This is a genomic window from Chromohalobacter canadensis (assembly GCF_029544075.1).
Taxonomy (GTDB): domain Bacteria; phylum Pseudomonadota; class Gammaproteobacteria; order Pseudomonadales; family Halomonadaceae; genus Chromohalobacter; species Chromohalobacter canadensis_A.
This window is the reverse complement of sequence record NZ_JAJQJH010000020.1, coordinates 1-57,320: the sequence shown is the minus strand read 5'-3', so window position 1 is coordinate 57,320 and position 57,320 is coordinate 1. Positions and strand designations below refer to the sequence as shown.

At 59.9% G+C, this 57,320-nt stretch carries 50 protein-coding genes and 4 pseudogenes; 35 read left to right on the top strand and 19 right to left on the bottom strand.

Annotation, left to right across the window (positions count from 1 at the left end; translation table 11 throughout):
• The first annotated feature begins 337 nt into the window (after positions 1 to 337).
• The 8 genes from LUN51_RS16740 (at position 338) to tusA (ending at position 8,626) form a co-directional block, all read left to right on the top strand.
• Positions 338 to 1,051, top strand: a complete 714-nt coding sequence (locus LUN51_RS16740) for a response regulator (RefSeq protein ID WP_277812138.1) — start codon at positions 338 to 340, stop codon at positions 1,049 to 1,051.
• Between the two features lie 47 nt (positions 1,052 to 1,098).
• On the top strand, positions 1,099 to 2,490 hold the full coding sequence (locus LUN51_RS16735) for an ATP-binding protein (RefSeq protein ID WP_277812141.1): 1,392 nt from the start codon (positions 1,099 to 1,101) through the stop codon (positions 2,488 to 2,490).
• Between the two features lie 359 nt (positions 2,491 to 2,849).
• Positions 2,850 to 4,103, top strand: a complete 1,254-nt coding sequence (locus LUN51_RS16730) for an ABC transporter substrate-binding protein (RefSeq protein ID WP_277812137.1) — start codon at positions 2,850 to 2,852, stop codon at positions 4,101 to 4,103.
• Between the two features lie 72 nt (positions 4,104 to 4,175).
• Positions 4,176 to 5,105, top strand: coding sequence for a carbohydrate ABC transporter permease (locus tag LUN51_RS16725; RefSeq protein WP_277812136.1), 930 nt, complete (start codon positions 4,176 to 4,178; stop codon positions 5,103 to 5,105).
• Positions 5,098 to 5,976, top strand: a complete 879-nt coding sequence (locus LUN51_RS16720; protein WP_277812135.1) for a carbohydrate ABC transporter permease — start codon at positions 5,098 to 5,100, stop codon at positions 5,974 to 5,976. Before LUN51_RS16725 ends, LUN51_RS16720 begins: the two co-directional genes overlap by 8 nt.
• A 14-nt stretch (positions 5,977 to 5,990) precedes the next feature.
• Positions 5,991 to 7,124, top strand: coding sequence for an ABC transporter ATP-binding protein (locus LUN51_RS16715; protein ID WP_277812134.1), 1,134 nt, complete (start codon positions 5,991 to 5,993; stop codon positions 7,122 to 7,124).
• 116 nt (positions 7,125 to 7,240) lie between these two features.
• Complete coding sequence (gene rlmM, locus LUN51_RS16710; protein WP_277812133.1) at positions 7,241 to 8,314, top strand: 23S rRNA (cytidine(2498)-2'-O)-methyltransferase RlmM; 1,074 nt, start codon at positions 7,241 to 7,243, stop codon at positions 8,312 to 8,314.
• 57 nt (positions 8,315 to 8,371) lie between these two features.
• Entirely contained in the window at positions 8,372 to 8,626 is a 255-nt protein-coding gene (gene tusA / locus LUN51_RS16705) for a sulfurtransferase TusA (protein WP_040239149.1), read from the top strand.
• A 12-nt stretch (positions 8,627 to 8,638) separates the two neighbouring features.
• Here the strand turns inward: tusA and LUN51_RS16700 are convergent, their stop codons facing one another.
• The 8 genes from LUN51_RS16700 to LUN51_RS16665 all read right to left on the bottom strand — a co-directional run bounded on the left by LUN51_RS16700 (position 8,639) and on the right by LUN51_RS16665 (position 22,278).
• Entirely contained in the window at positions 8,639 to 9,340 is a 702-nt protein-coding gene (locus tag LUN51_RS16700) for a hypothetical protein (protein ID WP_277812132.1), read from the bottom strand.
• A 167-nt stretch (positions 9,341 to 9,507) separates the two neighbouring features.
• Positions 9,508 to 11,685: a TRAP transporter permease gene (locus tag LUN51_RS16695; protein WP_277812131.1), complete on the bottom strand. Its 2,178-nt coding sequence runs from the start codon at positions 11,683 to 11,685 to the stop codon at positions 9,508 to 9,510.
• 83 nt (positions 11,686 to 11,768) lie between these two features.
• Entirely contained in the window at positions 11,769 to 12,746 is a 978-nt protein-coding gene (locus LUN51_RS16690; RefSeq protein WP_277812130.1) for a TAXI family TRAP transporter solute-binding subunit, read from the bottom strand.
• Positions 12,747 to 13,019: 273 nt separating this feature from the next.
• Positions 13,020 to 14,405 carry a sigma-54-dependent transcriptional regulator gene (locus LUN51_RS16685; RefSeq protein WP_246895552.1) on the bottom strand — a complete coding sequence of 462 codons (1,386 nt, stop codon included), beginning with the start codon at positions 14,403 to 14,405 and terminating at the stop codon, positions 13,020 to 13,022.
• Positions 14,398 to 16,311, bottom strand: coding sequence for a sensor histidine kinase (locus LUN51_RS16680; RefSeq protein ID WP_277812140.1), 1,914 nt, complete (start codon positions 16,309 to 16,311; stop codon positions 14,398 to 14,400). The genes LUN51_RS16685 and LUN51_RS16680 overlap by 8 nt, the downstream gene beginning before the upstream one ends.
• 210 nt (positions 16,312 to 16,521) lie before the next feature.
• The gene (locus tag LUN51_RS16675) at positions 16,522 to 19,677 is read right to left on the bottom strand and encodes an efflux RND transporter permease subunit (RefSeq protein ID WP_277812129.1); all 3,156 of its coding nucleotides are present in this window, start codon (positions 19,675 to 19,677) and stop codon (positions 16,522 to 16,524) included.
• Between the two features lie 9 nt (positions 19,678 to 19,686).
• A complete protein-coding gene (locus tag LUN51_RS16670; RefSeq protein ID WP_277812128.1) occupies positions 19,687 to 20,730 on the bottom strand; it encodes an efflux RND transporter periplasmic adaptor subunit in 1,044 nt (347 codons plus the stop codon).
• A gap of 174 nt (positions 20,731 to 20,904) precedes the next feature.
• Positions 20,905 to 22,278 (bottom strand): MATE family efflux transporter, encoded by a 1,374-nt coding sequence (locus LUN51_RS16665; protein WP_431355589.1) that lies wholly within the window; start codon positions 22,276 to 22,278, stop codon positions 20,905 to 20,907.
• Positions 22,279 to 22,443: 165 nt separating this feature from the next.
• On the opposite strand from LUN51_RS16665, the gene LUN51_RS16660 reads away from it, so the two are divergent.
• Positions 22,444 to 22,992, top strand: coding sequence for an elongation factor P hydroxylase (locus LUN51_RS16660; protein WP_277812126.1), 549 nt, complete (start codon positions 22,444 to 22,446; stop codon positions 22,990 to 22,992).
• A gap of 47 nt (positions 22,993 to 23,039) precedes the next feature.
• Here the strand turns inward: LUN51_RS16660 and LUN51_RS16655 are convergent, their stop codons facing one another.
• Both LUN51_RS16655 and LUN51_RS16650 read right to left on the bottom strand, forming a co-directional pair.
• A complete protein-coding gene (locus tag LUN51_RS16655; RefSeq protein WP_246942527.1) occupies positions 23,040 to 23,516 on the bottom strand; it encodes a hypothetical protein in 477 nt (158 codons plus the stop codon).
• Position 23,517: 1 nt separating this feature from the next.
• The gene (locus tag LUN51_RS16650) at positions 23,518 to 24,324 is read right to left on the bottom strand and encodes a TatD family hydrolase (RefSeq protein WP_052444851.1); all 807 of its coding nucleotides are present in this window, start codon (positions 24,322 to 24,324) and stop codon (positions 23,518 to 23,520) included.
• 162 nt (positions 24,325 to 24,486) lie between these two features.
• Between LUN51_RS16650 and LUN51_RS16645 the strand changes: the two genes are divergently transcribed.
• Positions 24,487 to 26,436, top strand: a complete 1,950-nt coding sequence (locus LUN51_RS16645) for an ATP-binding cassette domain-containing protein (protein ID WP_277812125.1) — start codon at positions 24,487 to 24,489, stop codon at positions 26,434 to 26,436.
• Positions 26,437 to 26,479: 43 nt separating this feature from the next.
• On the opposite strand, the gene LUN51_RS16640 is transcribed toward LUN51_RS16645, so the two are convergent.
• Positions 26,480 to 26,935 (bottom strand): universal stress protein, encoded by a 456-nt coding sequence (locus LUN51_RS16640; RefSeq protein WP_040239166.1) that lies wholly within the window; start codon positions 26,933 to 26,935, stop codon positions 26,480 to 26,482.
• 96 nt (positions 26,936 to 27,031) lie between these two features.
• Here LUN51_RS16640 and LUN51_RS16635 point away from each other — a divergent pair, with 96 nt between their 5' ends.
• Complete coding sequence (locus LUN51_RS16635; RefSeq protein WP_277812124.1) at positions 27,032 to 27,532, top strand: preprotein translocase subunit YajC; 501 nt, start codon at positions 27,032 to 27,034, stop codon at positions 27,530 to 27,532.
• An 82-nt stretch (positions 27,533 to 27,614) separates the two neighbouring features.
• On the opposite strand, the gene slyA is transcribed toward LUN51_RS16635, so the two are convergent.
• Together slyA and LUN51_RS16625 are read right to left on the bottom strand one after the other, a co-directional pair.
• Complete coding sequence (gene slyA / locus LUN51_RS16630; RefSeq protein ID WP_040239169.1) at positions 27,615 to 28,061, bottom strand: transcriptional regulator SlyA; 447 nt, start codon at positions 28,059 to 28,061, stop codon at positions 27,615 to 27,617.
• A 79-nt stretch (positions 28,062 to 28,140) separates the two neighbouring features.
• The gene (locus LUN51_RS16625; protein WP_277812123.1) at positions 28,141 to 29,271 is read right to left on the bottom strand and encodes a DUF5924 family protein; all 1,131 of its coding nucleotides are present in this window, start codon (positions 29,269 to 29,271) and stop codon (positions 28,141 to 28,143) included.
• A gap of 341 nt (positions 29,272 to 29,612) precedes the next feature.
• Between LUN51_RS16625 and fadB the strand changes: the two genes are divergently transcribed.
• The 3 genes from fadB (at position 29,613) to LUN51_RS16610 (ending at position 33,812) form a co-directional block, all read left to right on the top strand.
• Positions 29,613 to 31,796, top strand: a complete 2,184-nt coding sequence (fadB, locus tag LUN51_RS16620) for a fatty acid oxidation complex subunit alpha FadB (protein ID WP_277812122.1) — start codon at positions 29,613 to 29,615, stop codon at positions 31,794 to 31,796.
• 26 nt (positions 31,797 to 31,822) lie between these two features.
• Entirely contained in the window at positions 31,823 to 33,001 is a 1,179-nt protein-coding gene (gene fadA, locus LUN51_RS16615) for an acetyl-CoA C-acyltransferase FadA (RefSeq protein WP_277812121.1), read from the top strand.
• A gap of 208 nt (positions 33,002 to 33,209) precedes the next feature.
• Positions 33,210 to 33,812, top strand: coding sequence for a Yip1 family protein (locus LUN51_RS16610; RefSeq protein WP_246895548.1), 603 nt, complete (start codon positions 33,210 to 33,212; stop codon positions 33,810 to 33,812).
• Between the two features lie 125 nt (positions 33,813 to 33,937).
• On the opposite strand, the gene LUN51_RS16605 is transcribed toward LUN51_RS16610, so the two are convergent.
• The gene (locus LUN51_RS16605) at positions 33,938 to 34,534 is read right to left on the bottom strand and encodes an inorganic diphosphatase (RefSeq protein WP_277812120.1); all 597 of its coding nucleotides are present in this window, start codon (positions 34,532 to 34,534) and stop codon (positions 33,938 to 33,940) included.
• 245 nt (positions 34,535 to 34,779) lie between these two features.
• Here LUN51_RS16605 and LUN51_RS16600 point away from each other — a divergent pair, with 245 nt between their 5' ends.
• The 6 genes from LUN51_RS16600 to LUN51_RS16575 all read left to right on the top strand — a co-directional run bounded on the left by LUN51_RS16600 (position 34,780) and on the right by LUN51_RS16575 (position 41,784).
• Positions 34,780 to 36,132, top strand: a complete 1,353-nt coding sequence (locus tag LUN51_RS16600; protein ID WP_277812119.1) for a flavin-containing monooxygenase — start codon at positions 34,780 to 34,782, stop codon at positions 36,130 to 36,132.
• The gene (locus tag LUN51_RS16595; RefSeq protein WP_277812118.1) at positions 36,129 to 36,569 is read left to right on the top strand and encodes a RidA family protein; all 441 of its coding nucleotides are present in this window, start codon (positions 36,129 to 36,131) and stop codon (positions 36,567 to 36,569) included. Before LUN51_RS16600 ends, LUN51_RS16595 begins: the two co-directional genes overlap by 4 nt.
• On the top strand, positions 36,566 to 37,240 hold the full coding sequence (locus LUN51_RS16590; RefSeq protein ID WP_277812117.1) for a DUF1028 domain-containing protein: 675 nt from the start codon (positions 36,566 to 36,568) through the stop codon (positions 37,238 to 37,240). Before LUN51_RS16595 ends, LUN51_RS16590 begins: the two co-directional genes overlap by 4 nt.
• 200 nt (positions 37,241 to 37,440) lie before the next feature.
• Positions 37,441 to 38,649 carry an acetylornithine deacetylase gene (gene argE, locus LUN51_RS16585; RefSeq protein WP_277812116.1) on the top strand — a complete coding sequence of 403 codons (1,209 nt, stop codon included), beginning with the start codon at positions 37,441 to 37,443 and terminating at the stop codon, positions 38,647 to 38,649.
• 169 nt (positions 38,650 to 38,818) lie between these two features.
• Positions 38,819 to 39,760, top strand: coding sequence for a LysR family transcriptional regulator (locus tag LUN51_RS16580; protein ID WP_246942513.1), 942 nt, complete (start codon positions 38,819 to 38,821; stop codon positions 39,758 to 39,760).
• Positions 39,761 to 40,338: 578 nt separating this feature from the next.
• Positions 40,339 to 41,784: a sodium:solute symporter family protein gene (locus tag LUN51_RS16575; RefSeq protein WP_277812115.1), complete on the top strand. Its 1,446-nt coding sequence runs from the start codon at positions 40,339 to 40,341 to the stop codon at positions 41,782 to 41,784.
• A gap of 75 nt (positions 41,785 to 41,859) precedes the next feature.
• On the opposite strand, the gene LUN51_RS16570 is transcribed toward LUN51_RS16575, so the two are convergent.
• A complete protein-coding gene (locus LUN51_RS16570) occupies positions 41,860 to 42,744 on the bottom strand; it encodes a LysR family transcriptional regulator (RefSeq protein WP_040239177.1) in 885 nt (294 codons plus the stop codon).
• A gap of 121 nt (positions 42,745 to 42,865) precedes the next feature.
• Between LUN51_RS16570 and LUN51_RS16565 the strand changes: the two genes are divergently transcribed.
• From LUN51_RS16565 to LUN51_RS16515, 11 genes and pseudogenes are all read left to right on the top strand, one after another.
• Complete coding sequence (locus LUN51_RS16565) at positions 42,866 to 43,747, top strand: HalD/BesD family halogenase (RefSeq protein ID WP_277812114.1); 882 nt, start codon at positions 42,866 to 42,868, stop codon at positions 43,745 to 43,747.
• A 110-nt stretch (positions 43,748 to 43,857) separates the two neighbouring features.
• On the top strand, positions 43,858 to 45,141 hold the full coding sequence (locus LUN51_RS16560; protein ID WP_277812113.1) for a M24 family metallopeptidase: 1,284 nt from the start codon (positions 43,858 to 43,860) through the stop codon (positions 45,139 to 45,141).
• Between the two features lie 50 nt (positions 45,142 to 45,191).
• The gene (locus LUN51_RS16555; RefSeq protein WP_277812112.1) at positions 45,192 to 46,679 is read left to right on the top strand and encodes a CoA-acylating methylmalonate-semialdehyde dehydrogenase; all 1,488 of its coding nucleotides are present in this window, start codon (positions 45,192 to 45,194) and stop codon (positions 46,677 to 46,679) included.
• Between the two features lie 420 nt (positions 46,680 to 47,099).
• A complete protein-coding gene (locus LUN51_RS16550) occupies positions 47,100 to 47,915 on the top strand; it encodes an arginase family protein (protein WP_277812111.1) in 816 nt (271 codons plus the stop codon).
• A 73-nt stretch (positions 47,916 to 47,988) separates the two neighbouring features.
• A complete protein-coding gene (locus tag LUN51_RS16545) occupies positions 47,989 to 48,333 on the top strand; it encodes a nuclear transport factor 2 family protein (RefSeq protein WP_277812110.1) in 345 nt (114 codons plus the stop codon).
• 97 nt (positions 48,334 to 48,430) lie between these two features.
• Complete coding sequence (locus LUN51_RS16540; RefSeq protein ID WP_277812109.1) at positions 48,431 to 49,342, top strand: hypothetical protein; 912 nt, start codon at positions 48,431 to 48,433, stop codon at positions 49,340 to 49,342.
• A gap of 88 nt (positions 49,343 to 49,430) precedes the next feature.
• Complete coding sequence (locus tag LUN51_RS16535; protein ID WP_277812108.1) at positions 49,431 to 49,853, top strand: hypothetical protein; 423 nt, start codon at positions 49,431 to 49,433, stop codon at positions 49,851 to 49,853.
• 77 nt (positions 49,854 to 49,930) lie between these two features.
• Positions 49,931 to 50,302 carry a transposase gene (locus tag LUN51_RS16530; RefSeq protein ID WP_075368241.1) on the top strand — a complete coding sequence of 124 codons (372 nt, stop codon included), beginning with the start codon at positions 49,931 to 49,933 and terminating at the stop codon, positions 50,300 to 50,302.
• Positions 50,284 to 51,111 (top strand): annotated as a pseudogene (locus LUN51_RS16525) (IS3 family transposase); the annotation flags it as partial. The gene LUN51_RS16530 and the pseudogene LUN51_RS16525, both read left to right, overlap by 19 nt.
• Before the next feature lie 96 nt (positions 51,112 to 51,207).
• Entirely contained in the window at positions 51,208 to 51,672 is a 465-nt protein-coding gene (locus LUN51_RS16520; RefSeq protein ID WP_277812107.1) for a GNAT family N-acetyltransferase, read from the top strand.
• Between the two features lie 107 nt (positions 51,673 to 51,779).
• The gene (locus tag LUN51_RS16515; protein WP_277812142.1) at positions 51,780 to 52,235 is read left to right on the top strand and encodes a hypothetical protein; all 456 of its coding nucleotides are present in this window, start codon (positions 51,780 to 51,782) and stop codon (positions 52,233 to 52,235) included.
• Between the two features lie 52 nt (positions 52,236 to 52,287).
• On the opposite strand, the pseudogene LUN51_RS17475 reads toward LUN51_RS16515, so the two are convergent.
• From LUN51_RS17475 to LUN51_RS16485, 4 genes and pseudogenes are all read right to left on the bottom strand, one after another.
• A pseudogene (locus LUN51_RS17475) lies at positions 52,288 to 52,785 on the bottom strand (CcdB family protein); the annotation flags it as partial.
• 306 nt (positions 52,786 to 53,091) lie between these two features.
• A pseudogene (locus tag LUN51_RS16495) lies at positions 53,092 to 53,322 on the bottom strand (IS3 family transposase); the annotation flags it as partial.
• Between the two features lie 11 nt (positions 53,323 to 53,333).
• The gene (locus LUN51_RS16490) at positions 53,334 to 54,293 is read right to left on the bottom strand and encodes a quinone oxidoreductase family protein (RefSeq protein ID WP_277812106.1); all 960 of its coding nucleotides are present in this window, start codon (positions 54,291 to 54,293) and stop codon (positions 53,334 to 53,336) included.
• 38 nt (positions 54,294 to 54,331) lie between these two features.
• Positions 54,332 to 55,066, bottom strand: a complete 735-nt coding sequence (locus tag LUN51_RS16485; RefSeq protein ID WP_277812105.1) for an SDR family NAD(P)-dependent oxidoreductase — start codon at positions 55,064 to 55,066, stop codon at positions 54,332 to 54,334.
• Between the two features lie 94 nt (positions 55,067 to 55,160).
• Here LUN51_RS16485 and LUN51_RS16480 point away from each other — a divergent pair, with 94 nt between their 5' ends.
• The 4 genes and pseudogenes from LUN51_RS16480 to LUN51_RS16470 all read left to right on the top strand — a co-directional run.
• Positions 55,161 to 55,526: a winged helix-turn-helix transcriptional regulator gene (locus LUN51_RS16480; protein ID WP_277812104.1), complete on the top strand. Its 366-nt coding sequence runs from the start codon at positions 55,161 to 55,163 to the stop codon at positions 55,524 to 55,526.
• A gap of 483 nt (positions 55,527 to 56,009) precedes the next feature.
• Positions 56,010 to 56,414: a VOC family protein gene (locus tag LUN51_RS16475; RefSeq protein ID WP_277812103.1), complete on the top strand. Its 405-nt coding sequence runs from the start codon at positions 56,010 to 56,012 to the stop codon at positions 56,412 to 56,414.
• A 97-nt stretch (positions 56,415 to 56,511) separates the two neighbouring features.
• The gene (locus tag LUN51_RS17470; protein ID WP_431355588.1) at positions 56,512 to 56,994 is read left to right on the top strand and encodes a GNAT family N-acetyltransferase; all 483 of its coding nucleotides are present in this window, start codon (positions 56,512 to 56,514) and stop codon (positions 56,992 to 56,994) included.
• Between the two features lie 96 nt (positions 56,995 to 57,090).
• A pseudogene (locus LUN51_RS16470) lies at positions 57,091 to 57,285 on the top strand (hypothetical protein); the annotation flags it as partial.
• Positions 57,286 to 57,320: the final 35 nt, after the last annotated feature.

The window sequence follows — 57,320 nt, the reverse complement described above, 5'->3', positions numbered from 1 at the left end:
GCTTCCCCATGCGAGAGTAGGTCATCGTCAGGCATTTCTTCTAAAACCCCAGCTTCGAAAGAGGCTGGGGTTTTTTTCGTTTAGGGCAGAAAAAACAACGAGTTTGATGCTGGCGAATGAAAAACTACTACGCCGAGTATCGTCAAAGCGTTCATAAAACTCACTCATATTGCGTATGTACGTTATATTCCTCCCCCTTTGGTCGTGTCGCGCCATGATTCGCTTGATGCGTAGGGGAGGCCATCGCATCATCGATAAAGAATCGCGACGATAACCAACAAATATCCGCAGTGCCTTCTGTCGAATTGAGAAGCAGCGGCAGGGAGCGTCTCCCACTATGACGATGAATCATACGACAGTGGCTGTCATCGATGACGACGCCGAAATTCGTGAACTGTTGCAAACTTACCTCGAGCGACATGGTTTCAAGGTCGTATTGGGGGAAGACGGCGATGCCTTACCTACCTTGATACGCGATGAAGACCCCGACTTGCTGATACTCGACATCATGATGCCGGGAGAGGATGGATTATCGCTTTGTCGCGACCTTCGCCACCACAGTAGCTTGCCCATCATCATGCTGACCGCCAGCGTAGATGAAACCGACCGTATTCTCGGACTCGAACTCGGAGCCGACGACTATTTGGCCAAGCCGTTCAATCCGCGTGAACTGCTGGCGCGCGTCAAGGCGATATTGCGCCGAGTTAAACCATTACCGGCCGCGGCTACACGCATTGTCCGATTCGGGCCTTGGTCGTTAGATAGGATTACGCGTGAGTTAATCGACGATGCGGGTAACCGAAGTCATCTATCAGGCGCGGATTATCAGCTACTCGGCGTGTTTCTTGATCATCCCGAGCAGGTGCTGTCCCGCGAGCGCTTGTTCGATCTTAGCCGAGGACGCCGGGCGCCGCCCTTGGATCGCTCCATCGATGTACACGTTTGTCGCTTGCGCCAGCGCTTGGGAGAAGATGCCCAGCATTCGCAATTGATACGTACCGTGCGCGGAGCAGGTTATGTCCTGGCCACTCCCGTGGAATCAGTGATGTGAAGCGATGGTGGCGCCCGCGAACCCTTAGGGGTCGCTTCGTATTGATTATGTTGCTGGGCGTGTTGGGCGCTCAGGTTGCCAGCTATGGGATCTGGAGTTGGCAGGAAAACCGCGAGCGCCTGATGAGGCTCGATACCCTATCGCATCATCTTGCCGAAAGTTTGGCCGCCACTGTACGTTACTTCAGTTCCTTGCCGTATGAGTATCGGCATATCGTGCTCGATCAATTGCGCGATATGGGGGGGACTCGCTTCTTTGTCAGCGTCAACGACCATCGCATCGCCTTGCCGAGTACCCGTGGAGGCAGTGCGCGCGAGATGGTGGCCGCTAATTTGCGAGATGGACTCGTGCAAGAGCTTGGGCAGCGTGAGATGTATATCGGGTTTTCACGGCCCAGCGATCTGCGTGTGTTCAATAATGAAGTCCCCCTAGCGGAGCTCCCCGCACATTGGGCGCACCGCAGCTTGGCTATCACACCGTTGTCGACGCCCATTCTCGTCGTGCAAATGCCCCTCGAAGGGGGGAATTGGTTGTTCGTCGCGACCTCCCTTCCCATGGCGGAGTCCCTGGAAGACGCCACTTGGCTATCCGGGGATCGGCTCTTTGTCTCCATCGCCGTATTATTGACGGTCATCGCGCTGTCGTTATGGGGAATACGCTGGTCGACGCGGCCGCTCTCGATCCTGGCCAAGGCGGCAAGACGTCTGGGGGACGATCTTGAATCGCCGCCGCTTGCCGAACGCGGGCCACGTGAATTGCGCGATACTGCGATGGCGTTCAATCGCATGAGCGAACGGATTCGCCATCAGGTTGAGGAACGTGAACGCTTGTTTTCCGCCATTTCGCATGATCTCAAAACCCCCATCACACGCTTACGCCTGCGTGCTGAGATGCTCGACTCATCCGCCCAGCGCGAGGCTTTCATACGCTCCCTGGATGAAATGGATCAGTTGGTGAAGGGGGCCTTGGCTTCGGTGAAAGGGTTAGATCTACATGAGACGGCCTCTGCGATCGATGTAGACGCACTGGTGAAAGACATCATGAAGGATCTTGCTGTACATGAAGGTGCTTCGATCCATCTTGAAGGGCATGCGGGATGGCTGTCGGCGAAGCCCTTGGCACTCAAGCGTTGTCTGGCCAACCTCATAGAGAACGCCATTTTTTATGCACAGCGTGTGGATATCGCACTTCACCGGAATTACGAGCATATTACCATCTGCATCAATGACGATGGGCCGGGCATTCCTCAGGCACAGCGGGAGCGTGTCTTCGAGCCTTTCGTGCGGCTCGAGCCCTCTCGGAGTCGTCACACGGGCGGTAGTGGCCTAGGGCTTTCCATTGCTCGGCATATCGTGCGTGCCCATGGTGGGGAGATCTACTTGAATGAGGCCAGCGAAGGAGGATTGAGCGTTCAGCTAAGCATTCCCTTGGCGCATTGAACTCCCTGACGTTGTAGCTGCGTGGCATATTACAGGGCTGCAATATGTCGCCAAGACTTTGTAGGACTCGGTAACCCAAACGCATGTTGGCATACGCTACGCTCGAAGCCAGGGATCGGGGCGTTCGATCCGCTGGCTCATGGTCTCCAACGAGGGACTGACGTCATAACGATAACAGCCGCGGATGGCGTCATTCATTCGAGCGTGAAAAATGCCGGGCGTGACTGCCCTTTGGGCTTTCTGTCTCCCTTCCTCGCCCCGTCGACGCTTCGTCGCCCGCTCCCGAGACTGGTAAGACACGAGGCCCCCCTCGTGATTGAGCGACCCATGTCGCGATAACAACCATAAGGAGTTACGCCATGAAAACTATCCATGCGCTCGCCGCAGGTGCTCTGCTGGCTGCTGCCGTGGGACAGGCCAATGCCGCTGAAATCGAGGTCCTGCATTGGTGGACCTCGGGTGGCGAAGCCAAGGCCGCCAACCTGCTCAAGGAAAAACTCGAGACCAAGGGCCACACCTGGAAAGATTTCGCGGTTGCCGGTGGTGCGGGCGATAGTGCTATGACGGTACTCAAATCGCGTGCGATTTCGGGAAACCCTCCGGCGGTAGCGCAAATCAAGGGGCCCTTGATTAAAGAGTGGGGTGACATGGGGTTCCTCGGTAACATCGATAAAGCCGCCGAGGCCGATGGGTGGGACGACTTCCTTCCCGAGGAAATCGTTGCCGCCGACAAAGTCGACGGTCACTATGCCGCAGTCCCCGTCAATATTCACCGTATCAACTGGATCTGGGCCAACCCCGAGGTTCTAGAAGATTCGGGCGTTGATCACGTGCCGCAGACCTGGGACGAGTTCTTTGACGCGGCCGACAAGATTCGCGAGGCGGGCTACATTCCGCTCGCTCACGGTGGCCAGCCCTGGCAGGACGCGACCGTGTTCGAAGTGGTCATGATGGGGATCGGGGGTGGCGATTTCTATCGCAAGGCGTTCGTCGACCTGGACCCTGAAGCGCTGACCAGCGATACCATGATCGAGTCGCTCAAGACCTTCAAGAAGCTACGCGGCACGATGGACGAAAACATCGCCGGCCGTGACTGGAACATCGCTACATCGATGGTCATCAATGGCAAGGCGGCCATGCAGATCATGGGCGACTGGGCCAAGGGCGAGTTCACCGCTGCAGGCATGACGCCGGGCGAGGACTACGAATGCGTTGCCCCGCCGATGACTGAAAACATGTTTTCCTACAACACCGATAGCCTGGCCATGTTCGATGTCGACGACGAAGGTCAGCAACAGGCCCAATTGGACTTGGCGAGTATCGTTCTGTCGAAGGATTTCCAGGTTCAGTTCAACCAAGCCAAAGGGTCGATCCCGGTGCGGTTGGATGTCTCCCTCGACGATTTCGATGCCTGCGCCAAGGCTTCGCGTGAAGCCTTTGATGTCGCCATGGACGAAGATGCGCTGGTGCCCAGTCTGGCTCATGGCATGGCGGTGTCGGACAGCCAGCAAGGTGCGGTATTCGATGTCATCACCAACTTCTTCAATGATCCTGACATGAAGGCCGAAACTGCCTCAGAGCGATTGGTCAGCGCCGTACGCGCGGCCGAGTGAGGTGAGTCGTTGCTCGCTGCCGGGGCTTGAATCGGTAGCGAGCAATCGTGTCTTGTCAAAAGGATATCGTCGATGCCATCAAAAGTATCTGCGCCTGCTTCCGGAGAGCGACGACACCGTCGCTCTCTGGCGGGCCATATTGAACGTGTATTGCCCCGTCTGGTTGTCGCGCCCTCGCTCGGGGTGGCGTTGTTTTTCGTCTATGGCTACATGCTCTGGACGTTTCTACTGTCATTGACCAACTCGCGGATGTTGCCGCAATACGATTTCGTGGGGTTCGCGCAGTACGCGCGGCTTTTTGCCAATGAACGCTGGCACGTGGCGGCTACTAACCTGGTGGTATTCGGTGGCTTGTTCATCGTGAGCTGTCTGGTGATAGGGCTACTGCTCGCGATATTTCTCGATCAGCGTATCCGACAGGAAGGCGCGCTGCGCACGATTTATCTCTACCCAATGGCGCTTTCCTTGATCGTGACCGGTGTCGTCTGGCGCTGGTTGCTCAATCCAGGGCTGGGTATCCAGGCGATGGTGCGTGGCTGGGGGTTCGAAGACTTTACCTTCAACTGGCTCGTCGATAGTGATATGGCGATTTACACCCTGGTGATCGCTGCCGTATGGCAAGCGTCCGGGTTCGTGATGGCCTTGTTCCTGGCCGGTCTCAGGAGTATCGACGACAGTCTCTTTCAAGCAGCGGCGCTGGATGGTGCCAGTTTGCCGCGTATCTACACACGCATCGTCTTGCCGAGCCTGCGTCCTGTAGTGTTCAGCTCTGTGATGATTCTCGCTCATATCGCCATCAAGAGTTTCGATTTGGTCATGGCGTTGACGGGAGGCGGCCCCGGCTACGCGACCGACCTGCCCGCCACTTTCATGTATGCACACACCTTTACACGGGGGCAGATCGGCCTGGGTTCTGCTAGCGCGATCATGATGCTGTGCGGCGTGTTGGCGATCTTGGTGCCGTATCTGTATTCCGAATTGCGAGGGCAGCGACATGGCTAACATGGTACGTCGACATACAACCTCCGCACGGCTATGGCGCGCTGGGCTATATACGCTGCTGATCATGGCGGCGCTGGTGTATTTATTACCGCTCGTGGTAATGCTTCTGACATCGCTGAAGCCCTTGGATGACATTCGTGCCGGCGGCCTCTTGTCGCTGCCCAGCACGATTTCCTTCGAGGCCTGGAGCAAGGCATGGGGTTCGGCCTGCACCGGTATGCGCTGTAATGGCATGTCGGGCTACTTTCTCAACTCGATAGCCATCGTCGTGCCCGCCGTGGCGATTTCCTCTTTAGTGGGCGCGCTTAATGGCTATGTATTGACCAAATGGCGTTTTCGCGGCGCGAACCTGTGTTTTGCACTGCTGCTATTCGGCTGCTTCGTGCCGTTCCAGGTGGTGCTCATGCCCATGGCGAGAACGTTGGGCTGGCTGGGGCTGGCCAGTTCCACCAGTGGTTTGGTGCTTGTACATGTGGTGTATGGCATCGCGTTCACGACGCTTTTCTTCCGTAACTATTACGTGTCGATACCCGATGAAATGATCGCCGCCGCCAAGCTCGACGGAGCGGGATTCTGGCGTATTTTTTGGCGCATTCTGCTGCCGGTATCGGGTCCCATCATCACCGTGACGGTCATCTGGCAATTCACTCAGATCTGGAATGATTTCTTGTTTGGGGTGTCGTTCGCGGGCTTCGACTCGCAGCCGGTGACGGTGGCACTCAACAATATGGTCAATACCTCCACCGGCGTTAAGGAGTACAACGTCGACATGGCAGCGGCCATGATCGCCGCCTTGCCGACATTGGTGGTGTACGTGCTGGCCGGAAAATATTTCGTGCGCGGGTTAACCGCGGGATCCGTCAAGGGTTGATTACAGAGGTCATTATGTCCGCTTTGAACATCCGTCACGTCAACAAGACATTCGGTAGCACGCAGGTACTCAAGGATATCTCCCTGGCGATCGACTCCGGGGAGTTCCTGATCCTGGTCGGTCCCTCGGGCTGCGGGAAATCGACATTGATGAATACTATTGCAGGGCTCGAGCCCGTTACCAGCGGCGAAATACGTATCGGTGATGAAGATGTGACCTGGCATACGCCGTCCGAGCGCGATATCGCCATGGTGTTTCAGTCCTATGCGCTCTATCCGAGCATGAACGTGCGGCAGAACATTTCCTTCGGGTTGGAGATGCGCAAGATGCCCAAGGCCCAGCGCGAAGAGGCGGTCTCGCGCGTGGCTGAGCTGTTGCAAATCACGCCGCTGCTTGATCGCAAACCTTCACAACTATCGGGTGGGCAGCGCCAGCGCGTGGCCATGGGCCGCGCCTTGGCGCGTGAGCCGCAGATCTATCTGTTCGACGAACCGCTCTCGAACCTGGATGCCAAGCTGCGCGTGGAAATGCGTACCGAGATCAAGAAATTGCATCAGCGTCTCGGGACCACCATTGTCTATGTCACGCACGATCAGATCGAGGCCATGACGCTGGCCGATCGAATCGCGGTGATGCGCGATGGAGAAATCCTGCAACTAGGTACGCCCCACGAAGTGTATAACGATCCTGTGGACATGTTCGTGGCAGGCTTCATGGGCTCGCCATCGATGAACTTCCTTCCCGTCACGCTCGTCAGTCATGCAGGCGCAAGCGGTTATGCCTTGCAAATCCACGATGAGGAACAAGGCGGGGCGGCGTTGACGTTGCCATGGCCAGTGGAGCGTGACACTCAGGAACTTTCGTCCCGCGTCGGCGAACGTCTGATCTTGGGATTGCGGCCCGAGCATTTTCTCGAAGACGACGCCATACAAGAAACGTCAGGTGAGGGTACGCGGCTTGAGGTGACGGCGACAGTAGTCGAGCCGACAGGTGCGGATACCTTGCTGCAGGCGTGGCTGGGTGGCAACGAGGTAACGGCCCGCCTCGGTCCGAAGAGTCGCGTAGTAGCGGGAGACCGCGTGGCATTGCGCGCCGACTTGAGTCGCGCCGTCTTGTTCGATGAAAAGACTCAGCGGCGCCTAGCGTAGTACGGCGTCAGACGCGCGTGGCACGACCAGTGACGGAACAGGGCGCGGAGCAAGATTGCTTGCCTCGCGTACTCTCCGCTCGTTAGACTGCCGCCCCGCCGATTCTGGAGTCCAACATGGCCGTCTGTCCGCACGAGTGGCTACTCTATTGCCGTCCCGGTTTCGAGAAGGACCTGAGCGCCGAACTCTCGGACAAGGTCGCCGACATGGGGCATGTGGGATACCCCATCGCGGCGCCGGGCAGCGGCCATGTGCGTTTCGTACTCGACCCCGCCACACCTGCCAATGACGTGCATCGTCGCCTACCGCTCGAGGCTCTGGTGTTCGCGCGACAATCGCTGGTGGCGTTTCCGCCCTTGGAAGACTTGCCACGCGACGACCGGCTGACGGCGATCGTCGAGCTCGTCGTCGCCAGCGGCTGGTCGTTCGAATCGGTCTGGCAGGAAACGCCGGATACCAACGAAGAGAAGGCGCTGGCCGGTTTGATGAAAGCCTTGAGCAAGCCGTTGGAAAGCACGCTCAAAAAACGCGGTGCGCTGCGTCGTAAGGCGGGTGGCCGGCGCTTGCATCTATTCTGGACGGCGGGGGATCGTGTCCAGCTGGCGATCAGCTTCCCCGGTAACCGTGCCGAGCATCTCGGCGGCATATGGCGCCTGAAGTTCCCGCGTGAAGCGCCGAGTCGCTCGACCCTCAAGCTCGAAGAAGCCTGGCATGTCTTCGTACCGCGTGACGCCTGGCCGGCACGCCTCAACGATGCCATGCAGGCGGCCGACCTCGGCGCCGCCCCCGGAGGCTGGACCTATCAGCTCGTGCGCCAAGGCATGTATGTCTATGCCATCGACAATGGCCCCATGGACGCAACGCTGATGGCCACGGGGCAAGTCGAGCACTTGCGCGAGGATGCCTTCGTCTGGGAGCCCCCGATGCGCCTAGACTGGTTAGTGTGCGACATCGTCGACAAACCCATGCGCGTCATCGACATGGTGGAGCGCTGGTTGATCAAGCAGTGGTGCCGTGAAGCGATCTTCAACCTGAAACTGCCCATGAAGAAGCGCTGGGAAGAAGTGGCACGTTGCCTGGCACGCCTTGAGGATAGCCTGCATCGAGCCGGTGTGCGGGCACGGATACGCGCTCGACACCTTTACCACGATCGCGAGGAAGTGACCGTGCATGTGTACTTGCAGGATTGAGGTCGCCACGGCGATAGCGCATCATCTAACCTGAGCGAACACGAGGTTACGTCACTTATGTCCGATCCCGATACGTCCCTGCCCACGCCGGATGCCGTGCTGGATACTTCCGGCCTGTATTGTCCCGAACCGATCATGATGATGCACAATCAGGTACGGGACATGAACGTTGGCCAACTTCTGGAAGTCATCGCCACGGACCCCGCCACGACGCGCGACGTCCCCAAGTTCTGCACCTTCCTGGGCCATGAACTCGTCGCCCAGTCGCAGGAAGAAGACGAGCGTTACCGCTATGTCATTCGTCTAGCGTGACGCCCCTCTCCGTCAAGACGATGAGGAAGGCGTCGTCATCACGGCGAGGGCCTCCATTGTGGTGGGGTCCTGTTGCTTGATCTGATTGGCGATATGACGCTGGAAGTAATACACCGTCGCATGGCGGCTATGGCCGGCATAGAGGCAGGCATCGCCAGCCACGATCGGCGTCTGCTCGACACGTTTTTCATCGACGAGTAGCGATTCCACATTGCCGTCGTTGTACAAGCGCCAGCCAAATACCTGCTTGAGTTGCCAGCTCTCCCCGTCGCTGGCGAGGCACAGCGCATGCGTACCCTGGGTATCGGGCAACTGCTGTATCAGGGTCGGTGCCGACGTTTCTTCGTAATCGAAATACGCGGCGGCATGTTCCAGTTCATAGACTTTATGCTCGGGCGGCGAGTGGAAGATTTCTTCCGTTTCGGGATCGCGATAACCGAAAAAGTGCCCATGATCGGGACTGTCCATCTCATGGCAGGCGGTCAGGGCCTCCATCCAAGGCACCAAGCCAACCACCTCGCCGCTTTCGCGTAGTCCCCAAGCCAACAGCGGCATGCCATACAGTGTCTCTGGGTCCGAAGCCAGATGATACAGCATCTCGAGGCCATCCAGTTCAGGCGCCAGGCGTAGAATGCGGCGTTGTGCCTGACGTCGCTGCCTCATGGTGTCCAGGTCAATGACCCGGGCGGTGCGTGGGGACGAAACGATACCCATGGCAACCTCCTTGCGCAGCAGTAGTAGGCCAAGACCTAGCTTCACTATTAGCACAGGCCAACGTGGAAAGTTAAGCACCAGGGCAGTGTTTTTTCGGTTACCACACGTTACGCCCCCAAACAGTTAAGCTGAATGGGGGCGTTTTGGGGTGGGGCAGGCCCAGGATGCTAGCGCGGCGTGGCGGCAGACGTGCCATTACGAGCGCGTTGCATGGCATAAAGTCCCACTCCGATCATCAGGCCGATGATATCGGTGTAGATGCCGCCATAAATCATGCACAGCGCACCTATCAGCATCACCAGGCGCTGCCAGGCCTTGACTGGTCCGAAGAGCCACGCCTGCACGGTGGCTGACAGCAGCACGATGCCGAGCGTCGCGGTGATGCCGACACGTAGGATCTGTAGCCACGAGCCCTCCATCAGCATGGCCGGGCTGTAGAAGAACATGAACGGCACGATGAAGGCCGCCAGGCCGATCTTGAACGAGGCCACGGAGGTCCCCATAGCGTTGTCGCCCGAGATTCCCGCTGCCGCGTAGGATGCCAGCGCCACTGGCGGTGTAATGGCTGACACGACCGCGAAATAGAACACGAAGAAGTGCGCCACCAGTGGCTGAATGCCGATGTCGATCAAGCCGGGGGCCACCACGGATGCCGCGACGGCGTAAGCGGCAGTGGTCGGCATGCCCATGCCCAGCAGGATACTAATGCACATGGCGAAGACCAGCGCTAACAATTGGCTGACGCCGGCCAGGCCGAGCAGCAGCGACGAGAAGCGCGCTCCAACCCCTGTCAGCGCTATCACGCCGACGATCAACCCGGCACAGGCGCACACGGCGATGATCTGAATCGACATCGTCCCGGCCAGCTGCAGCGCCTTGAGGATGGCGCGTATTCCCATCTTGTTAGGCGAGACCCAGCTCACCACGGCGGCGGATGCCGTCGCCAGCGTGCCCGCGCGAATCACCGAGTAACCCATGAACAGCGCCGCGATCAAAATGATGATCGGTGCAAACAGGTAGACCTGTTTGACGAGCTTCGAGAAGCGCGGGATCTCGTCCTTGCGCATGCCGCGCATGCCTTTGCGGGCGGCCTCGAAATCGACCATGAAATAGACTGAGGCGAAGTACAGGATGGCCGGAATCAGGGCGGCGATGGCGATTTCGGTGTAAGGGATACCGGTGATCTCAGCCATGATGAAAGCCCCGGCGCCCATGATCGGGGGCATGATCTGCCCGCCGGTGGAAGCGGCTGCCTCGATGGCCCCGGCGCTGCGTGGCGGATAACCCACCTTCTTCATTAACGGGATGGTCAACGAACCGGTGGAAACCACATTGCCGGCGGAGGTGCCATTGATCATGCCCATCAAGCCAGAGGCGAAAATGGAGACCTTGGCGGGCCCGCCTCGCGCACGCCCGGCGGCGGCGAAGGCGAAGTTGACGAAATAGTCACCGACCTTGGAAGCCTGCAGAAACGCCGCGAAGATGATGAACAAGATGATGTAGGTCGAGGAAACGGCAGTGGTAGGGCCGAGAATGCCGGCATCGGTGTAGACCTGGCTAAAGAAGCGCCCCACCGAGAGGCCCGGGTAGCCGAGAAAGCCTGGAAGATGCGGGCCGACGAAGACATAAACCAGAAAGATCGTTGAGATGGTCACCAGCGCGAGACCGGCGACGCGGCGCGTCAGCTCGAGAATCAGCAGCGAGCCGGCAATGGCCGCGTAAGAAATCCCCATTGGGGCGAAGGGCGTGCCGGTGGAGGCGCGTAGCTGGCTGTTGAACATTACCAGCAGATAGCCGGCCACGGCCAGTGAGCAGACCATCAACACCACATCCGCCGGCGACAGCCCGTCGCGAACCTGACGATAGCTCCATGACAATACGATGCCCGCCACGGTGGCCAGCAGCAACGGATAACCATAGTGCCAGGCCTCGATTTCGGGGGCGATGCGCATGGCGCCGTCGTTCATCGTTTGATACATCATCGCCGCCCGCACCAAGGCGTAGAGCGCAGGGATCAACATGGCGTAGCTCAACCAGCGCATCCAGGCACTCGAGCGTGCTTGTGGGGTCTCGGCGAATTGTGTGCCGGCGTAGAAGCCATAGCCCAGTATCAGGGCACCGGCGATGTGCAGAATGCGAAACGACCAAGTCTCAAGAGGGTAGATGTTGAGCGAGATCAAATGAAATAGTGAATAGGCGATGGCCAGGGCGCCGAACAGCCACCATTGCCATCCGCCGTAGAGGCGTCGGTTGGATTCGACGGCGACCTCGTCGACACCGTCGGCATTGACGGACTGAACGACGTCGTCGGCCCCCTCGTCACGGGATTGAGAATGTTGAGACATGAAAACACCCTTGGGTGTGAATGGGATGAGATGCATGCCGCCCCGCATCTTGATGCGAGGCGGCATTTAGATAAACGACCGACTTAGCGCTTCAGTTCTTCGGGGATCTCGTAGCCATTTTCCTCGTACCAGCGCACCGCACCCGGATGGAAGGGCAGTACGGTGTTGTACTTGAGGTTCTCGGGAATGCTGAATTCGGCGCTGCGGTGGATATCGCGCATCTTGTCGTTGTTTTCCATGCTCAGCTTGGTGATCTCGTAGACGAAGTCCTCGGGGAGATCGCAGCCGGCGATGGTGAAGTTCCACATGGAGACCGCACGAGCATCGTCTTCGAGAGTCTGGTAAGTATCGGCGGGAATCGAGAATGCCGAGACCGGGAATTCCTCCATCACCTTGGCTTGCTCCTCCTCGGTGAACTCGACGATATTGACGTCGGTTTGCACCTCGAGCTGGCTGACGGCGGGAATCGGAATACCGGCGGCGAAGGCAATGACGTCGATCAGACCATCCTGCAGCTGGCCGCCCAGGTCATTCCAGCCGCCGTTACGACGATCGAACTCGACACCCAGGGTTTCGAGCATGGCCGGGAAGTAGGTATCCGAGGTGGAAGCCGCCGGGCCAAAACCGATGCTGGCCCCGTCAGGGATATCGGAGATCGACTCGATACCGCTGTCGGCGAGCGTGGTGATGGAAAACGGCGTCTCGTACATTGGGAACAGCGCACAAACATTGTCCATTTGCACGCCCGGCGCCAATGAGCTCTTGCCGGCTACGGCATCGGCCGCTGGGCCCATGGTGGTTAGGCCGAGAGCCACCTCACCTGTGTGTACCAAGGCCAGGTTCTGATTGGGTCCACCGGTGACTTCACCGCCCCCTGAAAGCCCTAGTTCGTCGGCGACCATGTTGGCCCAGCCGGAGCCATACACGAAGTAAGTGCCACCTTGGCTGGCGGTGCCCACGGTAAAGTTTTCCGGCCAATCCTCACGGTCGGCTTGCGCCACGGTGGCGAGGCACATGGCCCCCGCGAGGGTAGCGGTCAAGGCGTGTGTCTTGATAGACATGGCGAATTCTCCCGATATCGATTGTGGTTATGCGTATCCATTACCGAGCTGTGCGGAGCATCAAGCTCGTCAAATACGTACTATCAGGGCAACCGCCATTCCATCTTTTGATTAAGCTTTACCTTTCAGGTAGTTACGATTTCATGTTTCGACGAAGGTAGAAGAAGGAGCGGCCTTTAATGGCTGGAAGTTCGCACAAAGCGACCAAAACATTGTGCGGATTTCCGCACAGGCTGGGCGTTTCTCGAGAATCTGACTGCGTCGAGCGCGAGGTTACTCCGTCTCGACGATGTGGCGGTAATCCTCGGCTTTCAAGCCGTGTTTTTTCAGCTTGTCGTAAAGTGTCTTGCGAGGTACGCCCAGTCGGTTGCATATATCAGTGACGCACCCCTGGTAGCGAACCAGTGCCTGGTTGATCACGCTCTTTTCGAAGACTTCGACCTGTTGGGCGAGTGGCAAGTCGCCATTATCTTTATGTGCGCCTTGAAGTAGCGTCTCGAGGCTATAATCACAGGTCGCCCCCAGCAACACGTAGCGCTCGGCGACATTGCGTAGCTCGCGGACGTTCCCTGGCCAATCGTGGGCTAGCAGGGCGGAGACTCCCTGACTGTCGAGCGGCGGTGCCTCCAGCCCGCTGCGGCTGGCGGAGACGGCAACGAAGTGCTGAAAGAGTAAGGGAATATCCTCGCGGCGCTCGCGTAGCGAGGGAATCGGCAAGGTCACCACATTGAGTCGGTAATATAGATCTTCGCGAAATCGCCCCGCCTCGGCGGCGAGCTTAAGATCCGTCTTGGTCGCGGCGATCACGCGTATATCGAGTGTGACCAGGTCATTCGACCCGAGCCGCTCCACTGCACGTTCCTGGAGCACACGCAGCAGCTTGACCTGCAGCGATAGTGGCATCGACTCGATCTCGTCGAGAAATACGGTGCCGCCATTGGCATGTTCGAATTTACCTACGCGACGTTCCACAGCGCCGGTAAAAGCGCCTTTTTCATGCCCGAATAATTCGGATTCGATGGTGCTTTCCGGCACGGCCCCGCAATTGATGGCGACAAAGGGTTTGCCACTGCGCGAGCTGCGCTCGTGAATGGCGCGTGCGACCAGATCTTTGCCCGTACCTGTCTCGCCGAAAAGCAACACATCGGTTTCGACTTGGCTGATGCGCTGCACCATTGAAGCGAGTTGCTGAATGGCGGGCGCGCGTCCCACTAGTCGGGGCCCCGGAGTCGATTGCTGCGCCTCGAGCTCAGCCTTTAGATGACGATTTTCCAAACTCAAGCGACGCTTCTCGATGCCGCGCCGCACGACCTCAACCAGGCGTTCTCCCGCGAAGGGCTTCTCCAGAAAGTCCCAGGCGCCATCGCGCATGGCTTCCACGGCGGTGGAAATATCGCCGTGCCCGGTGATCAACACCACCGGCAAATCGGGGTCGCGATGGCGGACCTCGCGCAGCAAGGCCATGCCATCCATGCCGGGCATGCGGATGTCGCTGACCAGCACGCCAGGGAAATCCGCGCTCAATGCTGCGAGCGCGGATTCCGCGCTTTCATGCACGTCGGGCGCATAGCCGGCCAATTCCAATGTCTGGCTGGCGGTGATACGTAGATGAGCTTCGTCGTCGACGAGCATGACGGGGATGGCGGACGTTTCATGCATGAGAGCTTTCCTCGGGTCGCGCGGGATCATCGGGGTCCGCGATGCGGGGAAGTGTGACACGGAAATGGGCGCCGCCGTCATTATGACCGCTAGCGTCGAGTTGGCCGCCGAGATCTTCGATGATGCGTCGCGAGATTGATAGCCCTAGCCCCAGGCCGCTACCCATGGACTTCGTTGTATAGAAGGGCTCGAAAATCCGTGTCAAATGCGCCTCTGAAATGCCCGGGCCGTTGTCGATGACGTCCAAGTGGACGCATGTCGCCTCGGGGACGATGGCGAGCGTCAGGCGTGGCTGGGAAACCTCGCTCATGGCCTGCAGGGCATTGCCGATGAGGTTCACCAGTACCTGCTCGAGCCGCACCGAGTCGGCGCGTACCCACACTGCCTGCTCGGGCCAGCGCTGAATGACCTGCACGCTGCCTTCGTGGATCCGCGATTGGAACAAGCGCAGCGCGTACGTAAAACAGGGCGTGACGGCCATCGCAGCGAGGTTGTCGCCGCTCTTGCGCGAGAACTGGCGCAACTGAGCGCTGATGTCTGCCATGCGTTCGGTGAGCTCGAGTACTTGCGCCAAATTGGCGTCGGCAGTCTCGAGGCGCTGTCGGGCAATGAAAGCACGGGCATTCTCGGTATAGGCGCGAATCGCTGCCAGCGGTTGGTTGAGCTCGTGGTTGATGCCGGCGGCCAATTGCCCGAGGACGGCGAGTTTGGCGGCTTGAACCAACTCATCCCGTGTGGCGCGTAGGCTGTCCTCGGCACGTTGGCGCTCCTCGATCTCCGCCGATAGCTGGCGGTTGGTGGAGACCAGGTCACGGGTCCGGCTTTCCACGTGGCGCTCGAGCTCGTCCCGTGCCTGGGCCAGGGTGCGTCGCTCGCGCTCGGCGAAGCGTTCCCGCTCGCGACGCAGGCGTAGGCGCTGCCAACCGATGCCGCCGCCTAGTGCGATGAGCCCGTAGAGTCCGCCGGCCAGCACGGCCGCCAGCCACTGGGCCTGATGGACGGGCGTCAGCGGCTTGAGGATATGAATATGCCAGTCGAAATTGGACATGGGGCGGGCCAGGCTCAAATAGCGTTGGCCGGCGAGCGGGCCCGAGTCGAAACCCACGAGGCGCGTACGGGTATCTCGGCGATGATGTTCGCGCAGACCCGAAGGCGGCAGCGCTGCGTTGCCGTAGCGTCGGGAGGCGATCACGGCCTGACGCTGGGCGTTCGTCAGCGGCGCCATGGTCGTCAAGCGCAGTTCGGGATGGCTGGCCATGAAGATGACTCCATCATGATCGGTGACCAATAGTTCGGCATCCTGCTCGGCCCACCCCGTTTCCACCGCGTCGAGCAGGACCTTGAGCACCATGACACCATCGGGGCGAGCCTCGGCGGCAGTGTCGTCGAGCCAAACCGGTGCCGAGAAATAGTAGCCGCGATCCTGAGATTGAATACCTAGACCGAAGAAGCTGCCATTCTTCCCGGCCATGGCTTCCCGATAATAAGGACGAAAACGATAATTCTGGCCGATGAAGGTATCGGGACGATGCCAATTGCTCGCCACGAGGGTGTCACCCGCCTGATCGAGTAAGTAAATGTCCGATACATTGGCAGTGGCTCGAAAACGGTCCAGCATGCGGTTTAACGGCATCGGATCTTGAGCGTCGGGGTCGTCCAGGAAGCGCTTGACCATTTCGCGCGAGGCAAGCAGCTCCGGTAAGTAATCGTGCCGCGATAAATGGCCGACGAGGCTAGCGGCCGACAGACGCAACTCGTTCTCGGCATCTTGACGCAGCGCCTGAAGTGCTTGCTCGCGGGCCAGGCGCGCCGTTTGCCACATGCAAAGGATCAAACCGGCGATGACGCCCAGCACCAAGAGTGTGCGCGGACGTAGCGGAACTGGAAAGCGGTGCTGAAAGGGCATGGGAACGTGCTGACTCGTGGCGGATGGCGTAACGCAGCGGGGCCACATGGCCACGCTCCCATGATGAGCGGCGGTTTGCTTAAAGTTAAGCGGCAGCGCTTAGTCTTTAGTCGCGACCCGAGCGCCGGTTACTTGGGTACTGAGCGTCGGAGCCTGGTCACGTTGCAGACCAGGCGCGTGGCAGGATGAATCTCTCAAGCGGCCGTTTTGTTAACTCTGCCGATGCTTCGTCCGCCAACTGAGCACCGCCACGGTAAGCGCGGGCAAAAAGGTCACGGTGACGATCGCCGTGCCAAGCAGCCCGAACAGCACAATGGCCCCGACACCGCGATATAGCTCGATTCCTTCGCCGGGTAAAAACACCAGCGGCGAGAGTCCGCATAGAGTGGTGAGTGTGGTCATCGCTATGGGGCGCAAGCGGCTCTCCACCGCATGAAAGACCGCGTCGCGCACGTTCATTGACGCTTCGCGCAGGTTCTCGCGGGCCTGGTGAACGACCAGAATAGGATTGTTGACCACGGTCCCCATCAGTATCAAAAAGCCCAACATGGTGATCATGTCAAACGGCTGGCTGATAGCGTTCAAGCCAATGCGTGGCAGCACCGCGCCGACGGTATTCATCAGCCATAGCCCGACGATGCCCCCGGCCGCGCCGAGGGGAATAGTCGCCAGAATCAGCAGCGGGTAGCCCCAGTGGGTGAAAATCGCCACCAGCAACAGGTACACGATCGCCAGCGCGATCAGGCCGTTGCTGGTTAACGCCTGGCGAGTGGCGTCCAACTGATCGCCCGCGCCCGTCACCGTTACATTGATATTGCCTGGCAGCTCGCCTGTGTCGCGCATTGGCTCTAGCACCTCACGCTGCATTCGTTCGATGCCGGCTTCGAGCGCCACGCTGCGCGGTGGAATCACGTCCAGGGTCACGCTACGCCGACCATCGACCCGGCGGAGGGTCGCGGTGCCCACGGTTTCTTCAATATCGGCCACGTCATTGAGCGGTACGTTGGAGCCGGTTGGCGTGTGCAGGGGCAGGCTGGCCAATTGGTCGAGGTCGATATCGCCTGCATTCGGGCCATAGCCGTACAGGTCTATTTTTTCATCGTCGAGATAGAAATCATCCAGGTAAGCGCCGTTGGTCAATACCGCGATGGCGGTGCCCAGGGAATCGGTGTCGAATCCTAATTCAGCGGCGCGCTCCCAGTCAGGGTAGACCTCGATCAGCGGCTGGCCGAGGTCGAGCGCAGAGGGGCGCGATTGAATGCGTGGATTGTCGAAGGCCGTTTCCGCACGCTGATAGATGCGGTTGGCCGTGGCGTAGAGCGTTTCAAGGTCATTGCCGGCTATATCCAGCGTGATGCTGCGTGTGCCGCCGTCGTTGCTGGAAATGATCGAGCCGCGAGCAGCAAAGGCACGCATGTCCGGGTAGGCCTCGTAACGCTCGGTAAGCGCATCCATCAGCGCTTCAATATGGTTGGGATCGATGGTCTCGGCAATGATGCGCACGCTCTGGGCTTCGGCCTCGATGCCCATGGTGCGGATCGGCGGAACATCGGTATCGCCGCGCTCAAAGGCGGCCGGTTCGGCGCCCACATGGGGCTCGAGTTCACGCTGCAGGGTGCGCGCGATCTCGTCCATGGTAGCGAGGTTGTAGCTGGCGGGGGCATTCATGCTCGCAAAGGTCTTGGCTTCTTCACCCTCGGGCAGGTACTCCGCAGGTGGTGTCAACCAGACAAAAATTGCCACGCCACCGATGACGCCAAGTACGATGGCCGCCAGGCGTCGTCCGGCGCTCTGGATCATGCCGTCCACTACCCATAAGCAGGCGCTCATCCAGCGCGGGCGGGTAGTGTTGCCATTACGATTATCTCCACCCCGGCCGCGGAAATCGATATGCGCGCCCAGGGTCGGGATGACGGTAATCGCCACGACCATCGAGATCAGGATCGAGGTGGCGATGGCCACGGCAATATCGGAGTAGAGCTGCCCGGCTTCCTGCTCGATGAAGAAAATCGGCACGAACACCAGAATCGTCGTCAGCGTCGAGGCCAACACTGCCGACCAAACCTGCTTGACGCCCGCAAGTGCCGCCTGGAACCGTGCTAGCCCCCGACGGCGCTGGGTTTCGATACTTTCGAGTACCACAATGGTGTTATCGATGGTCATGCCGATGGCAAAGGCGACCCCCGCCAGGGAAATCACGTTCAGGGTGCGCCCGGCCAGCAGCAGGCCAAGAAACGCGGCAATGGTACAGATGGGGATGCCGACGACACCGGCGAAGGTGGCCCGTGCCGAACGTAGAAAGGCATACATCACCAGCGTGGCGAACAGCGCCCCCAGGCCGAGGTTGAACCAGACGTTGGCAATCGATGATTCCACGTAGCGCACGTCGTCGTTAGACAGGGTGATCTGTATGCCCTGTTCTGCGAGCAGGCCGTCGTTCAATGCCTCGACTTCCTCAAGCATGTCGCGCTTGATGTCGATGACGTTGGCCCCGGGTTCGCGGCGGACCTGAACGCTGAGGACTGGCTCGCCAGCGGCGTTATACGATCGTGATGTGAGTTCGGCGTAGGACTGCTGCACCTCGGCGACGTCACCAAGGCGAACGATTTCGTCACCCTGGCGCCTGAGGATCAGCGCTTCGAGGCTTTTTACGTTGTCAAAGCGCCCCACGGTGCGCAACAAATAACGACGCTTGCCGCTTTCCAGATTGCCACCCGACACGTCCTGGTTGCGCGCTTCCAGCGCGGCTTGAATATCGCTGATGCTGAGGTCGCGAGCGGCGAGGGCGTCTGGGTCGAGCAGCAATTGCATCTGGCGTTCGGCTCCGCCGGAGACGCTGACTTCCGACACCCCGCTGACGCTTTCCATGCGTGGGCGCACGTTATCTTCCAGGTAATCGCGCATGGCTGGCATATCGAGCTGGCGAGGGTTGCCCTCGCGCGGGCCGACGTTGAAATACATGAACGCGTTGGCCGAAAACGAGTTGGCGACGATGCGCGGCTGGTCCACGTTGGTGGGGTAGGAGGGCACCTGACTGAGGGCGTTATTGACCCGGATCAGGGTTTCGGTGAGATCGACGCCGAAGGGAAACTCCAGCTCGATTTCTGCACTGCCACTGCTGGCGGTGGACTCCATACGCTGCAGATTGGGCACGTTGCGTAGGTATTCTTCCTGCTCGATGAGGATGTCTTTTTCGATGTCCTGCGGGTTGGCGCCGGCCCACTCGGTCTCGATACCAATCACCCGAGTTTCCAGGTCGGGAATCATATGCACGGGAATCCGCCAGATGGCGGCGATGCCCACAATCAGTAAAATCAGCGTGACCACGCTGACCAAAATGCCGTGGCGAATAATGGCGGCAAACATGCGTGGGCGTTACTCCTTGTCGTCGGCGAGGGTCAGTGCTTGCCCCTGCTCGAGGCGTTCATTACCCACCACGATCACGCGATCGCCGACCGCAACGCCTTCATGAACGGCGACGTTCCCCTCATGGCCGCTGCCGATTTCGACCCGCTGTTCAATGGCGCGCCATTGACCACTTTCCTGACGGGCAAGCCACACGCTGACGCTGCCATCCGGGCGTCGGATCAAGGCATCGCGGGGTACGCTGGGACCTGAGTCGCCCTCAATCCGCAGGCGGCCCTCAACGGCCATGCCGGGCATCAGGGGGAGCGCCTCGCTGGGGGCGGCGCGCAGCAGGAATTGGCGGTTACGGGTGTCTTGCGGTACCTGCGCTTGGGGACGGGCGGAATACCATTGGTCATCGCCTTCCTGGCGCACTTCAAGCGTGGCGTCACCCATTTGCGCATAGGCGGAGTAGGGCACTGAGAAATCAACCACCAACGAGCCGATGTCGATCAGCGTCAGCAAGGTGTCGCCGGGCGTGACCCATTCGCCGAGTTCGATTTCGCGCTGGGTGATCAGCGCGTCGAATGGGGCGGTGATCTCATGGCGGGTTATGCGTAGTTCCCAAAGTGCCTGTGCGGCTTGTTGAGCATCCAGAGTGGCTTCGGCTGCAGCCAGAGTATTTTGCCGCTGACGCTGCTCGCTAGCCGCGATGTGCTGCTGTTCTGCCAATTGGTTGGCTTCGTCGAGCAAGCGTCGGGCGTCGTCACGTTCGGCGCGGGCCTGGTCGACATTGGCCTGGGCGCGTTGGTGTTCGAGCTCGGCTTCTCGGCTGTCCAGGGCTAACAAGCGCTCACCCTGGCGGACTCGCGTACCCAGGTCGACATGTAGCGTGCTTACCTGGCCCGCCTCGGCGCTGGAGAGCTGCGACGTGCGCGGAGCACTCACGCTACCGTTCAAGCGGAGCATCTCGACACGCTGAGTTTCCTCGACTCGCTGGGTTTCCACCTGCGTTTCTTGAGCGGTAGCGGCATCCGCTGTGGCCACCAGCAAGGTCAGTGCCACTGTGCACATCCTGTACGTGCGGCCGATAGATCGGAGTCGTCGCAAGTTAGCCCACCCTTCAACTCAAATAACGCATCAGCGTGACACATTAAAACGCTCTGTTGGCGTTAGTGAGATCAACGTTATCGCGCTTGGGGGTGCCCACTGAGCATGATGAGCGACACTTTGCCGAAAGGCTGGACATCAAGCGTCGGCGCTGAGGCTGCGTCGGACACGGTGATGCAGGCGCCAGCCTAGCAACAGGGCAGCCACCGTCAGCCCGGCGCACAGCCCCAGCCAATAACCGTGGATGCCAAAGGGAGCGAAATGGCCTTCCCAGCCGCGCCCGAGCCAATGGCCGCCCGCCAGCCCGACTAACCAATACGACAATACCGTGATCAACATGATGATCCGCGTGTCCTTGTAGCCACGCAACGCGCCGGCCAGATTGACCTGGAGTGAGTCGGATATCTGATAGAACATCGCCAGGGCGACCAGCGACATGGCCAGCGTATGCACCTCCGTGTTCGACGTATATAGAGCGAGGATGGGCGATGCCGTCATCCACAGGATGGCGTCGTTTAACAACGCGACCAGCAGACACACGACGACGCCGTTCCAGGCCACGAAGCGCGCCTCGTGCATGTCACCGCGCCCTAGCGTGTTGCCCACCCGCACGGTGAGCGCCATGCTCAGCGACAACGGCAACATGAACAGGATCGAGGTGTAATTGAGCGCGATCTGGTGGGCAGCGACAACGACTTCCCCCAGGCGCGCGATGAACAAGGCTATCAGGGTAAACAGCGTGACCTCGACGAAAATCGCCACGCCGATGGGCACGCCGACATGCAACAGCTCGAGTATGGCGCGCCGCCGGGGTGGCACTGGCGAGTGCCATAACCTGACCTCACCGTATGCGTGTGCTCGACGCGTATAGATCATCATCGCCAGGCACATCACCCACATGGAGATCGCCGTGGCGATGCCACAGCCCACGGCGCCCAAAGCGGGCAATGCGGCGATCCAGTCGGGGGTGAGGCCGCCGAACAGCGAGACGATGCCGGGGGCCCCATAGATCAGCGCGTAGTTGCAGGGAATGTTGAAGCCCAGGCCCAAAAGACTGATCCACAAGGCAGGACGGGTGTGGTTCATGCCATCGGAGAAGGCACGCAAGGCTTGATAAAGGCCGATGCCCGGCATGCCAAACGCCACGCCAGCCAGATAACCGGCGGAAAGCTCGGCTACGTGGCTGGGGACACCCATGAGTCGAAAAATCTGACTGACGCCGAACCACAGAGCCGCCGCCGAGAGCCCACCCAGCAGCAAGGCGATCCACAGCGCCTGATGGACGTAAGGACGAATCGCCGCCTGGCGCTGGCCTCCTAACAGCTGCGCCACGATGGGCGTGAGTCCCATCAGGGCGCCGGTCATGAAGAGCATCAACGGTAGCCACAGGCTGGAACCGACCGAGACGGCAGCCAGGTCGGTGGCGCTGGCACGCCCCGCCATGATGATATCGACCGCGCTCATGCCCGACTGCGCCAATTGCGCGCCGCAGATGGGCAATGTCAGGCGCATCAAGAGACGCGATTCACGAAGGCTATGGGCGAACAAGGCCTGTGGCGCGGTCAAAGCAGTCCTCCCGGATAGGTAAAAGCGGCATTCTAGCAAGGGTGCGACGAGGACGCCTTTCATCGTGCGTCGGAGTGCCTATAATGTGCCTCCGCTTTTGAAGGAGGTCGCGTGAAGCACCGTATCGACGATGTCATCGCCGTATTCGACGGCATCTTTGCCGTGCCGTATCGAACGTGTCTGGTCAGCGGTGACGACGAGCCCCTGTACTGTCCCGCCGACAGCGAACATGACATGCACCGGATCATCTTCGCGCATGGTTTCTTCGCCAGTGCTCTACATGAAGTCAGTCATTGGTGCATCGCCGGGGAGCGCCGTCGTCAGCTCGAGGATTATGGCTACTGGTATGCGCCGGACGGCCGCGATGAGGCGCGTCAACGCGAGTTCGAAAGCGTCGAGGTCGCCCCCCAAGCGCTTGAATCGCTGTTCAGCGAGGCGTGCGATCTACGTTTTAGCGTCAGTGTCGATAATTTGGATGGCATCGAGGTCGATCGGCATGCCTTCGCCGCGGATGTCGAGGCCCGCGCGGATCGCTATCGTGAGACTGGTCTTCCTCTCCGCGCGGCGGCGTTTCGCGATGCACTACATGCCTTCTACCGTCGCGGGCTATCGCGCGAAGCGGCGATCGAGATAGGGCGCGAGCGATTGGCACAGGCATGACCGAAGGCATGCCCGTCCCTTGCCACGATAACGGTCACGAGTGCCCGCTATTCTTCGCCGCGCAAGCGTTGATGTAGATATAGCATGACCTGCACTTCGTGATCGGCGCGCATGGGCTCGAGCCCGAGATCGCCGAACAGTTCGCCCCGGGCGCGCGTCCATTCTCCCGGGCCGAGGTCGGGGTAGAGCGTTTCTGCCGGCGCCAGTTCGACGAAAGGCGTCACCGCGAAGTCCTCGAACAGGCGCGATAGTGCAGCCTCGTCGTCGCCAACCCCCGCAGTATAGAGTGTCACGTTGAAGTGATCGGTCTCCAGCTCGCGCAACACGTCCAGGGGGCTGAGGCCCAGGCTGCGCAGTTCGTCTAGGCTATAGTCGCCGAGTTTGAGGAGATCCTCGTCGAGCCAGTCGTCGTCGGGTTGGATCAGCGCATGCTTGATCTGGCCATCGGGCAGGGCCCAGGAAATGGCGACGGGAAGCGCGTCCTCGTCGCCGGTTTCGATGGTGATGAAACCGGGAAAGTCCATGTCATTGCTCCTCGTCGAGTTGGAAGAATCGGCGTGCTGTGGCCGTCGTTGCGGCGGCCAGCGTCGCCTCGCTTTCACCGCGCCAATGGGCGATCTCACGGACGATCCAAGGCAGCAGTGCCGGTTCGTGACGGCGTCCCTTGAGCTTGGCCGGCAGGTTGCGCGGCAACAAGTACGGGCAATCGGTTTCGACCATCAAGCGCTCGGCAGGAATGTCGCCGACGATCTCGCGCAGATGATGGCCGCGGCGCTCATCGCACAGCCAGCCGGTCAGGCCGATATGCACATCGAGATCCAGGTAGCCATGCAGGGTCTCGCGATCGGCGGTGAAACAATGGATAACGGCGTCGCCGATATCGTCGCGCCAGTGACGCAGGATTTCGCGCATCCGGGGGCCGGCGTCGCGCTCATGCAGAAATAGCGGCAGGCCGCTTTCGACGGCCAGGCCGAGCTGGGCTTCGAGGGCGCGTTCTTGCTCGGCAGGGGTGGAAAAGTTGCGGTTGAAGTCCAGCCCGCATTCGCCTACGGCGACGACCTTGGCATCGGTATGCAACGCCCGCATGGCGCTCTCCAGCGTGGCATCCCAGTGGCTCGCCATATGCGGGTGCAGTCCCGCCGTGGCGTAGAGGCCGTCATGGCGATGCGCCAGAGCGGCGGCTTGTTCACTGTGCGCCATGTCGGTGCCGGTGAGGATCAGGGTCGCTACCTGGGCCGCGTGGGCACGCCCGAGTACGGCGTCGACATCCTTGGCGAAGCTTTCGTGCGTCAGGTTCGCGCCGATGTCGACCAGGGGCGCGGGCGACGTCATGCGCAGCGCGTCAGGTAGCGGATTGGCGTCGTCGTGTGTCACGGAAGATCTCTCCAGCCCAATGAGTCGCGAAAACCCACCATTCTACCCCCGGACCTAGGAGGCGACCATGCGTTACACTAGTGTCTTTACTACGAATGTCTGTCAACGAGGTGGTTACGCGTGACGCTGTTACGTCTGGAACAGGTGCAATTGGCTTACGGCCCCCAGGTCCTGCTGGATCATGCCGAACTCACCTTGGAGAAAGGAGAGCGCTTGGCGCTGGTGGGGCGCAACGGCACGGGCAAATCGACGCTCCTCAAGCTGATTGCCGGTGAGGCGTTGCCCGATGGAGGACACATCTGGCGCGCGCCGGGACTGAAGGTGGGCGTTCTGGCGCAGGAACTGCCGGATGCGAGTGGCCGCACCATTTTCGATGTGGTCGCCCAGGGCCTGCCCGAGGCAGGCGCCTTGCTGAGCGCTTATCACCACCTGGTGATGAGCGATTCGCCCGACATGGACGAGCTTGAGCGGCTGCAAACCCAGCTTGAATCGGTGGATGGCTGGTCGTTTCATCAACGCATCGACACCATTCTCTCGCGTCTGGGGCTGCCGGAAGATACCGAAATGGTAAGCCTCTCCGGGGGCTGGCGGCGTCGCGTGGCACTGGCGCGCGCCCTGGTAGCCAACCCGGATGTGCTGTTGCTCGATGAGCCGACCAACCATCTCGACCTGGATACCATTGGCTGGCTGGAAGAGCAGCTGCTCGCCTTCAATGGTTCGGTGCTATTCATTACCCACGACAGGGCCTTCCTGTCGCGACTGGCGACCAATATTCTCGAGCTCGACCGCGGGTTGCTGGGGCGTTATCCCGGTGATTACGTGGCGTATCAGGAACAAAAGCAGCATGAGCTTGAGGTCGAAGCGCGAGAGCGCGCCGAATTCGACAAGAAGCTCGCCAAAGAAGAGAGCTGGATTCGTCAGGGCATCAAGGCACGCCGCACGCGCAACGAAGGTCGCGTGCGGGCGCTCGAGAAGATGCGTGGCGAGCGTGCCGAACGTCGTGAGCGCGTGGGCCGCGCGCAGCTCAGCGTCGACAGCGGCGAGCGTACCGGCAAGCGCGTCGTTGAACTCACCGGTGTCAGTCAACGTTTCGGCGACGATTGGGTGGTGCGCGATCTATCGCTTGAAATTCAGCGTGGCGATCGTATTGGCTTCATCGGTCGCAATGGCGCCGGCAAGACCACGTTGCTGAAGATCTTGCTGGGGGAGCTCGAGCCCTCCGAAGGACAAGTACGGATGGGCACCAACCTGAGCGTTGCCTATTTCGATCAGCTGCGTGCCGGGCTCGAACTCGAGAAGACGGTCTACGACAACGTGGCTCAGGGCAGCGACCGCGTTCAGGTGGGTGGCAAGGACAAGCATGTCATGAGCTACCTGCAAGACTTCCTGTTCTCGCCGGACCGCGTTCGTCAGCCGGTCAAGGCCCTCTCGGGCGGGGAATCCAACCGCTTATTGCTGGCGAAGCTGTTCACCCAGCCGGCCAACGTCCTGGTGCTTGACGAACCGACCAACGACTTGGACGTCGAGACACTCGAGTTGCTCGAGGAGTTGCTGCTCGATTTCGACGGTACCCTGCTGCTGGTTTCACACGACCGCGCCTTCATGGACAACGTGGTTACCAGTGTGCTGGCCTTCGAGGGCGAAGGTCGCGTTCAGGAGTATGTCGGCGGGTATAGCGACTGGGTGCGTCAGGGCGGCAAGTTGCCCCCGGCGCCTGGCGAGTTCGGCAATGCGGCGAACGTGCTGCCGGCCCGTGAGGCCGAGCCCTCGACGTCCGCGCCCGCCAGTCCTGAACCCAGCAAGAGCGAGGCCTCAACGGCGTCGGCTACGTCCAAGCGGGTCAAGCTTTCCTACAAGTTGCAGCGCGAACTGGATCAACTGCCGGCCACCATCGAGACGTTGGAAGCCGACATCGCCGACTTCGAAGCGGAAGTGGGCGCCCCTGAGTTCTACCAGCAAGATGCTGAGACAGTTACTCGGCGCTTGGAAGCACTGGAGGCCAAGCAAGCCGAGCTGGATGAGGCGATGTCGCGCTGGATGGAACTGGAAGCAATGGCCGAGGGCGAGTAAGTGGCGGCGCGCCGGGCACGTTCGACGTGCCCGGCGCATACGGTCATTCGTCGACTTCCCCGTCTTTCCCCACGCGTACCGCTAGCACATCGCATTGCGCGCCGTGTAGCACGCCGGTAGAGGTCGAACCAAGCAGCAAGGCGAAACCGTGACGCCCGTGCGAGCCCACTACGATCAAGTCGACATTGTGTTCGGCGGCGAAACGATGGATCTCGGTATCCGGCATGCCGACCACGACGTACTGGTTGTCCGCCGAGATCCCGTGAGGATCGGCGATTTCCGCGAGCCGCTGCTTGGCATGATCGTCGAGCTGATCTTGAATGCTGGTCAGATCCATGGGGATATCGCCACCATAGGCGAATCCCAGTGGTTCGAGCGTATGCATGATCGACAGCTTGGCATGGTTGCGTTCGGCGATGGGAATCGCACGCTCGAGTACCTTGCGGGAATCCTTGGTCAGATCGACGGCGACTAAAACGTGTGTGTACTCGTTACTCATGGGGCATCTCCCACCTTGTCGATGAACACTTCCACTTTAGGCGTGCCGAATCGACGAGACAATGCTTTAGATCAATCAGCGCCTACGGAGGCAGGCTTGGAGATCTTTCTATTCTTGGGGCTGGCGGTATTTCTCATTCTTTCGCCAGCTTTGTGGCTCAGGCCGGGGCTTCATGAAAAGCGCCGCAGTGCGTTGCGGGTGGCAGCGCGTGAATCGGGCGCGGCGATCCGTGCCGACAAGCCGCCGCTGCAAGCGGTGGATGGCTTGGTGGGGTATCGCTGGCGTTATCCGCAAGCCGCGCCGGGGAGTGATTTCACGCTGGTGCGTGATGCCCATGCCAGTGATCGGTTGCAGGAAGTCATGGCGGGATGGCGTTGGCGTCAGGCGCCGTTGCCACCGTTGAGCGACGACAATGATCGCCGTTTGAAAGAGGTACTGCGTACTCTGCCCGAGGACGCGCTGGTCGTGGCGTCGGCGCCGCAAGGCTTGACGCTGTGGTGGGAGGAATCTTGCGAGGCCAAGGCATTCGAGCCATCACTGCGTGCACTGGTCGGTCTCGTCGACCAACTGGCTGGAAGTGGCCGCCATCGTAAATAGCATTGCTGCATAAGTGAGTACCGCCACGCACGAGCACCGCGTGATGGCTCACGCGGTGCTCAGGGCAATACCAAGTGATCGCTCACTCCTCGCAAGACGAGCGTGACAGCAGCTGCTGCCCATTCTTCTCGATGCGCGTCAGTATAGCGTCCAACTGGTCGATGTCGTCATCGCTCAAGCCTTCGATCATTTCGATACGCGCCTGCTCGACGACGGTTTCGATCTTCTTGAGCAGTGGCGTCGCCTTGTCGGTGAGGTAGACGCGCTTGGTGCGACGGTCCTCATCGCTGGGGCGGCGCTCGATGAGCCCTTGTTCGGTTAGTTGGTCGAGTGTCCTGACCAAGGACGGAGCTTCCACGCCGATTGAGCGAGCCAGATCGCATTGCGGCTGGCCATCACCCATTTTCGACAGGTGATAGAGCGTCACCCAACGTGTCTGCGTCAGCTCCAGGGGAGCCAGGCGTTCGTCGAGGATGGCGCGCCACAGGCGTGGTACGCGCGACAGTTTGAGTCCGATATCCTGATGCATGGGCCTTGTATTGGTTAGGAACCTAACGGGATTGTCCCGAGTGCGACGTGCTATTGCAAGTCACACTATCGTCGACCTTTCATTCATCGTCTTGGGTCGAACCGGCGACCAAGTGACGGATGTTCCAGCCAGGCAAACCCGGGGGTGAATGGATGTCGCCATCGGCATGCGTGGCCTTCGAGGCGTCTTCGTCGACACGAAAACGCAGTGTGCCGATTCGCTGGTCGGTGGCCGTCATCACATCGATCTGCCAGCTACCTTGCGATGCCGAGGGGAAGTTCTGCTTATGCGTCCAGGCGCGGTAGCCCTGCTCGCGTCCCCCGCGGATGACCAGCGGTATGCGATCGACCACTTCGCCATTGTGCCGCCACACGTGATAGATCTTCTCGCGTAGGCCGCGTGGCGCGCGAATCGCGGTGTAAGCGTACAAGCCTTGCCCCGAGAGTGTCGATGGGGTTAGCACGCTTTCGTCGCGCGGCTCGCGAGCCCCCACATCGAACCCTGGTGAGAGTGCGCTGCCGGATAGCCACAGCGTGGCCGGCGGAATCCACACCCGGCCCATCCAGGCCACCGAGGACAACACCACGATCAGCCCGATCATCGCCAGCCAACGCCACAGCCCTTGGGGCTGCATCAGGTTGATCAGGCTGGGCACGCTGAAGATCGCCATGGCCACGATAGCCAGCAGCAGGCTCTGTCCGGTGGTCAGATGCAGCATGATCGGCAATGTCACCAGCACCACCACGAACACGCACAATGCGTGGAACATGAAGTACAGCCAGCGATGGCGTTGCGCGAGGCCGAAATACAGCGGATCGAGAATCGCCAGCAGGCCGCAGCCGATCAGCAGCAACGTGAAGACGGCCTGGCCGCTTGCCCATACCGTGGTGGCAAGGAAAAACGGCAACGCGAAGAACAGCGTCTCCTGGTGAATGAGCTGCGCGATGAAGGTCGTCACCATGCGTGGCAGGCCGGGCTGGCCGCGGAAGTTGAGCAACCGAGTCAACAGGCTTTCGGCTAGCAACAGGCACCAGGCGAACAGCAGCCCCAAGGCCAGCACTGCGCCCAGCCATTGCTGGCGATTGACCAGGAAAAACCCCAGCAAGCCGATGACGAAGGCAGTGGGCGGCCACAGCCAGGCATAGCGTTTGAGCTTTTCGACAAGCGGCGTAATGCGAGCGAGCAGTGTCGCGCTAGCGGGTAAGGACATGAGGCGTGTGGATGTTCCGATGCAGCGTGTAATAAAAGGGAGTGCGTAAAAAAGCGGCGCGATGGCTGGTGGATCGCAAAGATGCCTATCCTATCAGGAGTCCGTCGTGTCCGGGAGTTGTCTTGTCGGGATGTGCCTCGTCGGGATGTTCTCGATGGGACGTGTTTCAACGCGACCATTCGCTAATGGTGGAAGACTTGACGCCACCGCTTGGCTGGCGCAAGCTGATCTGCATTCAAACGACTGTATGAAAGTGTGCGAGGAGCAGCGCCACGCCCGAGCTCGGCGCATGCCTCCTTCGTGAATCGTGAGGTCCAGGCCAACAGCAGGGAGAGCCCTGAATGATTTATCAAGGTAACGCCATCACGGTGGTGCAGCGCGATGACGGCATCGCCATGCTGACCTTCGATGCGCAAGGCGAGTCCGTCAACACGCTCTCGAGTAAGGTGATCGAGGAGTTCGAAGCGGCCCTGGCAGCCCTCGGCGAGACAGCGGGTGTCAAGGGCCTGGTCATCGCCAGCGCCAAGGACGCCTTCATCGTCGGGGCAGACATCACCGAATTCCACGGCATGTTCCGCCGCGACGAAGCCTTCCTGGTCGACATGAACACGCGGGTGCATCGCATCTTCAACACATTGGAGGACCTGCCTTTTCCCAGCGTGGCGGCGATCAACGGCCTGGCGCTCGGCGGTGGCTGCGAGATTACCCTGGCGTGTGATTTCCGCGTCATGAGCGACAACGCCAAACTGGGCCTGCCCGAGACCAAGCTGGGGATAGTGCCGGGTTGGGGCGGTTGCGTGCGTCTACCGCGCTTGATCGGTGCCGACAACGCCATCGAGTGGATCTCTGGCGGAACGGAAAACCGTGCCGACGCCGCCTTGAAGGTCGGCGCGGTGGACGCCGTCGTCTCGGGGGATGCCCTGGAAGCCGCTGCGCTGGATATGCTGGCCCGCGCCAATACCGGCGAGCTCGATCACCAGGCGCGCCGCAACGCCAAACAGTCCCCGCTGATGCTCAACGCCATCGAGCAGATGATGGTGTTCGAGACCGCCAAGGGCTATGTGGCGGGCAAGGCGGGGCCGCATTACCCGGCGCCCATCGAAGCGATCAAGGTCATCCAGAAGGGGGCCGGCGAAGGCCGCGAACGTGCGCAGGCCATCGAAGCCAAGGCGTTTGCCAAGCTTGCCAAGACTGACGTCTGCTATCACCTGGTTGGCTTGTTCCTGAGCGATCAACTGGTCAAGAAAAAGGGCAAGCAGTATGCCAGCCAGGCCGCCGCCGTGAACAAGACAGCGGTGCTGGGCGCGGGCATCATGGGCGGGGGCATCGCCTATCAGAGCGCGTACAAGGGCACGCCGATCCTGATGAAAGACATCAAGGAAGAGGCGCTGCAACTGGGTCTGCAGGAAGCGCGCAAACTGCTCGGCAAGCAGCTCGAGCGTGGCCGCCTGAGTAGCGACCAGGTCGCCGAAGCGCTGTCCAACATTCGCCCCACGCTCTCCTATGGGGATTTCGGCGATGTCGACCTGGTGGTCGAAGCCGTGGTCGAGAACCCCAAGGTCAAAGAGGCCGTGCTGGCCGAGGTCGAAGGGCTGCTCGACGACAATGCCACGCTGACCTCCAATACCTCGACGATCTCCATCGACCGCCTGGCAGCCAATCTCAAGCGCCCCGCAAACTTCTGCGGCATGCACTTCTTCAATCCCGTGCATCGCATGCCGTTGGTCGAAGTCATTCGTGGCGAAAAAACCAGCGACGCCGCCGTGGCCGCAACCGTCGCGTATGCCCGGCAGATGGGCAAGACCCCGGTCGTCGTCAATGACTGCCCGGGCTTTCTGGTCAATCGCGTGCTGTTCCCCTATTTCGGCGGCTTCAGCCTGCTGGTCGAGCAGGGCGCCGACTTCGAGCGTGTCGACAAGGTCATGGAAAAGTTCGGCTGGCCCATGGGCCCCGCTTACCTTCTGGACGTGGTAGGCATGGACACCGCCGTGCACGCGCAGACGGTGATGGCGGAAGGCTTCCCCGAGCGCATGGCGCAGGAAGCCAAGAACGGTGGCAAGACGGCCATTCAGCGCATGTACGACGAGGACCGCCTGGGCCAGAAGAACGGCAAGGGGTTCTATCGCTACGAAGAGGACAAGAAGGGCAAGCCCAAGAAGGTCTCCGACGAGCAGGCGCATGCGCTGGTCGATGAAGCCGTCGATACGCGTGGCGAGTTCAGTGACGACGATATCATCGCGCGCATGATGGTGCCGCTGTGCATGGAAGCCGTACGCTGCCTGGAAGACGGCATCGTCGCGACGCCGGCCGAGGCGGATATGGCATTGATCTACGGCATCGGTTTTCCGCCGTTCCGGGGTGGGGCGCTGCGTTACATTGACGCGCTGGGTGTCGAGGCGTTCGTCGCCCAGGCCGAGACGCTGGCCGAGGAACTCGGACCGCTTTATCGCCCCACCGAGCGGCTGCGTGATATGGCCGCCAAGGGCGAGCGTTTCTATCCCGACACGTCCGAATCCGATCAATGAGCCACCACGCAACGAGGAGCGCGAAAATGAGTTTGAATCCTAGAGATATCGTGGTGGTCGATGCCGTCCGGACCGCCATGGCCAAGGCCAAGCACGGTGCCTTCCGCAATGTGCGTGCCGAAAATCTTTCCGCCTCGGTGATACAGGCGCTGTTCGATCGCAACGCCAACCTGGTGCCTGCCGAGGTCGACGATGTGATCTGGGGCTGTGTCAATCAGACCCTCGAGCAGTCCATGAATATCGCGCGCAATGCCGCGATCATGACCGGTATCCCGCGCAGCGTGCCGGCGCAGACGGTCAATCGCCTGTGCGGCTCGTCGATGAGCGCGCTGCATATCGCCACGGCCAACATCAAGGCCGGCATGGGCGACTTCTACATCATCGGCGGTGTCGAGCACATGGAACATGTGCCGATGGACCATGGCGTCGACGTCAACCCCGCGGCCAGCAAGTACGCCGCCAAGGCCGCCATGATGATGGGCCTGACCGCCGAGCTGCTGGGCAAGATGCACAATGTCGGCCGCGAGGAGCAGGACGCGTTCGGCGTGCGCTCGCATCAACGTGCAGTGGCCGCCAACGAAAACGGCTACTTCGACAACGAGATCGTCGGTGTCGAAGGGCACGACGCCGATGGCTTCCGGCATTTGATCGACCGCGACGAGGTGATCCGCCACGACGCCAACCTGGAAGACATGGGCAAGCTCAAGCCGGTCTTCGACCCCAAGGGCGGTACGGTCACGGCGGGCACGTCTTCGGCGTTGTCCGTGGGCGCCTCGGCGCTGGCGGTGATGAGCTACGAGCGTGCACAAGCGCTGGGGCTCGAGCCGCTGGCGCGGGTGATTTCCACGGGCGTCGCCGGCTGTGACGCCTCGATCATGGGCTACGGCCCGGTGCCCGCAACGCAGAAGGCTCTCAAGAGCGCGGGCCTTGCCATCGACGACATCCAGACCGTCGAGCTCAACGAGGCGTTCGCCGCGCAATCGATCCCCGTGCTCAAGGATCTCGGCCTGCGCGAGCGCATGGACGATGTCGTTAACCTGAACGGCGGCGCCATCGCGCTGGGGCATCCCCTGGGCTGCTCCGGGGCGCGTATCTGCACCACGCTGCTCAACGTCATGCGCCAGCAAGACACCAAACTGGGTCTGGCGACCATGTGCATCGGCATGGGCCAGGGCGTGGCCACGGTGTTCGAACGCCTCAAGTAACGCACTATCCGCTTTTCGCCTGAAGTACAGCGACCACAAAGCGACACTCGCCATGAGTGTCGCTTTTTAATGTGTATGCCGTTTCAATCGGTAAATCTGATATTACTGACCAAAATACTGACTACACTGATAAAAACGTCGCGGCGCATCGAATCATTACGTGGGCCGCGACGTGATACGTACATCGGCGATGGAGGAGGTGTTTTCTATGCTCACGCATGTCTGGGGACTCTTGGCGCACCCGAATCGTGAATGGAAGCAGATCCACGACGAAAGGGAGACCATCATCCACCTCTACAGTCACCATGTTCTGGTAATGGCACTGATCCCGGTGGTGTGTGCGTTCATTGGTACCACTCAGGTTGGCTGGGATTTCGGTGGTGGGCACACCATCCAACTCAACTATCTGGACGCCTTCTTCGCGGGGGTCGCCTTCTATGTGGCGATCTTGCTGGCGGTGGGCTTCATGGGTTCGGTGATTCACTGGATGGCGCAACGCTATTCCAGTCCCCCGAGTCGTCGACGCTGCATCATCTTTGCCGGGTATGTCGCTACGCCGATGTTCGTCGGCGGCGTCGTCGCCCTCTACCCATTGGTCTGGCTGTGCATGCTGGCGACCATCATCGGGCTCTGTTATAGCGCCTATCTGCTGTATCTGGGTATTCCCAACTTCCTCGACATCGGCGCGGAAGAGGGTTTCATCGTCACCGGCTCGACGCTGGGTATCGGCGTGCTGGTACTTGAGGCGTTGCTAGCTGTGACAGTATTGCTGTGGGGCTACGGCGCCAAGTTGTTGGGCATCGACTTGTAGAAAGTCGCTGAAACGGAGTGTGTCGAGCAGCGCCCGGTAAGCACTCTGGAATGCACATGCGAAGCAGACGCCAACGGCACCCAAAGGGGCGCCGTTGGCGTTGAAGGGAAGGGCTCGGTTTTACGTTACTGCGGCGCCTGGTAGGCATCGAAGGCTTGGGACAGGATGTCACGCGCCTCGCTGGCATCGCCGAAGCCGTTCAATTCGATATCGCCGCCCTCCGGCAGATCTTTGTAAACGCGGAAGAAGGCATTGAGCCGTTCGGCTTGCATGGACGGGAGGTCCTCGATTTCCTCGACGTCGACGTAGCTGGGATCTACGGCATCGGTGGGCACGGCGATGATTTTGTCGTCGGCTTCACCGTCGTCGACCATCCGCAGCACGCCGATGGCCCGGACCTCGATCACGGCGCCGGGATAGATGCTGTCACGGGTGAGCACCAGCGCGTCCAGCGGGTCGCCATCGCCACCCGCCGAGCTGGTGATGGAGCCGTAGTTGGCGGGGTAGCGAACCGGCATCGAGACATAACGGTCTACGATCAACTGGCCGTGCTCAGCATTGATTTCGTACTTGGTGAAGCTCCCGGCGGGAATCTCGTTGACCACATGGAAGCTGGCCGGTGCGTCATCGGGTTGCGGATAGTCGAAGACGTTCGGCTGCGCCTGGGCGGACGCGGTGAACAGCAAGCCGGCGGCGATCAGGAAAGGGGTGATGATATTCATGGGACCTCGCGCTGTGGTGAGAAAAGTGAGGTCTCCAGCCTATCCATCGGATGATGACACGCGCGTGACACCGTCCCCGGTGGCCGCCAGCAGGCGTGGCGCTATATGGACGGATGCCATGAGAGAGGCGCTGGATAGTGCGCCTTTGCATAGATTTTTATGATTCCCAATAGTTAATAAATATATTTTAACTAACCAAGCGCGGCTCATAAGGTTGTCGTCACAAGACAACAAGGAGACCGCCGATGACCGAGCTCACTCTCGATAACCTGCATATTGATACGCTCGTGGTCGGCGCCGGCCAGGCCGGCGTGGCCATGAGCGAGCACCTGGGCAAGCTCGGCGTGCCGCATCTCGTGCTGGAGCGCCACCGTATCGCCGAAGCCTGGCGCACGGCTCGCTGGGATTCGCTGGTCGCCAACGGCCCAGCCTGGCACGACCGTTTTCCGGGTCTGACATTCAATGCCGTCGACGCTCGTATCGGCGCCGACGACTTTCCTTCCAAGGAGAGCGTGGCGGCCTATTTCGAGGCGTATGCACGCCAGATAGACGCCCCTATCCGCACGGGCGTGGACGTTCATCGGGTGACGCGCAACGAGGGCAGTCTGGGGTTCACCGTCGAGACCTCGCAGGGCGTGATCGTAGCCAATCGCGTGGTCGCGGCGACCGGCCCCTTCCAGCACCCCGTCATTCCTGCCATCGCGCCCCGCAATGGGTCTCAGAGACAGCTCCACTCCTCCGAGTATCGCCATCCAGAGCAACTGCCCGATGGGGCGGTGCTGGTCGTCGGTGCCGGCTCCTCCGGCGTGCAGATCGCCGATGAGTTGTTGCGGGCCGGCAAGCGCGTGTATCTCTCGGTCGGGCCTCACGATCGGCCGCCGCGTACCTATCGCGGCCGTGACTTCTGCTGGTGGTTGGGCGTGCTCGGCAAGTGGGACGCCGAGGCCATGCAGCCCGGCACCGAGCACGTCACCATCGCCGTCAGCGGTGCCCACGGCGGCCGCACGGTGGACTTCCGGGAACTGGCTCATCGAGGCATGACACTGGTGGGAAGAACGCAAACGTTCGACGACGGTGTGGCGACCTTCGCCCCGGACCTGGCCGACAACCTGGCCCTTGGTGACGAGAACCTTCGCGCGCTGCTGGATGACGCCGACGCGTACATTGCGCACAACGGCCTCGACCTGCCGGAAGACCCCGATGCGCGCCGCATTACCCCCGATCCTGAGTGCGTCACCCAGCCGTTGCGAGAGCTCGACTTGGAGGCAGCCGGCGTGAGCGCGATCATCTGGGCCACTGGCTTCAAGGTTGATTACGGCTGGCTGGACGTCGATGCCTTCGATGCGGACGGCAAGCCGCATCATCAGCGCGGTATCTCCACCGAACCCGGCGTCTACTTCCTGGGCTTGCCGTGGCTGTCACGGCGGGGTTCCAGCTTCATCTGGGGTGTCTGGCACGATGCCAAGCATATTGCCGACCACATCGCCACACAGCGCCGGTATCTCGACTATCACCTGCAAGCGCAATCAACGACGGCACCGCGGGATACCGCCACGACGTCACCCCTGACATACAGCGCCAACGCGAGGGCCGAATGATGCCGACGCATACCCGAATCCGCATGTTCAACACCAAGGAAACCTATCCCAACCAGGCGTTGGACAACGATCTCTGCCAGGCGGTGAAGGCGGGCAACACCGTCTATGTCCGTGGCCAGGTAGGCACTGACTTCGACGGGCGGCTGGTCGGGCTGGGCGATCCACGGGCCCAGGCCGAGCAGGCCATGAAGAACGTCAAGCAGTTGCTCGAGGAAGCCGGCTCCGACCTCAGCCACATCGTCAAGACCACCACCTACATCACCGACCCGCGATTCCGCGAGCCCGTCTACCGCGAGGTGGGGAATTGGCTCAAGGGCGTTTTTCCTATCTCCACCGGCTTGGTGGTGGCAGGCCTGGCCCAGCCCGAATGGCTCATGGAGATCGACGTCATCGCCGTTATACCGAATGAGTCAGACGACGAGGAGAACCACTCATGACCTTTTCCATTGCCGGCTTCTGCAGCGAGACTGGTCAGTTCGGTACCGCCATCAGTTCCTCGAGCATCTGCGTGGCCAGCCGTTGTCCCTTCATCGCCCCCGGCAAGGGAGCGGTACTGACGCAGAACGTGACCAATCCCGCACTGGGACAACTGGGCGTGCAACTGCTGGAGGAAGGGCTCGACGCCGAGGGCGTGATGGCACGTCTTCGCGAGCACGAAACCTATCCGCAGTGGCGCCAACTCCAGGTCCTCGATGCCAAGGGGGCTAGCGCGGTGCACAGCGGTGCCGAAACCCTGGGCATACATGCCACCCGACAAGGGCGGGACTGCGTGGCGGGCGGCAACATGCTCGCCGATGAGAGCGTGATCGACGCCATGGTCGCTGCGTTCGAGGCCCACGACGGCGAGCTCGCCGAGCGCCTGCTGGCCGCCATGGATGCCGGCCTGGCCGCAGGCGGCGAGATGGGGCCGGTGTTCTCGGCGGGGCTCAAGGTCACCGACCGGGCCAGTTGGCCGGTGGTCGATCTGCGGGTCGACTGGCACGTCGCTCCGTTGGCCGAGCTACGCATGATTTGGGAGCACTATCTGCCACAGCGCGACGCCTACGTGCTGCGCGCCTCACGCCCCGATGCCTCGCCGTCCTACGGCGTGCCGGGCGACGAGCGCTGATATCTTCTGGGCAGGCCTGCCTGGACCATCGCCGTTGCACAAGGCGAGGGATGCCGAAGACAGGTTGAAAAGGAGGTCTTTTGCCATGGATGGCAAAAGTAGTGCCCAAGGAAGGGGGCACAGCGCCTCCTCGTAAACCTGTCGACGGCTCAGTCTCGCGTCGCTGCCTTGCTTTCTTCCCTGACCATCCGGGGGTCTCCATGTCCCAAGACACCGTCGTCGACCTGCTTGCCGAACTGGTGGCCTTCGACACCACCAGCCACCGCTCCAACCTGGCGCTGATTGCCTTCATCGAGGACTACCTGGCTCGCCACGGCGTGGCGTCGCGGCGGGTGCCCGACGCAAGCGGCAAAAAGGCCAATCTCTATGCCACCATCGGGCCGGCGGATCGCCCCGGCGTGATGCTCTCCGGGCATACCGACACCGTGCCGGTGACCGGCCAGGACTGGCGCTTCGATCCCTTCCGGCTGAGCATCGAGGGCGAGCGCCTTTTCGGTCGCGGCACGGCTGACATGAAAGGGTTTCTGGCCGTGGTGCTGGCCGCCGTGCCGACGCTGGTGGAGGCCGAACTGGCCGTGCCCGTGCACCTGGCCTTCTCCCATGATGAGGAGGTGGGGTGCGTGGGCGTGCGCACGCTGCTGGCGGACCTCGCGCAGCAGCCGGTGCGACCGGCTGCCTGCCTGGTCGGCGAACCGACCTCCATGCGCCTGGCCACTGCGCACAAGGGCAAGCTGGCGGCGCGGTTACATGTGCGTGGCAAGGCTTGCCACTCCGGCATGGCGCCCCAGGGCGTCAATGCCATCCACACCGCCGCCCGCTTGGCCAACTGGGTCGAGGAGACGGCTGCGGCCAAGGCGAGCCACGGCCCCTTCGATGAGCGCTTTGCGGTGTCCCACACCACGCTGCAGGTTGGCACCATCCAGGGCGGGGCGGCGCTCAATATCGTGCCGCAGGATTGCCGGCTAGACATCGAGATTCGCAACGTCCCCGAGGACGACCCCGAGGTGCTGCTCGACGCCTTGATGGCCGTCGCCGCTACCCTGGAAGCCGAGATGCGCGAAACCGCGCCCGAGGCGAGCATTCGCCTGGAGCGTCTAGGCGATTATCCGGGGCTGTCGATGGCCGACGACCATGCCCTGGTGGACTTCATCATGACGCTGCTCGACGACCGGGACCTGGCGTGCATCGGTTACGGCACTGAAGGCGGGCTCTTCCAGCGTGAGCTGGGAATCCCGACCCTGGTCTGCGGACCCGGCAGCATGGACCAGGGGCACCAGCCCGATGAATTCGTGACGCGCGATCAGCTGGCCCGCTGCGAAGCGTTCCTGACCCGGCTGGCGGCTACGCTCGCCGGCCCCGAGGCACACCGCCTGGCGGAAGGCCAGTTCCCGCGCCCCGCGTCGGTGTGATTCGCGCCCGGATTCGGGCATTGGCCGTCGCGAGGCGATGTGGAGCGACGTGGGTCTGTTGCCGGAGAGGCGGAGTCAGGACGCTTGACGCCGGTACCTGATATGCTGAATTGAATTTCCCTACGCCTATCGTAGGGGGGACCGATTCTTCAGCGATGGTAGCGAGTCAATGCGTCAATTCACTCTCAAGCAGCTGCGCTACTTTGTGGTCGCCGGGGAGCTGTTAAGCGTTACCCAGGCGGCTCGCAAACTGCATGTTTCTCAGCCATCGATCTCGGCGGCGATCCAGCAAATAGAGGATATTTCCGGGCTTCAGCTGTTCGTTCGCCACCACGCACAGGGCTTGTCCCTGACACCCTCAGGCAAGCAATTGCTGAGCCGGACCCGCGAATTGCTGCGCGATGCGGAAGGGCTCGAAAAATATGCATTGTCGTTGGGCGAGGAAATTGGCGGCGAGTTGCGCCTGGTGGCTTTCCCCACTTTCGCCCCGGTTTTTTTGCCCCAACTGCTGCGTCGCTTCGCCGACCGTCATCCCTCGGTGAGCCTCTATTGCGATGAAATGAACCAGGTGGACATCGTTCGCGGGCTCGGCCAAGGCGACTATGAACTGGCCTTTACCTACGATCTTCAGGTCCCCGAAGATATCGATTTCACGCCGCTGTATCGCTTTCCCCCTTATGCCGTGGTGGCGGCCGATCATCCCTTGAGTGAACGCGGCAGTGTCTCGCTGGAAGAACTGGTCGCCTATCCCATGGTCCTGCTGGATTGGCCGCTGAGCCGCGAGTATTTTCTGTCGATCTTCACCCACCATGGCCTGTCGCCGACCGTCGCCCACCGTGCCAAATCGATGGACATGATGCGCGGCTTGGTCGCCAATGGCTTCGGTTTCTCGCTGTTCAACACGCCGCTTACGGCGCTGGAATCGCTGGACGGTGGCGGTCTCAAGCCGCTGCAACTGGTCGACGAAGCGCGCCCGCTCTCCATGGGGATCGCCTGCTTGCGTGGATTGCGCCTGAGCCCCGCCGCCGAGGCCATGCATCGCCTGGCGCGTGACCCCGAGGCTCACGGCAAGGTGTTCGCCCAGCTCGACGAGGGTTTGGCCGCTTCCTGAGAATTCCCCCGGCGTCATAGCACGCATTCACGCTCGATGGGCCGCCTTCCAGATGGGAGGCGGCCGTTCAGTGCGTTGCATAGAAATTCATGATGCTGTTCTTCGAATAAAAATATTTTATTTAATCAGGAGGAGGGGGCTATCGTCTCAAAGTACTCATCAGGCGCGGCCAGGCCATCTCAACAATAACGTCATTGCTATCAGAGGCCCTTGGATGAACTGTCAAAATCTTCCCCCGTTGCGAACGCAGAGATGCCCCGCGCGTGCAGGTTTTGTCTTGCCTGGCGCCCTAAATTAGGGAAGTTTTTCCAAGAAAATTGCCTGGCTTGGCCCAAGTATCGTGACATCTCGCAGGCATTTCTGCGGGTTGTTTTTCACTCGCTACCACGCGGCTTCCACATCTCAAGGAGCCCATCTCAATCTGCCAACCAAGGAAAACAATATGGAATCCTGGACCTTTTTCGCCTTTGGCGTCGCCTCGGTGGTGACGCTGGCAACGGCCCTGATTGCGCTGGCGTTTGATCGCCGCCGCTAACAAAACAAAGCCTCACTACAATTCCAACGAGGAGTTTTCATTAATGTTGAACTGGATATTGCTGGGCGTTTCGGCCGTTATCTTGATCGGCCTGTCGCTATATTCCATGCGAGCGGCAGGGGACAAGGAGGAATCTGGCTTTCTGGTGGCCAATAATTCCCTGGGGCCTTTCGTGGCCGCCGCCACTTTGATTGCTACGGGATACAGCGGCTTCGTGTTTATCGGCTCGCCTGGCGTCGCCTATGAATACGGCTCCCTAGAGCTGTTCGCCAATGTCTTCTATACCCCCGCCTTCCTGATCGCCACGTTGTTCTTCGCCAATTTCCTGCGCCGCAAGGCGGCCAGCCTGGGGAGCCGGACCATGCCGGAATACATCGCCCAGACGCATGCCGGCGGACGAGCGGGGCGCTGGCTGCAGGGCGTGACCGCGATCATCATCGTCTTGCTGCTGAGCGTATTCCTCATCTCGCAAGTCAAGGCGATCGGCCTGCTGGTATCGAGCTGGCTGGGCGTTTCCACCACCACTGGCGCCTTGCTGATTACCTTGCTGGTGATCGGCTATACCATGTTCGGCGGTTTGCGGGCCGTGGCATGGACCGATGCCCTCATGGTGTTGGGCATGGTGCTGGGTTCCTGCGTGATCGCCTATGTGGTCTTCGTCCAGGTCGGGCTAGGGGAACTGATCAGTCGATTGGATGCCCAGGATCCGGAGCTAGCCAATCCCACCACGGGGGCGCCCTATGGCGACAGCACGGCATCCGCCTTCCTGCTGTTGCCCTATGCCTTCCTGTGGGCGGCGGCCTTGCCCTTCATGTCGGTGCGCTTCCTGGCGATCAAGCAAGGCGTCAGCATGGCACGCGTCGGTATCTGGGTGGCCGTACTCGGCCTGGCGCTCAATTTCACGCCCATGGCCGGGCTCTATGCCAAGGCCTACTTCCCGTCGCTTGAATCGCCGGACATGGCCATGCCCACCTTTCTGGAGCACGGCGTCGGTCCGTTGATGTCCAGCGTGATGACGCTGTTCATCCTGTTCGCCATGAAATCCACGGCCAACTCGCTGATGCACACCGTCTCCACGGCGCTCTCCTACGACCTTCGCTCGGCGCTGGGCAAGCAGGAAGGGTTCACCACCACCATGACCTTCAACCGGCTCATGGTACTGGCCGTGGGGATCGGTGCCTTCGTGGGCATGGCCTACTTGCCGCCGGTGATGATCCTGTGGCTGGGCATTCTCGGCAACGGCACCCTCATGGCCTCGCTGTTCGGGGTGTCGCTGTGCTCAACGTTCTGGCAGGGCAATGCGCTGGGGGCATTCACTTCCATCGCGGCAGGATTCGGCGTGAGTGCCTATCTGCTGCTGGGTACCGATCTCGGGTGGGTGCAAGGGCCGCTCTATGGCTGCCTGGCCTCGGCCGCCTGCTACGTGGGCGTGAGTCTGGCGACTCGCCGGGCGGCGCGCGCTTCGACCCCGGTGCCCGAGCGCTCCTAGAAGCACTGACGGCGACGCATCGCGAACGCGTCGCCTGCAAACGCCAACGGCGCCCCTCGGGGCGCCGTGTTGCGTTTAGCCTTCTGCGGCCACGTATTCCAGCGACTCCAGCGAGTCGGTCGCGGTGACGATGTGCTCCAGCTCGTCGCAGAAGGCGACGAAGGCGTCGCTGGAGTGGCCGGGCGTGCGATGCATTTCGATCTCAACGTGCCCGAGCGGCGGCAGGCCTTCTTCCTCGCCGACGATGCGACAGCCCTCGGGGACGCTGCGCGGGGTCTTGACCGTGGCGGCCAGCCCGGCTTGTACCGGCAGGTTGATGCCGGTGGGTGACTGGCTGGAATAGCGCACGTCCCAACGCTGCTCGGTGGGGCCCAGGGCCGCGAATGCATGGGCGCGGAAGGTGCAGCCCTCTGGGTTCAGCGCCAGGGGCAGAATCTCCCAGTCGTCGATGGCGCGGTCCTCGGCCACCACCCACACCATAGGTTCGCGGCCCAGCAGGCGACCGGTCTGCGTGGGGCCATGGCGCACCACCAGCGCGACATCCAGAAGCCCCTCCTGGAAGTCATGCACCAACGAACCGCTGATACTGCAGCTCACTTCGAGGCGCACCTCGGGAAAGCGGGCAGCGAAGCGCGGCAGCAACTCGGGCAGGTAGGTGCTCGCCTGTTCCTCAGAGGTACCCAGGCGGATCAGTTCGCCCTGGCGGTCCACCCCCATCACCCGGCGTGCCTCGTCCTGAAGCTTGAGTATGTGCCGGGCGTAGGGCAGCAAGCGCCCGCCTGGTGGGGTCAGTACCACGCTGCGGCTGGTGCGCTCGAACAGTGACTCGCCCATCTGATCCTCGAGCCGCTTGATCTGCAGGCTGACGGCCGACTGCGTGCGATGCAGCACCTTGCCGGCGGCGCTGAAGCCCTCGCACTCGGCGACGGTGACGAAGGCGCGGAGCAGGTCGGTATCCATGATCTATGAGCCTTTGCAATCTTTTTGATCTTAACCATTCATTTCTATTATTGAACCTGCCTCTCTACCCTGTCCATACGTTATTGGAAACGTTTTTGGAAAAAGTCAGGAGCAGATCCGCATGCCAGCCAACGCCACGCAGGCAGACGACAACGCACTCCAAGGTCTGATCGATCTCGAGCGTTACCCCATCGACCAGTTGGACGGCGAGCGCGGCCGGGCCCTCGTCGAAGAGTGCCGTGCCCAGCTCGGTCAGGACGGTTGTGTGGTACTCAAGGGCTTTGTGCCCGACGAGGCCCTGACACGGCTGGAACGCGAAACCGAGCGACTCTCGCCGGAAGCGCATTACAACCAGACCGAGACCAATCCCTACAATAGCGACGGCGACCCCAGCCTGCCGGCCTCGCATCCCAAGAACCGCTTCGGCGACCGCACCAACGGCTTTGTCGCCGGGGATCGCATCGACGCCGACACCATCATTCGCCAGGTCTACTCCGATCCCGGCTTCCAGCGCTTCATCGCCAGCGTGGTGGGCATGGAGGAGATCCACCAGTACGCCGATCCACTGGCCGACCTGGTCGTCAACGTGCTGCGCGAGGGCTGCCAGCATCCGTGGCATTACGACACCAACGAATTCATCGTCACCATGATGACGCGCCAGTCCCACGGCGGCGGCCGGTTCGAGTACGCGCCGGGCATCCGCAGCCCCGAGGGCGAGAACTTCGAAGGGGTGGGAAAGGTCATCGACGGCGACCGCTCGCAGATCAAGTCGCTGGATCTCCAGCCGGGGGACCTGCAGATCTTCTTCGGCCGCTACTCGCTGCACCGCGTGACCCCGGTGGAAGGCGACCGCGAGCGCCACACCGTGATCTTCGCCTACGCCAAGGAGCCGGGCTTCATCGGCCGCCCCGAGCGCGCCAAGCGCATCTTCGGGCGCATGGCACCGGTACACGAGCGTCTGCTGGAAGAGGGCATGCAGCGCAGCGACAGCCTGGCCGACTGACGAGACCGAACGACCAGGCGCCACCGATACCGGCCTACGCTCGCCGTCGCGGATACGCGCCCCGCGACGGCGAACTTGCCCCATAACGAATAGCTACAGAGAGCTTGATCATGAGCATCGTCGACTTCGAAAACCTGACCGACAACGAACCCAACGCCATACCGGTCGTGCCCTCCGCCCCCATGGCCAACGGCGACAGCATTCCCACTGCCTTCGACCCGGTGCAACTGCGCGGCGGGCGCCTCAAACGTCTACGCGCGATGATGGCCGAGCAAGGCTACGCGGCACTAGTACTGTTCGACCCCTACAACCAGCGCTACGCCACCGGCTCGCGCAACATGTTCGGCTATTTCCTGCGCAACTCCACGCGTTACATCTACGTGCCGCTGGAAGGCCCGGTGATCCTGTTCGAATACCCGGGCAGCGCGCACGTCTCCACCTGGCTCGAGACCATCGACGAAGCGCGCACCTCCAAGGTGGTGTGGTCCGCCGTCAATCAGCGCGACAACATGTCCTCCGACCCGTTTGGCATCGAGATCGCCGAGCTGATGGAAGAGCACGGCAAGGGCAACAAAAAGATCGGCATGGACCGCTGCACAATGAACCTGGCCCGCTCGCTGGAAGCCCAGGGGCTGGATGTCTATGACTGCATGCAGGACACCCTGCATTGCCGGCGCATCAAGACGCCCGAAGAAATCGCCTGTCTGGCCCAGTCGATGGCCGGCAGCGAGGCCGCCGTGGCCGCCGTGGAAGCTGCCATCAAGCCCGGCGTCACCGAGAACGAGCTGTTCGCCATCATGTACGGCGACGTCATCCGCCAAGGCGGCGAGTTCATCGAGACGCGGCTGTTGTCCTCCGGCCCGCGCACCAACCCTTGGTTCAACGAAGCCAGCAACCGGGTGATCCGCCCCGGCGAGCTGGTCGCGCTGGATACCGACACCATCGGCTGCCACGGCTACTACTCCGATTTCTCGCGCACCTTCCATGTCGGCCCCGGCAAGCCCACCGCCTATCAGCAGGGCCTCTACCGGATGGCCTATGACCAGGTGCACCACAACATGGGCATCCTCAAGCCGGGCATGAGCTACCGCGAGATCGCCGAAAACGCCTGGAAGATTCCCGAGCGCTTTCTCGACCGTCGCTACCCCTCGATCATCCATGGCGTCGGCATGCACGGCGAGACCCCGCTGGTCGCCCACCACATGGACTTCGACCGCTTCTCCAAGGACGGCATCCTCGAACCCGGCATGGTGGTCTCGGTGGAAAGCTACATCGGCGAGGTCGGCGGCGCCGACGGCGTCAAGCTCGAAGAGGAAGTGCTGGTGACCGACACCGGCATCGAAAAGCTTTCGCGTTATCCGTTCGATGAGGCTCTGCTCGGCCGGGAATTTTAAGACGGCCCGTATCCCGACATGACGCCCATATTCGATAGAGAAGAGATGTTATGACAGACGTATACCACCGGATCGCTGGCGAGCGACTGACAAGCGAGCGCACCATCGACGTGCTCAACCCGGCCACCGCCGCGCCGGTTCGCCGCCTGGCGATGGCCGATACCGCCACCGTGCAACGCGCCATCGACGCCGCCCGTGAAGCCCAGCCCGCCTGGCGCGACATGCCGCCGGCCAAGCGTGCCCAGGTGATGTACCGCTTCAAGACCCTGCTCGAGCGTGACGCCGACGAGATCTGCGCGCTGGTCAGCGAGGAACACGGCAAGGTGCTCGAGGACGCCATGGGCGAACTCAAGCGCGGCATCGAGAACGTCGAGTATGCCTGCGGCGTGCCGGAACTCCTCAAGGGCGAGTACTCCCACAATGCCGGGCCGGGCATCGATACCTGGTCCAACCATCAGCCGCTGGGCGTCGTCGCCGGCATCACGCCGTTCAACTTCCCGGCCATGGTGCCGCTGTGGATGTATCCCATGGCGCTGGCCTGCGGCAACGCCTTCATCCTCAAGCCCTCCGAGCAGACGCCCTCGGCCGCCGTGAAGATGGCCGAACTGCTCGACGAAGCCGGGTTGCCCAAGGGCCTGTTCAGCGTCGTCCACGGCGACCGCGAGGCCGTCGACGCATTGATCGAAGCGCCCGAAGTGCGCGCACTGTCGTTTGTCGGCTCCACCCCCGTGGCCCGCAAGATCTACGAGGGCGGCACCCAGCAGGGCAAGCGCGTGCAGGCCCTCGGCGGCGCCAAGAACCACGCCGTGGTGCTGCCGGACGCCGATCTCGACAACGCCGCGAGCACCCTGATCGGCGCCGCGTACGGCAGTGCCGGCGAGCGCTGCATGGCGATCTCCGTGGCCGTGTGCGTGGGTGACGCCACCGCCGACGCCCTGGTCGAGCGTCTCGCCGCCCAGGCTCGCGAGCTCAAGATCGGCCCGGGCACCGAGCGCGGTCTCGACATGGGCGCGCTGATCAACGAAGGTCAGCGCGACAAGGTCGCCGACTACATCGGGCAGGGCGAGCGCGCCGGCGCCGAGCTGGTGGTCGACGGCCGCGAGCACCCGCTGGTGGAAGGCTCGCCCGGCTACTTCCTCGGCGCCACGCTGTTCGACCGCGTCACGCCGGAGATGAGCATCTACCGCGACGAGATCTTCGGCCCGGTGCTGTGCGTGGTGCGCGTAGAGACCTTCGAGGCGGCCATCGCCCTGATCAACGCCCACCAGTACGGCAACGGCACCTGCGTGTTCACCCGTGACGGCGAGGCCGGGCGCCGCTTCGCCGACGCCATCGAAGTCGGCATGGTCGGTATCAACGTCCCGCTGCCGGTGCCGGTCGCCTTCCACAGCTTCGGTGGATGGAAGGACTCGCTGTTCGGCGACCTGCACGCCTACGGCCCCGACGCCGTGCGCTTCTACACCCGCCGCAAGGCCATCTCCCAACGCTGGCCGAAGCGCTCCGCCCAGGAAACCGCCCAGTTCAGCTTCCCCTCCTGAACCACCCCCACGGCTGAACCCCACGCCCGCGCCGCCCACACCGGCGCGGGCGTTTTTGTGTGTACGCCTTTCGTGTAGCGCTATGTTAATCGGCGTTGAATCGCGATAGGTTAGAGATACTTAAGGGCTTGATGGCATAAATAATGGCCGAGGCGGTGAGGGTTGTAGTTCCTCGCCCTGGCGGTAGCGTGGGGAAGCGGTATCCGGTCGAGGGGGCAAGGGCGGAAGTCGGCCCGAGGCTCTCAGGGTGGCAAAGGTGGCATGCGCTGTTATTGGTACTATATCGTGAGATCGGGTGAATAGTGCTGGGAAATCAATGGGATGGCTGTGCAGTATAAGAATCTTGAACGCGCGCGCTCGTTCAAGTTGTTATACGAGCGCGCTATCTAATACCTGTTATCCCTTAAATAAGGAGCCAGTATGAAAGATGCTTTGCTATGTCTCAATCCAGAGTGGCAAGGGTGTGAAAGCACGATTTTAGAGAAAGGTTCGAAGAGGCTTGCTCAAGAATTGTTCAATTGCAAAATGTATAAGAATTTCGGTACGACAGATGTTCAAAAACTAGAAATAAAAGATAACATCTTTGCTCTGGATTTTATAGCTAAGAAGTTTGTAAGAAATTTGAATTTAATTCGGGAAAAATCACCACAACGAGTCTTAACGGTTGGCGGCTCATGCGGAATAGACGCTGCTCCGGTATCCTATCTAAATAGTCGCTATGAGGGTGATCTGGCAGTTGTTTGGTTTGATGCTCACGGTGATCTAAATACGCCGGCTTCCTCTCCAAGCGGCCATTTTCATGGAATGATATTACGGACTTTACTTGGAGAGGGGCCGGAGGAGTTTTGTAAACATATCGAAAGACCCCTTGATTCTCGTCAAGTATTTCTCGCTGGGGTTCGAGACCTAGATTTAAGTGAGAAACAGTATATTGAAAAATCAAACATATCGGATTGCGAGGTCGATGTTTGCCTGGCTGATTTGGTTTTACAACATGGGTTTAGTAAAGTTTACATACATATTGATGTTGATGTTATAGATCCCGATGACTTTTCGGACGCTCTAATGCCTACTGATGGTGGACCGACACGTGAAGAAATCAGTAAATGTATATCTGTTATTAACGAGCGGCTTGATATAGTGGGACTTAGTGTCGTTGAGTATTGCGGTGAGCATGAAAATTCAGCAAAGCAAGTGACGCAAATGCTCGAAAAGGCGGGGATAACAAGTCAATGAACTGCGCGCATTAAAAACATGCGCCGGACTCGCTACCGCTCGCCGGTTATTGAGTCGTTAAACGGTCTTTGAAATGGACGTAGCTCAAACTTTAATTGACTTTGAAATGGAGCTGGTGAACCCTTCGGCGAGAGATGATCGTGAGCGCATTAAAGAACTCCTTGCCGAAGATTTTGAGGAGTTTGGTAGCTCGGGAAAAGTTATTACCAAGGCGGATGTTCTGAAGGCTGATGGCCCAGTTCCAGCCTATGAGCTTAGCGATTTTTCGGTCCACATGCTTGGCGAGAGGGCGGCGCTAGTGAAATACCGTGCCAGTATTCCAGGTCATAACTCGCACAGGAGTTCGGTTTGGGTGAAATGCGAGAATAGGTGGCAAATGCTTCACCATCAATCTACGGTGGTGCCAAGTGACGTTTAACCAAGCGCAGCACTACGCAGCCTTCGGCTGCCGGATGCTCGCAAGCTCGCACCGGTGTGCGCGGCGTTAGCCAAATCACATAGCGGGTACACGGGCAGTGAATAAAATTGAACCTATTTTAGAAGTGCTACAACTTTACGAGCTTGCACGTGATGAAACGGCACTCCTCTGTAACGTGCCACATGATGACCTTGTAGGTGCAACAAACGACTTCCTTTTCCACCACGCCCCCCGATTCGGTATCACCGGCTCGGGTGATCTCACGCAAGGCCTACGAGACGGCGGTGTAGACTCAGTTTGGCAGTACCGCGCATCGGATATCTCTGGTCAATTGGGGGTACAGATAAAAAGCTCCGGTGACTTCGATCAAGGTTCAAGTTTTCGCCGAAGTGTTATGGCGCAAATTGCTGAGTCTCGACAGTACAATTTGACACACTTCCTAATTGGGTTAGCTGCTGATCTTACCAACGCATCGCATCGTGAGAAGGCCCGAGGCATTTTGGCTGACGTCGCACGTATGACAGATAACTATGTGATTGCCTTATCCCCTGAGAAAGTGGCAGGGCTTTGGAAATGGAGGCAAGGACTGAATATTGCCCCAATCGAGCAGATGCGACTGGCAGGCTATTCGTGGCTCACAGCGACGTATGATTCTCTAGGTAATTTAAACCAGAACTCGTGGGGAAAGGGCACTGGAGGCGACTGGTCAAATCTCAGGTGCGGCACAATCCATTCTGGTCAAAGCGTAACCATTCGTGCTATCGGACATTCACCCACAAACTCGCAGCTGGAGTACCGCTTTTCAGTCCAGCGAAGTGGACAATCTTTCATTGTTCGAAAGGATTGGTCTCCTAGTGACACATGGACTTGGCATTTGGAACTCGCAGATGTGGGGCGGCATGTGACGGTCATGATTGAAATACGTACGGTTAAAGAGTATTACCAGTTTAATGGTTCTGACGATTACAACTATGCAACCTATGACGTTCTTCCAGCCTCCGCTGGCTAACAATGCCAAGCACAGCGACAGCTTTTTCGTTGCGGCTTCGCCTTCACTTCAAAGCTGCGCGTGTTGGCGGCGTTAGGCAGTAAAAACTATGGCAGATGAGAATGAACAGTTTAACGCACATCAAGCCGACGTTCGGGGCCGTGCTGATTCCTTGGTGCGCGCAATTTTCATTCTTGCCGGCGGCTCATTGACTGTATCTATAGGCTTCTTCAGTGGTTCTTCACGTGAATTGCTATCGGCGGCTCTCATTCCTATTCTGCAAGCATCGTGGTGGGGCCTTTTTATTTCAATCCTGAGTCTCGCCTCATCGCTCGTCGCAATCATCGGCAGAGATTACGCCTTCGGTGAAAGGTGGCGACAAAAAATTTATGGCAAACGGCAGGGTGCTCCAAATGACCCAGGCTGGTGTGAGTGGCTAATCTGGATCCTGGCGGCCACCGGCTTTGTTTGTTTCATTTTCGGTATGATCGGACTTGCGTACGTGGCATCTGCCACGGTGTCGAATGCCTAACAAGGCAATTAAATTCGTTCTGGACGTCCCCCGATTTAGTGGACACGCATCGATAACTCCCACGGAGGAGAAAACCGATGCCCGCAATCATCACGGGGAAGAAAACGCAACGTTACAGCACTGAGTTCAAGGTGAAGGCGGTCGAATGGAGCCATCAGGCTCACCGAAGCGTCCAAGGGGTCGCGGAAGCGCTGGATATTCACCCGTTCATGCTGTCACGCTGGCGAAAGGAGTACCGAGAGGGAAAATTTGCCATGAAACGGGTCAAGAAAGCGCCTGCCGAGGCCAAGGAAAAGGTCAGGGAGCAGGATGAAGTCACCCGCCTCAAACGCCGGATTGCGGAGCTTGAGGAGGAAAACGACGTCCTAAAAAAGTTTCAACGTTTTCAGGCCGAGGAACGACGGAAGCGTTCCGGTTCGTCTGGAAACACCGGCAACGATACAGCGTAAAGTCGCTTTGCCAGCACCTGAGCATTTCACGCTCCGGCTACTACGCTTGGGTCAACCGAAAGCCAAGCAAACGAATGTCCGAGCAGGCTGTGCTGTTGTCCCAGATCCGCAAGATCTACGATGACAGCGGGGGACGATATGGCAGTCCACGGGTTTATCAAGCGTTGCGCCGTGAGGGCGTCACGGTAGGTGAAAACCGGGTTGCGAAGGTGATGCAGCAATGGGGAATGAGGGCGCGTGTTTCCCGTGTCTACCGGCGCTTGGCGAGGCGACGTCATGAGCTGAAAGCGCTGCCCAATCACCGTTTGGAAGCCTCCGCACCGGACGCTGTCGATCAGCAGTGGAGCAGCGACGTCACCTACATCAAGCTGGGTTCGAAATACGTCTTCCTGGCGGTGGTGCTGGATCTGTTCTCGCGTCGAGTGCTGAGCTGGCGATTGGGTGAGAAACTGAGTGCGGATTTCTCCAGAGCGACCCTGCGAGAGGCTTTCGAATTGCGGCGTCCCGCTGCTGGATTATTGCTTCACACGGATCGAGGTATCGAATACCGGGCCCAAAAGACGCAACGATTGCTAAAACAGCATCGGGTACGTCACAGCATGAACCGCCCGGGCCAATGCACGGACAACGCCGAGGTTGAGTCCTTCTTCAAGACGTTGAAGGGAGAATTGCTGCACGCCACCAGTTTCGTGACGATGCGGCAATTACGGAAGCATATAAATCGCTATATTGAAGGCTTTTATAACACCCAACGGCTCCACAGCAGCCTTGGTTACAGGACGCCGCTGGAATTTGAGGATTTGCACTGATGGCGCGTGTCCACTTTTTTGGGGGAAGTCCACGCCTTCACCGCTTCGCGGTTCCGGTACGGCTAGGCATTGTCGTTAAGCCTCACAGGAGCAATAGTGCATATCCGTCGCTTTCGTATTGGCGAAGAGCGTGAGCTTTTCGAAATCTTTCACTCGGCGATTCACCTTGTTGCAAGCCGTGACTACACACCGGAGCAGATTAATGCTTGGGCGCCGGCAAGCTTGGATCAGGAGCTTTGGGCACGGAAAATGCGTGATATCAAGCCATTTGTCGTAGAGATTGACGAAAAGGTTGTTGGGTATGCCGATGTGCAACCTTCCGGCTATATTGATCATTTTTTCGTCTCGGGATTTCACCCAAGTCAGGGAATTGGAAGGTTATTGATGTCGACTCTTCACAGTGAGGCAGTCTCGGTTGGTTTAACAGAACTGACATCCGACGTCAGTCGAACGGCACAGCCTTTCTTTGAAAAATTCGGGTTCTGTATAATTGAGCGGCGGGCGCCCGAGTTGCGGGGGGTAGTCGTTCCAAACGCACTCATGCGTAAGGTTTTGCAGTGACGAGGCTTAACCAGGCCATTCAGTTCATGCACTCCGTGCGCCGGACCTCGTTTCACTCGACTGCTTATGGCGCACGTTAGACATGCCAGTCGGAAGGAGTCGAGATTATGTTTGAAGAAATAAAGTTGAGGATGTTCTTTGCAAAAATTCAAGCTGAACTGAAGGCACAATATAATGACCAAGCCTTTGTGAATCGAGTATGTCAGTTACCTCACATAATGGAGCAGCTCGGTGAGATTAGGACGAAAGCTTATTATAAGGGACAGAAAATTGCTCCATTCCTCAACATTTGCTTTGTGTTAGGAGAAGCAATGGAATCCGACTTGCTCATCCATGAGGATCGAGCCAATTGCGCAGAGTTGCTTGCTCAGAGACTGGAGAAGGCCTCGTCAGACCCTCATTTCAGATTAAGGCATGTTATGATTTTTGGAGATTTGGAAAATAAAGTATCCAAGTGGACTGCAGAAAATGCTGAACAATACGCAGGCATAGCGACGGCTTTTTCATTGCGGCTTCGCCTCCATTACAAAGCCGCGCATGCTGCGGGCATTCAATACCAGTAATAGCGAGATCCAGAGCTTTAACAATCGGTTCTCTGGCATGAGCCAGGGAGCCAATCGGGCTCTTGAGGTGTTTTTCAGGTACTGAGGAAATTTGCGGGGTCAGCAACAATAATTCCTGATCGGCGAAGGTAATTTCCGGTATGAGGCCCTGCATGGCCTGCCCGCCAAAGGCGGAGCGTTAACCCAGAGGGATGACGATACGCGTTGCGAGCTCTCTAAGTAGAGGGCTTTGAACATCCACCAAGTAAGGGTAATATGTCTTGCTGGTTCGGCTGGGGTTCGGATAAACGTCGAACTGAGCCATCAAAACTCCCGAAATTCGTCTCCGAAACAGCCATGCTGCTCGACGAATTCGTTGTAGCGATTCGATCGCTGACCGGTTTTCTTCAACCCATTGCTCAGCTGCGCGCTTTGCCAGTTCCTCTTGCAATGCCCGCTCCAGGGTGGCCGAGAGGTTGATGTTCAGAGCGCGGGTCTTATTCAGCAAGTCGCTGTTAACTGAAAGATTCGCGGCTTTTTTTGGTGCGGCTGTGTTGTAGAGCTTGCCCATGACAGCCTCCGGGAACAGTAATCACGTAAAGATAGCCTATGCGCATGGGTGTGCGCATGCCAGCGCGCTCAGAGCCATGGGCTGCAGAGAGGCCTTCTGCCGATGACGAATTCGTCGCCGGCCACCTGGCGACGAGAGCAGCGTGCATTGGAGGGCTAGAGCATTGCTCCTGATGTTCGAACTGCTCCACGGCCCGGCTGGGGCCACAAACGTTCCTTCCTTGCTTGTTCATCCGGGCCCCGGAGGGTCGTCGACGCCGGAGCTATAAGTCCGTAAAGGGGGGGGCGGCGCTTTTCTTGGACTCCTTCATGCTGCGATCCCTAGGTCCTTTCGGTATTCGAGAGGACTCAGGCCACCTAGCGAGATTTTAATCCGTTTCTCGTTATACCACCGTATGTAGGAATCCACTTCCTCCATGAACTGCTCGAGCGACGTGTGTTGCCAATTCCTGTGGTAGAAAAGTTCGGCCTTAAGCCGACCAAAGAAGCCTTCGCAGGCTGCGTTATCCGGTGTGCAGCCTTTACGAGACATCGGCCGGGTCTCGCAGGTCAAGGGACAAGGACGACCCGGCCCAGAATGGAATTTTCCTCGGCATAGGCATGTGCCGCCGCGACCTCGCAAAGCGAAAACCGTCGATCTATGGGAATCTCCAGCTCACCGGTGGCGGCCAGGCGCAACATGTCGTCGACCGTCCTGTGGACTTCGGGTTTTTCGAGCTGGCTGCCCATGAACACACCCAGAAGCGTCTGGTTGGCCTGCAAGGCGGGCCAGAGGTCCAGGTCCAGCGACGCGCGCCCTGCATTGCCGACGAAGACCAGACGGCCCTCGGGCCGGAGTGCGGCAAGCGATCCCGCGAGCGTGGACCCGACGGGATCGACGACCAGATCCATGCCGCGGCCGTCGGTCAGCCGCATGACGGCCGCTGTCACATCCTCTGAGCGGTGGTCGATCGCGGCGTCCAGCCCATAAGCTCGCAGTCGCGCGACGCGATCCGCGCCCGAGACGGTTGCCAACACCTTCGAGCCGGCGCGATGTGCCAGTTGGATTGCCGCGACCCCGACGCTGCCCGCTCCGCCCTGCACGAGCAGGGTCTCGCCGTCGACCAGGTTTCCGCGCGCGAACAGGCTGTGATGGGCGGTTCCGAACGAGATGGGCAGGGCGGCCGCAGCCGCCATCTGCAACCCGTCCGGCACGATCCATGTCCGCGTGGTCTTCACGGCGCGCAATTCGGCATGGGACCCGCCCATGTCGAATGACGTCACCTTTTGCCCGATGAAGCGGTCGTGAACCTTCGTGCCAACCTCGATGATCTCGCCCGAAGCCGCATAGCCGGGAACGTGGCCTGCTGCCTGAGGCGCCGCCGTCGCCCGATTGATGAGATCGCCCCCCTCGATCGAGATTGCCTCCACCCGGAGGAGCACTCCATCCTCGGGACAAACCGGAGCCTCGACTTCTGTGTAGCTCAGGACCTCCGGTCCGCCTGGAACATCATAATATGCAGCCTTCATGTTCTTTCCTCCCATCGAGGGAATAGTGGGACAGCCATCTAAACCTGCGCGTAGCCCCCGTCAACGAACACCTCACTCCCCGTCATGAAGCTGCTGTCGTCGGACGCCAGGAACGCCACCGCGCCTGCGGTTTCCTTGGGATCGCCCAGACGCTCAAGCGGTACGGTCCGGTTCATCTCGCTCAGGGCTTCGGATGGGAGCAGTTCCATCAGCTTGTCTGTTTTGGTCGGGCCAGGAGACATGACGTTCACGCGAATGCCGGTGCCCCTGAGATCATGGGCCCAACTGCGCACCAGGTTTCGGACGGCCGCCTTGGAGGCGCTGTAGATGCTCATCGCCGGGGTGCCCATGCTGCCCACCGTGGACCCGGTGAGGATGATGGAGCCGCCGTTCGTCATCAGGGGCAGGGCCTTCTGGACGGTGAAGAGGGTGCCTTTGACGTTGATGTCGAAGATGTAGTCGTAGTGCGCCTCGGTGATCTGTCCCAGGCTAGCGAATTCGCCAACGCCCGCGTTGGCCACCAATACGTCCAGGTGCCCTTTTTCTTTCTGGATCGTGTCGAAGACGCGGTCGAGATCCTCCGGCTTTGTCACATCCGCCTGGATGCTCCGGGCGTTGGATCCCAGTGCCTCAGCCGCGTTGTCGAGGACGTCCTGGCGCCGTCCGACAATGAAGACGAAAGCGCCTTCGTCGATGAGGCGTTGGGCCGAGGCCTGGCCGATGCCGCTGGCTCCGCCTGTGATTAGTGCGATTTTACCGTTTAGCCGACTCATGGTTGGGTCTCCGTGTGTGTTGACTTGATTCGCCTTCACGATATATAAACCGCTTACAAATGTTCAAGTATGCACCTTTTGGTAAGTACCCGTTATGGCGAAAGAAAACTCAGAAATCCCACGTTTCATTTGCGGCCTGGATGCGACGCTGCACGTGATCTCCGGGAAGTGGAAGCCGTTGATTCTGTTCTTTTTAAACAAGGGACCGACGCGTTACGGCGAGCTCAAGCGAAGCGTCCGGGGCGTGAGCGACAAAATGTTGATCCAGCAGTTGAAGGAGCTCGAGTCCGACGGCATCGTCCAGCGAACCGACTATGGAGAGATCCCGCTGCGCGTCGACTACTCGCTGACGCCCTTCGGGGCGAGTCTGGTGCGGGCCATGGAGCCGCTTTGCGGCTGGGGCGAAGAGCACGAAGAGGACATTGCCGTGGCGATGGACCGCCGGAAAACCAGCCGGTAGGAAGCGCAGCGACCAGGAAACCGCCCAGTTCAGCTTCCCCTCCTGAACCGCCCCACGGCTGAACTCCACGCCCGCGCCGCTCACATCGGCGCGGGCGTTTTTGTGTCTACGTCTTTCGTGTAGCGGTATGTTAATCAACGTTAAATTAAGCTAGGTTGCGAAATTAAGGGCTTGCCTTCTTAGGAAGCACAAATAAGCTCAGGTACATCGATAGCGAAGCGGTGGAGCATGCAACGCTGCACCTGGCGGTAGCGTAGGTAGAAGGTAGCGGGGCGAGTGGGCGAGGGCGAATGTCGGCGCGAGGCCCACATTGGGGCAAAGTGGCAGGCGTGGTTATTAGTGTTATATGGCTAGGTAAAACGCATATTCATTGTGAATAAAAGGTTTGGTGCGGAGCATAAAAATCATGAGCGCGGATGCTCGTTAAACTTTTTATGCGAACTCGCTATATAATGCTTTTTATACATCTTCAGGAGCCGTTATATGCATAAAAGCAGGCTGCAGACGCTCGTTATAGATTGTGAAACTGATGACCTTGCTAGTGACGCTGCGTTCTGGGGGGCTGCACTGGGCTGTAAAGTTTTCGCCTGCAATATGGAGCCTGGGGATGAAAACTACCGAGAGCTCGAAGTCGATCCATCACAGCCGAAGATACTTGTTCAGAAAGTAAGCCATCCCAGTCGTGTTCATCTAGATATAGAAGCTGATGACATTGAAGCTGAAGTGGTAAGACTTGAGCGACTAGGCGCGAAGAAGGTGGGGAAAGTACGTCATTTCACGATACTGGAGGCACCGAGTGGCCAACGTTTCTGCATCGTGCCCGTACAGCGTCCTGACTTTGAGGAAAAAGCAAATGTTTGGATGGAAAGAGATGGTAACGATACATAATAAGGTCAAGTACAGCGATGTGGACTTCTCCCACTAGAGTGGGGGCAGCATTATACTTAAAAAATACAGGGTGTATCCTGACGTGAAAATCCGAAGAATGTCACCGTCCGACCTGCCGGAAGTGTCTCGCATACAGCGGGAGTGCTACAGCGAGAGCCTTCTTGAAACAGTAGATTCCTTTTCCGCAAAGCTCTCTGTTGCCCCTGATTTTTGTTTCATGGCAGTCCAGGGTGAGCTGGTAGTGGGCTATGTTGTATCTCTGCCATGGGTGTTTGGCGAAGTGCCTGACTTAAATGGCGCTGAGTATCCAGTGCCACCAGATGCGGATAGTTTGTGCATCCATGATATGGCGGTAACTCCCACTGCCCGTAAAGCTGGTGCCGCAAAACACATGCTGGACGCTGTGCTAGATGTCGCACGGCACAGGGGATACCAAAGAATATCCTTGGTCGCTATCCAAGGGGCGTCATCGTATTGGCTGCGTCATGGCTTCAAAATTGTGCATGTAGGTGAGCCGCTTAAGACAGATTTATCGGCATATGGGCAAGAGGCGGTATATATGGCTAAAACCGAGGACTAGGTATAGCCAGCCCTTCCATTGCGTTCCGGCTCGAATGGGCCACTACCGGATAGCCTTTTTACGCTTCGCAAAGGCGACGCTATCTAAGTCGGCATGGTCGGCATGGTCGGCATCAATGTCCCGCTGCCGGTTCCGGTCGCCTTCCATAGCTTCGATGGATGGAAGGACTCGCTGTTCGGCGACCTGCACGCCTACGGCCCCGACGCCGTGCGTTTCTACACCCGCCGCAAGGCCATCTCCCAACGCTGGCCTGTAATGACCCCCTGGTTTCTGCACACCCTACGCCGTTAATGCGGGGTGTGCTCGGGGTGCCACGTAGTCCAGAG

Coding starts and splice junctions, on each gene's coding strand:
- LUN51_RS16550 (WP_277812111.1), top strand. CDS start 47,100: ATGAAAGATGCTTTGCTATGTCTCAATCCAGAGTGGCAAGGGTGTGAA.
- LUN51_RS16515 (WP_277812142.1), top strand. CDS start 51,780: ATGTTTGAAGAAATAAAGTTGAGGATGTTCTTTGCAAAAATTCAAGCT.
- LUN51_RS16735 (WP_277812141.1), top strand. CDS start 1,099: ATGTTGCTGGGCGTGTTGGGCGCTCAGGTTGCCAGCTATGGGATCTGG.
- LUN51_RS16575 (WP_277812115.1), top strand. CDS start 40,339: ATGTTGAACTGGATATTGCTGGGCGTTTCGGCCGTTATCTTGATCGGC.
- LUN51_RS16600 (WP_277812119.1), top strand. CDS start 34,780: ATGACCGAGCTCACTCTCGATAACCTGCATATTGATACGCTCGTGGTC.
- LUN51_RS16725 (WP_277812136.1), top strand. CDS start 4,176: ATGCCATCAAAAGTATCTGCGCCTGCTTCCGGAGAGCGACGACACCGT.
- slyA (WP_040239169.1), bottom strand. CDS start 28,061: ATGCATCAGGATATCGGACTCAAACTGTCGCGCGTACCACGCCTGTGG.
- fadB (WP_277812122.1), top strand. CDS start 29,613: ATGATTTATCAAGGTAACGCCATCACGGTGGTGCAGCGCGATGACGGC.
- LUN51_RS16650 (WP_052444851.1), bottom strand. CDS start 24,324: ATGACGTCGCCCGCGCCCCTGGTCGACATCGGCGCGAACCTGACGCAC.
- LUN51_RS16740 (WP_277812138.1), top strand. CDS start 338: ATGACGATGAATCATACGACAGTGGCTGTCATCGATGACGACGCCGAA.
- LUN51_RS16655 (WP_246942527.1), bottom strand. CDS start 23,516: ATGGACTTTCCCGGTTTCATCACCATCGAAACCGGCGACGAGGACGCG.
- LUN51_RS16670 (WP_277812128.1), bottom strand. CDS start 20,730: ATGTGCACAGTGGCACTGACCTTGCTGGTGGCCACAGCGGATGCCGCT.
- LUN51_RS16475 (WP_277812103.1), top strand. CDS start 56,010: ATGCATAAAAGCAGGCTGCAGACGCTCGTTATAGATTGTGAAACTGAT.
- LUN51_RS16640 (WP_040239166.1), bottom strand. CDS start 26,935: ATGAGTAACGAGTACACACACGTTTTAGTCGCCGTCGATCTGACCAAG.
- LUN51_RS16695 (WP_277812131.1), bottom strand. CDS start 11,685: ATGTCTCAACATTCTCAATCCCGTGACGAGGGGGCCGACGACGTCGTT.
- tusA (WP_040239149.1), top strand. CDS start 8,372: ATGTCCGATCCCGATACGTCCCTGCCCACGCCGGATGCCGTGCTGGAT.
- LUN51_RS16690 (WP_277812130.1), bottom strand. CDS start 12,746: ATGTCTATCAAGACACACGCCTTGACCGCTACCCTCGCGGGGGCCATG.
- LUN51_RS16605 (WP_277812120.1), bottom strand. CDS start 34,534: ATGAATATCATCACCCCTTTCCTGATCGCCGCCGGCTTGCTGTTCACC.
- LUN51_RS16665 (WP_431355589.1), bottom strand. CDS start 22,278: ATGCGCCTGACATTGCCCATCTGCGGCGCGCAATTGGCGCAGTCGGGC.
- LUN51_RS16625 (WP_277812123.1), bottom strand. CDS start 29,271: ATGTCCTTACCCGCTAGCGCGACACTGCTCGCTCGCATTACGCCGCTT.
- LUN51_RS16480 (WP_277812104.1), top strand. CDS start 55,161: ATGGCGAAAGAAAACTCAGAAATCCCACGTTTCATTTGCGGCCTGGAT.
- LUN51_RS16700 (WP_277812132.1), bottom strand. CDS start 9,340: ATGGGTATCGTTTCGTCCCCACGCACCGCCCGGGTCATTGACCTGGAC.
- LUN51_RS16610 (WP_246895548.1), top strand. CDS start 33,210: ATGCTCACGCATGTCTGGGGACTCTTGGCGCACCCGAATCGTGAATGG.
- LUN51_RS16545 (WP_277812110.1), top strand. CDS start 47,989: ATGGACGTAGCTCAAACTTTAATTGACTTTGAAATGGAGCTGGTGAAC.
- LUN51_RS17470 (WP_431355588.1), top strand. CDS start 56,512: ATGTCACCGTCCGACCTGCCGGAAGTGTCTCGCATACAGCGGGAGTGC.
- LUN51_RS16720 (WP_277812135.1), top strand. CDS start 5,098: ATGGCTAACATGGTACGTCGACATACAACCTCCGCACGGCTATGGCGC.
- LUN51_RS16730 (WP_277812137.1), top strand. CDS start 2,850: ATGAAAACTATCCATGCGCTCGCCGCAGGTGCTCTGCTGGCTGCTGCC.
- LUN51_RS16590 (WP_277812117.1), top strand. CDS start 36,566: ATGACCTTTTCCATTGCCGGCTTCTGCAGCGAGACTGGTCAGTTCGGT.
- argE (WP_277812116.1), top strand. CDS start 37,441: ATGTCCCAAGACACCGTCGTCGACCTGCTTGCCGAACTGGTGGCCTTC.
- LUN51_RS16530 (WP_075368241.1), top strand. CDS start 49,931: ATGCCCGCAATCATCACGGGGAAGAAAACGCAACGTTACAGCACTGAG.
- fadA (WP_277812121.1), top strand. CDS start 31,823: ATGAGTTTGAATCCTAGAGATATCGTGGTGGTCGATGCCGTCCGGACC.
- LUN51_RS16570 (WP_040239177.1), bottom strand. CDS start 42,744: ATGGATACCGACCTGCTCCGCGCCTTCGTCACCGTCGCCGAGTGCGAG.
- LUN51_RS16680 (WP_277812140.1), bottom strand. CDS start 16,311: ATGCCCTTTCAGCACCGCTTTCCAGTTCCGCTACGTCCGCGCACACTC.
- LUN51_RS16535 (WP_277812108.1), top strand. CDS start 49,431: ATGGCAGATGAGAATGAACAGTTTAACGCACATCAAGCCGACGTTCGG.
- LUN51_RS16560 (WP_277812113.1), top strand. CDS start 43,858: ATGAGCATCGTCGACTTCGAAAACCTGACCGACAACGAACCCAACGCC.
- LUN51_RS16595 (WP_277812118.1), top strand. CDS start 36,129: ATGATGCCGACGCATACCCGAATCCGCATGTTCAACACCAAGGAAACC.
- LUN51_RS16490 (WP_277812106.1), bottom strand. CDS start 54,293: ATGAAGGCTGCATATTATGATGTTCCAGGCGGACCGGAGGTCCTGAGC.
- LUN51_RS16675 (WP_277812129.1), bottom strand. CDS start 19,677: ATGTTTGCCGCCATTATTCGCCACGGCATTTTGGTCAGCGTGGTCACG.
- rlmM (WP_277812133.1), top strand. CDS start 7,241: ATGGCCGTCTGTCCGCACGAGTGGCTACTCTATTGCCGTCCCGGTTTC.
- LUN51_RS16555 (WP_277812112.1), top strand. CDS start 45,192: ATGACAGACGTATACCACCGGATCGCTGGCGAGCGACTGACAAGCGAG.
- LUN51_RS16685 (WP_246895552.1), bottom strand. CDS start 14,405: ATGCATGAAACGTCCGCCATCCCCGTCATGCTCGTCGACGACGAAGCT.
- LUN51_RS16715 (WP_277812134.1), top strand. CDS start 5,991: ATGTCCGCTTTGAACATCCGTCACGTCAACAAGACATTCGGTAGCACG.
- LUN51_RS16485 (WP_277812105.1), bottom strand. CDS start 55,066: ATGAGTCGGCTAAACGGTAAAATCGCACTAATCACAGGCGGAGCCAGC.
- LUN51_RS16565 (WP_277812114.1), top strand. CDS start 42,866: ATGCCAGCCAACGCCACGCAGGCAGACGACAACGCACTCCAAGGTCTG.
- LUN51_RS16580 (WP_246942513.1), top strand. CDS start 38,819: ATGCGTCAATTCACTCTCAAGCAGCTGCGCTACTTTGTGGTCGCCGGG.